The organism is Nocardia sp. NPDC051787 (assembly GCF_040681325.1).
Lineage (GTDB): Bacteria > Actinomycetota > Actinomycetes > Mycobacteriales > Mycobacteriaceae > Nocardia.
The window spans coordinates 211872-269184 of sequence record NZ_JBFAYO010000006.1 but is presented as its reverse complement, the minus strand read 5'-3'; the positions used below and the strand labels follow the sequence as shown (position 1 = coordinate 269184).

General features: G+C 67.5%; 52 protein-coding genes, 2 pseudogenes and 4 CRISPR repeat arrays (1 of these 58 running past the window's edge). Of the genes and pseudogenes, 37 read left to right on the top strand and 17 right to left on the bottom strand.

What is annotated here, in order from left to right:
• The 11 genes in view from AB0M45_RS09270 to AB0M45_RS09220 are tightly spaced (at most 40 nt apart) and all read left to right on the top strand, a layout consistent with a single transcriptional unit that may run on beyond the window.
• A protein-coding gene (locus tag AB0M45_RS09270; RefSeq protein ID WP_364324785.1) for a hypothetical protein crosses the window boundary here: on the top strand, window positions 1-406 show its 3' portion. Its footprint begins 320 nt before the window's first position; the window shows 406 of its 726 coding nt (coding positions 321-726); its start codon lies off the left edge, out of view; it ends in the stop codon at window positions 404-406.
• Entirely contained in the window at window positions 406-816 is a 411-nt protein-coding gene (locus tag AB0M45_RS09265; RefSeq protein ID WP_364324782.1) for a hypothetical protein, read from the top strand. Before AB0M45_RS09270 ends, AB0M45_RS09265 begins: the two co-directional genes overlap by 1 nt.
• 8 nt (window positions 817-824) lie before the next feature.
• A complete protein-coding gene (locus tag AB0M45_RS09260; protein ID WP_364324779.1) occupies window positions 825-1271 on the top strand; it encodes a hypothetical protein in 447 nt (148 codons plus the stop codon).
• A gap of 18 nt (window positions 1272-1289) precedes the next feature.
• The gene (locus AB0M45_RS09255; RefSeq protein ID WP_364324776.1) at window positions 1290-4868 is read left to right on the top strand and encodes a transglycosylase SLT domain-containing protein; all 3579 of its coding nucleotides are present in this window, start codon (window positions 1290-1292) and stop codon (window positions 4866-4868) included.
• A gap of 9 nt (window positions 4869-4877) precedes the next feature.
• Window positions 4878-5795, top strand: coding sequence for a hypothetical protein (locus AB0M45_RS09250; RefSeq protein ID WP_364324773.1), 918 nt, complete (start codon window positions 4878-4880; stop codon window positions 5793-5795).
• A complete protein-coding gene (locus AB0M45_RS09245) occupies window positions 5792-7336 on the top strand; it encodes a hypothetical protein (protein ID WP_364324770.1) in 1545 nt (514 codons plus the stop codon). Before AB0M45_RS09250 ends, AB0M45_RS09245 begins: the two co-directional genes overlap by 4 nt.
• Window positions 7221-7547 carry a hypothetical protein gene (locus AB0M45_RS09240; RefSeq protein ID WP_364324767.1) on the top strand — a complete coding sequence of 109 codons (327 nt, stop codon included), beginning with the start codon at window positions 7221-7223 and terminating at the stop codon, window positions 7545-7547. Before AB0M45_RS09245 ends, AB0M45_RS09240 begins: the two co-directional genes overlap by 116 nt.
• The gene (locus tag AB0M45_RS09235) at window positions 7544-8137 is read left to right on the top strand and encodes a DUF2744 domain-containing protein (RefSeq protein WP_364324764.1); all 594 of its coding nucleotides are present in this window, start codon (window positions 7544-7546) and stop codon (window positions 8135-8137) included. Before AB0M45_RS09240 ends, AB0M45_RS09235 begins: the two co-directional genes overlap by 4 nt.
• Before the next feature lie 40 nt (window positions 8138-8177).
• Window positions 8178-9572 carry a peptidoglycan DD-metalloendopeptidase family protein gene (locus tag AB0M45_RS09230; RefSeq protein WP_364324761.1) on the top strand — a complete coding sequence of 465 codons (1395 nt, stop codon included), beginning with the start codon at window positions 8178-8180 and terminating at the stop codon, window positions 9570-9572.
• A gap of 3 nt (window positions 9573-9575) precedes the next feature.
• Window positions 9576-9866: a hypothetical protein gene (locus AB0M45_RS09225; RefSeq protein ID WP_364324758.1), complete on the top strand. Its 291-nt coding sequence runs from the start codon at window positions 9576-9578 to the stop codon at window positions 9864-9866.
• A 6-nt stretch (window positions 9867-9872) separates the two neighbouring features.
• Window positions 9873-10670: a hypothetical protein gene (locus AB0M45_RS09220; RefSeq protein WP_364324755.1), complete on the top strand. Its 798-nt coding sequence runs from the start codon at window positions 9873-9875 to the stop codon at window positions 10668-10670.
• A 284-nt stretch (window positions 10671-10954) separates the two neighbouring features.
• Here the strand turns inward: AB0M45_RS09220 and AB0M45_RS09215 are convergent, their stop codons facing one another.
• Both AB0M45_RS09215 and AB0M45_RS09210 read right to left on the bottom strand, forming a co-directional pair.
• Window positions 10955-11266, bottom strand: a complete 312-nt coding sequence (locus AB0M45_RS09215) for a hypothetical protein (RefSeq protein WP_364324910.1) — start codon at window positions 11264-11266, stop codon at window positions 10955-10957.
• Window positions 11263-11373: a DUF6374 family protein gene (locus AB0M45_RS09210; protein ID WP_364324907.1), complete on the bottom strand. Its 111-nt coding sequence runs from the start codon at window positions 11371-11373 to the stop codon at window positions 11263-11265. Before AB0M45_RS09210 ends, AB0M45_RS09215 begins: the two co-directional genes overlap by 4 nt.
• A 210-nt stretch (window positions 11374-11583) precedes the next feature.
• Here AB0M45_RS09210 and AB0M45_RS09205 point away from each other — a divergent pair, with 210 nt between their 5' ends.
• The gene (locus AB0M45_RS09205; RefSeq protein ID WP_364324752.1) at window positions 11584-11910 is read left to right on the top strand and encodes a hypothetical protein; all 327 of its coding nucleotides are present in this window, start codon (window positions 11584-11586) and stop codon (window positions 11908-11910) included.
• Between the two features lie 526 nt (window positions 11911-12436).
• Window positions 12437-13318: direct repeats of the CRISPR family, unit length 28 nt; unit sequence GTGCTCCCCGCGCCCGCGGGGATGATCC.
• 94 nt (window positions 13319-13412) lie between these two features.
• Here the strand turns inward: AB0M45_RS09205 and AB0M45_RS09200 are convergent.
• Window positions 13413-15014 carry an ISL3 family transposase gene (locus AB0M45_RS09200; RefSeq protein ID WP_364324749.1) on the bottom strand — a complete coding sequence of 534 codons (1602 nt, stop codon included), beginning with the start codon at window positions 15012-15014 and terminating at the stop codon, window positions 13413-13415.
• A gap of 118 nt (window positions 15015-15132) precedes the next feature.
• Window positions 15133-16075: direct repeats of the CRISPR family, unit length 28 nt; unit sequence GTGCTCCCCGCGCCCGCGGGGATGATCC.
• Window positions 16076-16447: 372 nt separating this feature from the next.
• Here AB0M45_RS09200 and cas3 point away from each other — a divergent pair.
• The 15 genes and pseudogenes from cas3 to AB0M45_RS09125 all read left to right on the top strand — a co-directional run bounded on the left by cas3 (window position 16448) and on the right by AB0M45_RS09125 (window position 38298).
• Window positions 16448-19306 carry a CRISPR-associated helicase Cas3' gene (cas3, locus tag AB0M45_RS09195; protein WP_364324904.1) on the top strand — a complete coding sequence of 953 codons (2859 nt, stop codon included), beginning with the start codon at window positions 16448-16450 and terminating at the stop codon, window positions 19304-19306.
• Window positions 19307-20968, top strand: a complete 1662-nt coding sequence (gene casA, locus AB0M45_RS09190; protein ID WP_364324746.1) for a type I-E CRISPR-associated protein Cse1/CasA — start codon at window positions 19307-19309, stop codon at window positions 20966-20968.
• Window positions 20965-21603, top strand: a complete 639-nt coding sequence (gene casB, locus AB0M45_RS09185; RefSeq protein ID WP_364324743.1) for a type I-E CRISPR-associated protein Cse2/CasB — start codon at window positions 20965-20967, stop codon at window positions 21601-21603. The genes casA and casB overlap by 4 nt, the downstream gene beginning before the upstream one ends.
• A 23-nt stretch (window positions 21604-21626) precedes the next feature.
• Entirely contained in the window at window positions 21627-22748 is a 1122-nt protein-coding gene (gene cas7e / locus AB0M45_RS09180) for a type I-E CRISPR-associated protein Cas7/Cse4/CasC (RefSeq protein WP_364324741.1), read from the top strand.
• Window positions 22745-23470 carry a type I-E CRISPR-associated protein Cas5/CasD gene (gene cas5e, locus AB0M45_RS09175; RefSeq protein ID WP_364324738.1) on the top strand — a complete coding sequence of 242 codons (726 nt, stop codon included), beginning with the start codon at window positions 22745-22747 and terminating at the stop codon, window positions 23468-23470. Before cas7e ends, cas5e begins: the two co-directional genes overlap by 4 nt.
• A gap of 1 nt (window position 23471) precedes the next feature.
• On the top strand, window positions 23472-24152 hold the full coding sequence (gene cas6e / locus AB0M45_RS09170; RefSeq protein ID WP_364324735.1) for a type I-E CRISPR-associated protein Cas6/Cse3/CasE: 681 nt from the start codon (window positions 23472-23474) through the stop codon (window positions 24150-24152).
• Complete coding sequence (gene cas1e, locus AB0M45_RS09165) at window positions 24149-25099, top strand: type I-E CRISPR-associated endonuclease Cas1e (protein ID WP_364324732.1); 951 nt, start codon at window positions 24149-24151, stop codon at window positions 25097-25099. Before cas6e ends, cas1e begins: the two co-directional genes overlap by 4 nt.
• The gene (gene cas2e / locus AB0M45_RS09160; protein WP_364324729.1) at window positions 25096-25494 is read left to right on the top strand and encodes a type I-E CRISPR-associated endoribonuclease Cas2e; all 399 of its coding nucleotides are present in this window, start codon (window positions 25096-25098) and stop codon (window positions 25492-25494) included. The genes cas1e and cas2e overlap by 4 nt, the downstream gene beginning before the upstream one ends.
• A gap of 90 nt (window positions 25495-25584) precedes the next feature.
• Window positions 25585-29090: direct repeats of the CRISPR family, unit length 28 nt; unit sequence GTGCTCCCCGCGCCCGCGGGGATGATCC.
• 282 nt (window positions 29091-29372) lie between these two features.
• Complete coding sequence (locus AB0M45_RS09155) at window positions 29373-30212, top strand: alpha/beta hydrolase (protein WP_364324901.1); 840 nt, start codon at window positions 29373-29375, stop codon at window positions 30210-30212.
• Window positions 30213-30566: 354 nt separating this feature from the next.
• Window positions 30567-31079 (top strand): hypothetical protein, encoded by a 513-nt coding sequence (locus tag AB0M45_RS09150; protein WP_364324726.1) that lies wholly within the window; start codon window positions 30567-30569, stop codon window positions 31077-31079.
• A 35-nt stretch (window positions 31080-31114) separates the two neighbouring features.
• Window positions 31115-32545: direct repeats of the CRISPR family, unit length 28 nt; unit sequence GTGCTCCCCGCGCCCGCGGGGATGATCC.
• Window positions 32546-33279: 734 nt separating this feature from the next.
• A pseudogene (locus AB0M45_RS09145) lies at window positions 33280-34781 on the top strand (MFS transporter).
• Window positions 34778-34990: a copper ion binding protein gene (locus AB0M45_RS09140; RefSeq protein WP_364324723.1), complete on the top strand. Its 213-nt coding sequence runs from the start codon at window positions 34778-34780 to the stop codon at window positions 34988-34990. The pseudogene AB0M45_RS09145 and the gene AB0M45_RS09140 overlap by 4 nt, the downstream one beginning before the upstream one ends.
• Window positions 34991-35266: 276 nt before the next feature.
• On the top strand, window positions 35267-35689 hold the full coding sequence (locus tag AB0M45_RS09135; protein ID WP_364324720.1) for a hypothetical protein: 423 nt from the start codon (window positions 35267-35269) through the stop codon (window positions 35687-35689).
• A gap of 138 nt (window positions 35690-35827) precedes the next feature.
• Window positions 35828-36922, top strand: coding sequence for a PLP-dependent cysteine synthase family protein (locus AB0M45_RS09130; protein ID WP_364324898.1), 1095 nt, complete (start codon window positions 35828-35830; stop codon window positions 36920-36922).
• Window positions 36919-38298 carry an MFS transporter gene (locus tag AB0M45_RS09125; protein WP_364324717.1) on the top strand — a complete coding sequence of 460 codons (1380 nt, stop codon included), beginning with the start codon at window positions 36919-36921 and terminating at the stop codon, window positions 38296-38298. The genes AB0M45_RS09130 and AB0M45_RS09125 overlap by 4 nt, the downstream gene beginning before the upstream one ends.
• 296 nt (window positions 38299-38594) lie before the next feature.
• Here the strand turns inward: AB0M45_RS09125 and AB0M45_RS09120 are convergent, their stop codons facing one another.
• The 8 genes from AB0M45_RS09120 to AB0M45_RS09085 all read right to left on the bottom strand — a co-directional run bounded on the left by AB0M45_RS09120 (window position 38595) and on the right by AB0M45_RS09085 (window position 43661).
• Window positions 38595-39137 carry a YaeQ family protein gene (locus AB0M45_RS09120; protein ID WP_364324714.1) on the bottom strand — a complete coding sequence of 181 codons (543 nt, stop codon included), beginning with the start codon at window positions 39135-39137 and terminating at the stop codon, window positions 38595-38597.
• A 36-nt stretch (window positions 39138-39173) separates the two neighbouring features.
• Entirely contained in the window at window positions 39174-39752 is a 579-nt protein-coding gene (locus AB0M45_RS09115) for a PfkB family carbohydrate kinase (RefSeq protein WP_364324711.1), read from the bottom strand.
• 137 nt (window positions 39753-39889) lie between these two features.
• Window positions 39890-40219: a ScnB gene (locus AB0M45_RS09110; protein ID WP_364324708.1), complete on the bottom strand. Its 330-nt coding sequence runs from the start codon at window positions 40217-40219 to the stop codon at window positions 39890-39892.
• The gene (scnC, locus tag AB0M45_RS09105; protein WP_364324705.1) at window positions 40216-40926 is read right to left on the bottom strand and encodes a thiocyanate hydrolase subunit gamma; all 711 of its coding nucleotides are present in this window, start codon (window positions 40924-40926) and stop codon (window positions 40216-40218) included. The genes AB0M45_RS09110 and scnC overlap by 4 nt, the downstream gene beginning before the upstream one ends.
• The gene (locus AB0M45_RS09100; RefSeq protein ID WP_364324702.1) at window positions 40923-41222 is read right to left on the bottom strand and encodes an SH3-like domain-containing protein; all 300 of its coding nucleotides are present in this window, start codon (window positions 41220-41222) and stop codon (window positions 40923-40925) included. The genes scnC and AB0M45_RS09100 overlap by 4 nt, the downstream gene beginning before the upstream one ends.
• On the bottom strand, window positions 41219-41647 hold the full coding sequence (locus AB0M45_RS09095; RefSeq protein ID WP_364324699.1) for a hypothetical protein: 429 nt from the start codon (window positions 41645-41647) through the stop codon (window positions 41219-41221). The genes AB0M45_RS09100 and AB0M45_RS09095 overlap by 4 nt, the downstream gene beginning before the upstream one ends.
• Window positions 41648-41891: 244 nt before the next feature.
• Entirely contained in the window at window positions 41892-42722 is an 831-nt protein-coding gene (locus AB0M45_RS09090; RefSeq protein ID WP_364324696.1) for an SAM-dependent methyltransferase, read from the bottom strand.
• A 30-nt stretch (window positions 42723-42752) separates the two neighbouring features.
• Window positions 42753-43661: a helix-turn-helix transcriptional regulator gene (locus tag AB0M45_RS09085; RefSeq protein ID WP_364324693.1), complete on the bottom strand. Its 909-nt coding sequence runs from the start codon at window positions 43659-43661 to the stop codon at window positions 42753-42755.
• 647 nt (window positions 43662-44308) lie between these two features.
• Here AB0M45_RS09085 and AB0M45_RS09080 point away from each other — a divergent pair.
• Window positions 44309-45115 (top strand): VOC family protein, encoded by an 807-nt coding sequence (locus AB0M45_RS09080; RefSeq protein WP_364324690.1) that lies wholly within the window; start codon window positions 44309-44311, stop codon window positions 45113-45115.
• Between the two features lie 39 nt (window positions 45116-45154).
• Here the strand turns inward: AB0M45_RS09080 and AB0M45_RS09075 are convergent, their stop codons facing one another.
• Both AB0M45_RS09075 and AB0M45_RS09070 read right to left on the bottom strand, forming a co-directional pair.
• Window positions 45155-45859, bottom strand: coding sequence for a response regulator transcription factor (locus tag AB0M45_RS09075; protein ID WP_364324687.1), 705 nt, complete (start codon window positions 45857-45859; stop codon window positions 45155-45157).
• The gene (locus AB0M45_RS09070) at window positions 45856-47013 is read right to left on the bottom strand and encodes a histidine kinase (protein WP_364324684.1); all 1158 of its coding nucleotides are present in this window, start codon (window positions 47011-47013) and stop codon (window positions 45856-45858) included. Before AB0M45_RS09070 ends, AB0M45_RS09075 begins: the two co-directional genes overlap by 4 nt.
• Before the next feature lie 222 nt (window positions 47014-47235).
• Between AB0M45_RS09070 and AB0M45_RS09065 the strand changes: the two genes are divergently transcribed.
• Window positions 47236-48162, top strand: a complete 927-nt coding sequence (locus AB0M45_RS09065) for a sterol desaturase family protein (protein WP_364324681.1) — start codon at window positions 47236-47238, stop codon at window positions 48160-48162.
• 132 nt (window positions 48163-48294) lie between these two features.
• Here AB0M45_RS09065 and AB0M45_RS09060 read toward each other — a convergent pair whose 3' ends face one another.
• On the bottom strand, window positions 48295-49101 hold the full coding sequence (locus tag AB0M45_RS09060; protein WP_364324678.1) for a nuclear transport factor 2 family protein: 807 nt from the start codon (window positions 49099-49101) through the stop codon (window positions 48295-48297).
• 196 nt (window positions 49102-49297) lie between these two features.
• On the opposite strand from AB0M45_RS09060, the gene AB0M45_RS09055 reads away from it, so the two are divergent.
• From AB0M45_RS09055 to AB0M45_RS09035, 5 genes are all read left to right on the top strand, one after another.
• Window positions 49298-50653, top strand: a complete 1356-nt coding sequence (locus tag AB0M45_RS09055; protein WP_364324676.1) for a TIGR01777 family oxidoreductase — start codon at window positions 49298-49300, stop codon at window positions 50651-50653.
• A gap of 64 nt (window positions 50654-50717) precedes the next feature.
• Complete coding sequence (locus AB0M45_RS09050) at window positions 50718-51272, top strand: lipocalin family protein (RefSeq protein WP_364324895.1); 555 nt, start codon at window positions 50718-50720, stop codon at window positions 51270-51272.
• A 147-nt stretch (window positions 51273-51419) separates the two neighbouring features.
• Window positions 51420-52745 (top strand): deoxyribodipyrimidine photo-lyase, encoded by a 1326-nt coding sequence (locus AB0M45_RS09045; RefSeq protein WP_364324673.1) that lies wholly within the window; start codon window positions 51420-51422, stop codon window positions 52743-52745.
• Window positions 52746-53158: 413 nt separating this feature from the next.
• A complete protein-coding gene (locus AB0M45_RS09040; RefSeq protein WP_364324670.1) occupies window positions 53159-53554 on the top strand; it encodes a hypothetical protein in 396 nt (131 codons plus the stop codon).
• Between the two features lie 21 nt (window positions 53555-53575).
• Entirely contained in the window at window positions 53576-54376 is an 801-nt protein-coding gene (locus AB0M45_RS09035; protein ID WP_364324667.1) for a PIG-L family deacetylase, read from the top strand.
• A 130-nt stretch (window positions 54377-54506) separates the two neighbouring features.
• Here the strand turns inward: AB0M45_RS09035 and AB0M45_RS09030 are convergent, their stop codons facing one another.
• Window positions 54507-55106: a TetR/AcrR family transcriptional regulator gene (locus tag AB0M45_RS09030; protein WP_364324664.1), complete on the bottom strand. Its 600-nt coding sequence runs from the start codon at window positions 55104-55106 to the stop codon at window positions 54507-54509.
• A gap of 69 nt (window positions 55107-55175) precedes the next feature.
• On the opposite strand from AB0M45_RS09030, the gene AB0M45_RS09025 reads away from it, so the two are divergent.
• Window positions 55176-55583, top strand: a complete 408-nt coding sequence (locus tag AB0M45_RS09025) for a DUF6463 family protein (RefSeq protein WP_364324661.1) — start codon at window positions 55176-55178, stop codon at window positions 55581-55583.
• A gap of 4 nt (window positions 55584-55587) precedes the next feature.
• On the opposite strand, the gene AB0M45_RS09020 is transcribed toward AB0M45_RS09025, so the two are convergent.
• Together AB0M45_RS09020 and AB0M45_RS09015 are read right to left on the bottom strand one after the other, a co-directional pair.
• Window positions 55588-55866 carry a hypothetical protein gene (locus AB0M45_RS09020; RefSeq protein WP_364324658.1) on the bottom strand — a complete coding sequence of 93 codons (279 nt, stop codon included), beginning with the start codon at window positions 55864-55866 and terminating at the stop codon, window positions 55588-55590.
• Window positions 55867-55897: 31 nt separating this feature from the next.
• Window positions 55898-56317, bottom strand: coding sequence for a nuclear transport factor 2 family protein (locus AB0M45_RS09015; protein WP_364324655.1), 420 nt, complete (start codon window positions 56315-56317; stop codon window positions 55898-55900).
• A gap of 126 nt (window positions 56318-56443) precedes the next feature.
• On the opposite strand from AB0M45_RS09015, the pseudogene AB0M45_RS09010 reads away from it, so the two are divergent.
• Window positions 56444-56932: pseudogene (locus tag AB0M45_RS09010) on the top strand (SDR family NAD(P)-dependent oxidoreductase); the annotation flags it as partial.
• 94 nt (window positions 56933-57026) lie between these two features.
• Window positions 57027-57176 (top strand): hypothetical protein, encoded by a 150-nt coding sequence (locus tag AB0M45_RS09005; RefSeq protein ID WP_364324652.1) that lies wholly within the window; start codon window positions 57027-57029, stop codon window positions 57174-57176.
• The last annotated feature ends 137 nt before the right edge of the window (window positions 57177-57313 follow it).

The window sequence follows — 57313 nt, the reverse complement described above, 5'->3', positions numbered from 1 at the left end:
GGAGCTGGTTTCGGGCCGCAGCTTGGCGGATGTGAAGGCTGATCCGGTGACCAAGGAGCTGTCGTGGACCGAGCCGATCTCGCCGGACACCATCTACTACCGGGTCATCTTCTTGTTCGTCGACGGCGTCGGTGCGCGGGAGAAGTGGGTGCTGCGGGTGATGCCGCGGGCCAGCGTGACCGAGGTCGGTCAGCAGCAGTGGAACGCCGAGAACGTCGCCTCCTGGCCCATCACCGTCAAGGCCACCGTCGATGACAAGCTTGGCTACTCGCTGCGCAACGTCATCTGCGGACCCGGTATCGCCGACCTGATCGTTCCGATGGGCTTCACTATCGCCACCCCGCCACCGCCGCCCGCTCAGGCCGGTACCGCAGCCGTGCCCGGTGGAGAAGGGAAGGTCGCGTAATGGCTGGATCGTCGCGGCGGCGTAAGCGCCGCAACCCCAGCCAGGCCAAAAGCCAGGGCGCGCCGCAGAAGTCGCAGTGGTTGCAGATGCGGGATGACGCCCGCGCCAACCGCAACCGCAAACGCAAGAAGCCCTACATGTTCGACGGCACCACCCCGCCGACACCGATACACGAGCCCGACACCGTGTGGCAGGTGATCACGTTGGCCGCGCTGCTGGACGGGCAGCAGATGCCGGCCGGGCGGATCCGGGAGCTGTTCGAGGCGTTGTGCGGGGAGGGTTTCCACGCGGTGTGGGCGGTGGTCAAGGATGAACCCGCCGAGGTGCTGTGGCCATTGTTCGATGCGATCAACACCCATTTCAACTCGTTGCCCGACCCGGAGGAGGCCGCCGAGTTGCCGGGGGGTTGATCGGCCTCGTGCGCCTCATCGATGATTTCGGTGAAGAGATCGAGGCCGACCTGTTCGAGCGGGGCTGGGATTTGCTCGACTACTTCCGGGGCGTGCGGCCGTGGCCGCAGCTGGTGCGGTTGCTGCGCCGTTTGCCGATGTGGTCGCACTACCAGTCCGCGTTGTTGATGGACCCCGAGCTCGGCGAGCGCCGCGCCCGCGAGGAACCACCCGAGGACGATGCCGCGCCGCCGCCGCTGGCGCCATTGCACTACGACCTACCCGCGCTGCTGATGCTGCGGCAGATCGACGTCACCAAAGAGCTGATCCGTACCGTGGCCTCGGCATTCAGCACACACGCGGTGCCGCCCCTGCCACCGGAGCCCCGCCCCACCACCGCCGAAGCCCTCGCGCGTGCCCGCGCTGACTTCGACCAGATCCGCGACGTCCTGACCCGTTTGGGGGTTCAGCAGTAGCGAAGGCGGTGAGCCGGTGTGGCGCAGTCCTATTCCGCGGGCTCCTCCCACCTGACCGTCGTCCCGGAACTCGCCCGCGACTTCGTCACCCGGCTGCGCACACAGCTGGCGCGCATCCGCACCACCCACGGCGTGCGGATCCTCCCGAACCTGGCTGATTTCGCCACGCAGCTGCGTACCCGGCTGGCGCGGATGCGCACCCTCACCGTCGGGGTGCGGGTCGTTCCGGATCTGTCCGGTTTCGCGACCCGCATGAATACCGCGCTTGCCCGGTTCCGTAGCCGGGTGATCCGGGTCGGGATCGATATCGACCAGTCTCAGCTGCAACAGCTGACGCACCTGCTGTCGCGCTTGCAGGGCAGTGCCGGTCCAGCGGGGCTGTCGCTGGGGCGGCTGGGATCGGTGATGACGCTGGCTTCGGTCGCGGCCGGAGGGTTGAAAGCCGCGATCCTCGGCCTGGTCCTCGGGTCGCTGTTCCCGCTCATCGCCGTTGCGGCGCAAGCCGCGGGCACCCTCGGGCTGTTGCCCGCGGCTGCCGCGGCCGCCGCCGCAGGGATCGCCACGATCGCGGTCGGCGTCTCCGGGGTGAAAGACGCCTTCGCCGCCGCCCAGCAGATGTCGGAAACGGCCGGGCAGGACGCTCAAGCACGTTCGCGGGCGATCGCGGCGGCACAGCGTGGTGAGCAGCAGGCGACTCGCAGTGTGGAGCAGGCCCGCAAGGACCTCAACCGCGCCTACACCGAAGCATCCAAGCGGATGCGGGATCTCGAGCTTCAGGCCCGCGGAGCGGCGTTGAGCGAAGGCGATGCGCTGTTGTCGATCGCCGAAGCCCGCCGCGATTTGGCGCAGCTGCAATCAACCGACCCCCTCGACTATGCCCGCGCCAACAAGCGCATCGCCGACGCCGAACAACAACTGCTCGAGACGCGCGCGCGGCGCGCCGACATCGACGAGCAACTGGCCGACGCCCAACGCAAAGGACTCGACGACAGCGATGAGGTCGTCGCCGCCCGTGAGCTTCTGGCCGATGCCGAACAGCAGCTGGCCGAGGCCCGCACCGCGGTGACGGACGCGGCCACACAGGTTTCTCCAGCCGCGCAAGCGTTCGAGCGGGCGATGGCCAAGCTGTCCCCGGCCGCGCAAGATTTCGTCACCAAGATCCGTGGTCTGTCGGGCGCGTGGACGAGTTTCCGGATGGCGGTGCAGCAGCCGCTGTTCGACGGCCTGGGTGATTCCGTCGTTGGTCTGGCGGACGCGCAACTCGGGCGGGTGCGCGACGGGTTGGCCGGGATCGCGGGCGCGATCAACGCGGGCCTGCGCCGGGTCCTCGATGACCTGGCCACCCCAGAGACGGGGGACAAGCTCGAGACCATCTTCACCAACGCTCAGGCGGCGGTCGGGCCGCTGATCGACGGGGTCAACGACCTCGTTCAAGGTTTGCTGAGCTTGGCGGGGGTCGGGAGCGAGTTCCTGCCCGAGGCGAGCAACAGTGTCGCCGACACGACCGCCAGCTTCCGGGCGTGGGCCGAAAGCCCCGACGGCCAGTCCCGTTTCCGCGACTTCCTGCGCGAGTCGATCGACGCGCTCGGCCGGGTCTGGGAGCTGGCCAAGTCCATCGGCAAAGCCCTGGGCGGGTTGCTGGATACGGCGGAGCCGTCGGGTGAGTCGATGATCGATTCGCTGGTGGGCAACCTCGACCGGTTCTCGGCCTGGCTGAACTCACCCGAGGGCCGCCAAGCCATGCGCGACTTCTGGGAAGACGTCCGCACCACCGTCACCAACCTCGCCAACCTCGCGGTGTGGATCGGGCGCGCCGCGGAGAAGCTGTATGAGTTCCTCGACCGGATCCGCGACATCGGCGGGATCAACATCTTCCAGGGAGCGCTATTCACCCTGATCGAAAACCTCGGCAAGGTGCCGGAAGCGTTCGCCAGGATCCGCGAATGGCTCGATGACCACCTCCCCAGCTCGCTGACCGGGGCGGTGCTGAATCTGACCGGGTTCGGTGACTCGCTGGATTCGCTGCGCGGCCGGGTCGCGAGCATCGTCTCCGGGATCGGCGACGCCTGGGACGGGCTGCGGGAGAAGACGGCCACGCCAATCAACTGGGTGATCGAGCACGTCGTCAACGGCGGGTTCCGCGGCGCGTGGAACGCGATCCGCACGGTTGTGCCGGTGCTGCCGGAGTGGACCGGGGACGTGCCGCTGATCCAGGTCGCCCAACGCGCCACCGGCGGCCCCGCCGCTGACGGCCACATCACCGGTCCGGGATCTCGGATCTCGGACTCGGTACCGGCGCTGTTGTCGCGTGACGAACATGTCTGGACCGGCGCCGAAGTCGACGCCGTCGGCGGGCACGGCGCGATGCAGCGGCTGCGCCGCGCCGCGCTCGCGGGACAGCTGCCACGCTTCCGGGTCGGCGGCGGGCTATTCGGGTCGGTGACCGATTGGGTAGGCGACCGGCTCGCCTCCGCGACTGCGGGCGTGCGGGGCAGGATCGCCGAGCTGTTCCTGACCCCGGTTCAGGCGCTCGCCGACGCGATCCCCGACCTCGGCGGGGGGATCGGGCAGCTGCCGGGTGCGTTGTTGCGGCAGTTCACCGAGGCCGCGACCCAGGTGATCGTCGGCCGGACCGCGAGTCTGCGGGCCGGAGCGGGCGCCCGCGGCGCGGTGCTGCCGCCGGGGGAGGGTGTGCAGCGGTGGCGGGCGCTGGCGATCGAGGCGCTCAAGCGGGAGGGTTTCGATCCCGGCCAGGTCGACATCATGCTCTCGCAAATCCAATCCGAATCCGGTGGCGACCCGAACATCGCCCAACAGATCGTCGACATCAACGGCACCGGCGAAGCCGCAGGCGTCGGGCTGCTGCAAATCATCCCGGGAACCTTTGCCGCACACCGCGACCCATCCCTGCCGAACGATCGGCGGGATCCGCTCGCGAACATGATCGCGGCCTTGAGGTACTACAAGTCCCGCTACGGCATGGACCTGTCGCAGATGTGGGGCCACGGCCACGGCTACGACACCGGCGGGGTGTGGGAGCCCGGCACGCTGGGCTGGAACACCTCCGGCAAACCCGAAGCCGTCCTCACCAACGACCAGTGGCGCTGGTTCCGCGAGCTCATCGACTCCCTCGCCCAACCCGTACCCGGCCAGCAGAACCCCGGCCTCGACGATCCCGCCCGCAAAGGCGTGGGTCTGGACACGTGGGAGTCGCTGGGGCAGAAGGCCACCGACGTGCTCGCCAGCGCGGGCAAGAGCTTCCTGGAGGGGCAGCTCGATGACGCGCTGTCGGTGATCGGTGCCCCGAATCTACTGAACTCAGACCGGGCACGGGCGCTGGAGGACTACGCCCGCTCCTACGAGATGTTCGAGGCCACCAAGGCCGCACGTGCCGCTGGGGCGGCGGACTACCACCAGCTGATGGAACAAGTTGCACCACTGATGCCGTCGGTCTTCCCGCAGCCGGTGGCGGGGCCGGTGTCCAACATCGACGACTCCATCCACATCACCGTGCAAACCCGCGACGTGGACGAAGGGTACCGGCGCGCGCAGCAGGTCGCGGACCTGCGCGCGCTTCAGCACCTGGCGAGGAGGTGAACAACCTCTGTGCTGCAGCTGGATTCGGTGAAGATCGAGATCTACGGGGTCGACGGCTCGCACTGGATCATCAACGGCCCCGACATCGACCGCGACGTGATCACTCTGGCCACCAGCCCGAAAGGGATCTACGACGCCCCGGTCTCCACCAGCTACAAAGCCTCGGCGTTTCAGCGGGGCGCGACCTATCAGGGCAAGCGCTATCTGAAGCGGGACATCACCTTCGCGGTCAACATTCACGGCGCCGACCCCGAGGAATGGGAGGAACGCGACTCCGCCTGGCGCAACGCCTGGGACTACGAACTCGATGCCTGGGACCCCGACGCCACGCTTACGAAAATGCAGGTCACCACCGACCGCGCCTCCCGCTGGCTGTGGCTGGCGTTGGACCGCAATATCGAGTTCGAGTCCGAACGCGACCCGCGGCTGTTGCGCAAATCCATCGTGCCGATGGCCGTCACCGCCGCACAGCCGATGTGGGAAGAACCCACGAAAGTCACCGCGTGGGAGACCGGCCAAGGCGCAGGGGAGGGCCTGATCGAGGTCTCCAACCCCACCGATCTGGAGATGGCTCAGAAATGGGTGCTCACCCGCGGACGCTGGCGGCTGCCGGATGTGTCCTGGCGCGGCAAGAAATACCGCCGCGCCCCCGGCGGCCCCTACGCCAACCGGACACTGACCATGCCGATGCTCGGTGACGTCGAAGGCGGCGCCCGCATCGACCTCGACCCGATCAAGCTGATGGCACGAGACCTCAACGGCACCAACCTGATCGGCCGCATGGGCGGGTTCCACTTCATGCACCGCATCCCGCCCCGCACCCCACCCACCCTGCTACCGGTCAGCGTCACCGACGCCCCCGTCGGCGGGGCGCGGGTCGAGCTGCACCAGCCCCGGTTGTGGACCCGGGCGTGGGGGCTGCGGTGAGCATCGACCTGAACGCGATGTCGCTGGCCGAGCAGTGCGAGGCCATCTGGGAAGCCACCCTGGCTGCCGAGCGCGCCGATGAGCTGGAACGGCTGGCTCAGCCGTTGGTGCGGCTGTGGGACGGGCACTGGCGGCTCGCGGGCCTGGTGTGCTCGGAGTACCGCGCCGAGTTCACCTGGATCGACAACGACACAGGCACCGCGCTGGTCGAACTGCCCCTGGATGACCCCCTGGCGAAATGGGTGTGGCGCACCCGCGCCCGCGTCGCAGCCGGTGAAGGCCGCAACATCCACATCACCTGCGACAAGCCCCCAGGGTCCCGCTGGTCCGGGCGCTTGCACGATCATTCGATCGAGCGCCGCGAGGACGGCAGCCTCATGCTCCTTCTGCGGTTCGTCCACGACTTCCAGCATCTCAAGCACTACCTGATCTGGTCCAACCCCTTCTTCGATGCATCGGTCCAGATCCCACGCGTGTTCGGGCCCGTGCCTGGTCCGGCGCGGTGGGCGTTGAAGCTGCCGCTGTTTTTGAACATCATGCGGGAGCAGGTGCAGCAGCACGGGTGGCAGCTGCCCGACGACCCGCTCGATCCCGCCTCCTGGCTGGGCGCGGTCGGGCTGGACATGTCGCAATGGTCGGTCGTCGTCGCACCCACCAGCTTCGCCGAAGACCTCGCCGCCGGAACCTTGTGGGCGGTCCCGCATTCGCGGTTCAAGTACTGGTTCGACATGGCCCGCGACATCCTCGAAGACGCCGAACTGTCGGTGCGGTGCCGTCGCTGGCTCGACGGCGACCCACCACCCTGGCCCGGCGCGCCACGGCTGCGGCACGGGGTGCTCGTCATCGACATCATCAACTCCTCCGGCTACTACAGCGACACCTCCAGCGGCGGCAACCCCTTCGATGGGCTGGCACGCACCGTCGCCCGCTTCTCCGAGGACTTCATCGACACGATCGAAGAAGCGATCACCGACCCGGTCACCCCAGCCGACTACCTGATCCCGGGTCGCCGCCGCACGCACGTCACGACACCGTTCGCGGTGTACTTCGACGGCCCCGACACCGGGATCGCAACCTCCAAGTTCACCGAGACCGCCTCCACCGCAGTGCAGGTCGTCACCGGAGGGTCCTCGATGCCTGGGGTTGTGGGTGCCCCACCCCTCGACTGGGGTGGGGCACCCACAACCCGAACCCGCCGACGAAACACTGTCAGCCGGGGTGCAGATGGCCGGCGACCTCCTCGCGGCCGCATTGGTGCTCCCGCCGGTGGGCGGGGCTGCCGACAGTTTGCTCCGCCCCCTGTACCAGGGGACGCTGCTGGCCTGGCACGCGGTCAAATCCGCTGCCCGAGAGAACAACTCGGGATGGTCCCGGTTCTTCGAGTACATGGCCGACTCCCCGGGCCGTGCCTACACGATCGCGGCGATGATGGCCCTCAGGAAGGGCCTCCACGACACCCGATCATGGTTCTCCCACGAGATCACCGTCCGCGACGGCGCACCCTTCGTCATCGGGGAGAACGGGCACTGGTTCCTGAGTGACCGCATCGGCGCCACCGCACCCGGTGACGACACCTACACCATCCGCATCGACCGCGTCCGCGAACTCACCCTCGCGTGGGATCGCGACATCTTCCCAGAATGGCGGCCGGTCATCGGGGAAGCAGGCCGCACCAAAGACCGCGGCCAACGCACCCTCGACCTGGTCGCCGACCTCGTCTCCGGCGTGCACGAACTGGGGGTGCTGGCATGAGCTCGGACGGGCAATTCCCCACCCGCGACAACTGCGACCCCACCGACCCCGAAGAAGCCTTCCTCTGGATGCTCGTCGGACTACCCGGCCTCAAGGGCGCGCCGCTCCTGCTGCCGATCCAACATCTCCGCCAAGTCTCCCGCCGATTGTGGGACTGCGGAGCGCGCCCGGTCGAACAACCAGTGATCAAGTACCGGCCACCTCGCGCCGGGGACCCGCACTGGCTCGTCTCACCCGGCACCTGGGCCGACATCAACGACCCCGACCCCGAAGACGTCTTCGACGTCCGCCAGTTCGTCGCCGCACTGCCGCTGCGGCAACGCCAGCAGCTCGCGGCCGCGCTCGGGCTGACCGGCACCGTCCCCGACGAGCCCCCGGCACCGCTGCTGCCGGTCGAATCACCCGTCACCGGCGAGGTGTCGGCGAGCAACGATCCACCACCGGCGTTCGACCCGACCCGCCGCAGCGTGAAAGCCGTCCTGGCCTACCTGCGCCGCGCCGACCCCGACGAACGCGACCGCGTCCTGGCCATCGAGCAACACTTCGGCAAAGCCCGCCCGGCGATCCTGTCGCGCTACCAGCGCACCTAACCCGGCATCCCGAAACGCCCCCGCGGGAAGGAGGTTTCGTATGCCTGCACGCTTTTGGCCGCTGCCCTGGGGGCATCTCATCACCTCACCATTCGGTCCGCGGGAGGGTGGCTGGCATTTCGGCGTCGACTTCGGCTGGCCCGGCGGCTCCGCTGGACTACCGGTCTACGCCTGCCAAGGCGGCACCGTCGTGCGCGCCGGTCCCGCCCGCGGTTTCGGGCGCTGGGTGGTGATCGACCACCCGGAGGCCGACGGCTCGGGCACCACCGTCTACGGGCACGTACGGCCGGAAGTCCTTATGGGGCAACGGGTCGAGGCCGGACAACAGGTCGCGGTGATCGAGCCCGACCCACGGCTCAACGGCGGTGTGCCGCCGCATCTGCATCTGGAGTGGCACCGCAGCGTGCTCAGCCCACCCGGCCCCGATGTCCTCGATCCCCTGCCGTACCTGCACGGCGCGGCCTATCCGGAAGGAGTTCCGATGACGGTGTTCGGCATCGACGTCAGCAACCACCAGGCCGCGTTCGACTTCGCCCGCGCGGCCGCCGAAGGCATGACCTTCGCTACCCACAAGGTCGCCGAAGGCACCTGGCGAGACCCTATGTGGCCGCGCGCCCGCGAGCAGATGGCCGCCCACTTCGAGTTCTGGGGCGGCTACATCTACTGCCGCCTCAACACCCACCCCGAGGTCGAGGCCGACGCCCTGCTCGCCTACCTCGGCGACACGAACGTGCCGATACAAATCGACTACGAAGACCTCACCGGCAAACCCACCCTGACCGACCTGCTTGCCCGCGCCGAAGCCATCACCGCCCGCCGGCTCACCCTACTGCCGATCTACCTGCCGCGCTGGTACTGGCGCGACCACATGCGCTCACCCGACCTCACCGGCCTGCCGGTCGGCATCTGGAACAGCCACTACGTCACCGGCACCGGCAACCCCCACCAGCTCTACCCCGGAGACACCCATCCCGGGTGGGAGCCGATGGGCGGCAAGCCCGTCGACATCCTCCAGTTCTCCTCCACCGCCCAGGTCGGCGGCCAACTCATCGACGTCAACGCCATCCGCGGCGGCCGAGACCAACTTGCCCGCCTGTTCAGAAGGGAACCCGACATGCAGCTCACCGACATCGTCATCAACAAAGACGGCAACCCCGTCACCGTCGCCGACCTGCTCGCCTCCATCGATATGCACGCCTCCTGGGTCGTCGACCAGCTCGCCGGACCCGACTCCCGCCACCAGCCCGGCCCCGCCCTCGACCCCACCGGCTGGCCCCAGCTCGACGACAAATCCGTCGTCGACTCCGTCGCCGCCGCGCACGACAAGATCGACGCCGTCACGGAGCGGTTGGGGCAGGTACAGGAGAAGATCCAGACCATCCTCGAGCACCTCGTCACCGACCCCTACTCCGGCCGCCACCGCCGCCCGGAGTGACCGATGGTATGGCTCAACGCCGACCTCATCCAAGCCGTCGGGGTGGCGATCGCGACCGTCATCGGCGCGGTCACCGCCCGCCAGGCCAGCGAGGTCCGCAAACTCCGCACCCGCGTCACCGACCTGGAACGCCAAACCGGCACCGACCAGCATCGGTTGCGGGACGCGCTACGGCTGATCCGGTCGCTGATGCGCCACAGTGATGAGGTCACCACCCAGCTACGCCACAACGTGCCCGGCGTCGAACCGCCCGACTTCCCGGCGATACCGGCGTGGCTCGAAGACGAGCTGTAATCGCCGGTGACGACACCGAATAGGCCGACACCGGATGCGTCCTGGGACCTCGGAGCGTTTCGCAGGTTCCAGGACCAATCCCCGGAAGACGCCAAGGCCGCGATTCGCTCCGGGGTCATCGGGGCGTTCACCGGCGCGCAGAACGTCCACCGCCGCGAGGTCCGCCAACCCATCCAGCAGCGTCCCACCTACGACGAGATCCCCACCGATATCCCGCTGTGGGCCAACCTCACCGCAACCGACGACACCACCTTCCCCCTCGCTCTACTAGCCCGCCAACCCGATGGCAACGGCGTGCTCTCCGAGCCGCCGTTCTACCAACCCGCCACCGGGTCAATAGAAATCGGCATGATCCGCGCCACTCGCGACCGCGAATACAAGCAGGTCGGGCTGATCATAGGCCCGGCAGGATGGTCCTACGTCAACAACGCTTACGTCGCCATTTACAGCCTCGACCAATACACCGGCGACCTGACCTTGGTCTGGCACAGCGGCGACATCAGACCCGTCCTCACCGCCGCTTCCACCCAATACCGCTTCGACATCCCCACCCTCCAAGCCCGCCAAGGCGACATCTACGGCGTCGGGTTCCATGCCAACTACATCGGCATCGGATACAAACTCGCCACCGTCGCCCGCTGGGTCATCAACCAACCCGGGGGCACCGAACCCCGCCACCCCTACTACTGGAGCCGCGGCATCGATGGCGGCGGCAACGGCCCCGGCTACCCCGTCCCACCACCCTTTATCAGCGCGGCCCACTGCGGCACCAACTACTGGTGGCCCTGGTTCCTCCTTGGGTGAAGCACCCCGACGCCCAACTGCCCAGCCAAAGTCCGGTCGTACCAGCCGTACGAGTAGGCCGATCCAGGCAGGCCGATCAGGTAATCACCGCGCCATACCGCCACCTGCGCCACCACCATCGGGTGAGGGTTGATGAGCACTGAGGTGTTGGCGGAGGAAACCAGCCCAAATCCGGGCAGACTCCTCTGCGGGAGGGCCGCCATTCAGCGGCGGTTCAGGACTCGGGGCAGGACGCCAGGTGTCATGCACACTCTGACGCCCGCCACCGCATCGGTTCCACCCGATCAGTAGCGCGAATCCGTCTCCGCCGACGGCGAGAAGTCATCCTCACCCCCGGCCGCGGCCTCCATCACGTCCAGCATCCGCGCGAGCACGACGTTCCCTGGTTCGCCGCGCTCGAACGCGACGGCGGGCAGCGCAAGAATCCGCGTCACCGCCGCCACCTCGTCCCGTCCTGGCGCCAGTGCGATTCGCCCGGCTAGATACCCGGCGAGTTCGACAGCCGTGACTTCCCGGGTCGCCGTGTTGATCGCGTCGACCACCGCGCGGACAAATGCCTGTTGATCGGCGGCCATCAGCTCCTCGTCGGCCGTCATTCCTTGCCTTGGGTGGCATCGGTGTAGATGCGCAGCCCCTCGGCGAGCTTGCGCGCCATGATCTCCAGCTGCTCGGCCGTGACGAACTTGCCCGAACGCAGCGGCATCAAGCAGCTGTCGGCGCACGTCCTCCACCTGCATCTTGGCGAAATCGAGTCGACTTAACTCGGGCATAGCCCAACCCTACAGAAAATCGAACATGTGTTCTAGATCGATGCGTGCTTCCGCTGCCCATCCCCCTGGCGTGCGCGATCGGCGGCGGCGATCCGCTGCGGTGCAGTTGTAACGGTATTCCAATCAACCTCTCGAAGGCGTCGATGGCCAACTATCTCGGATTCCGCCCGAACAAGTACACCCTCGTCCTCAGCCGCGCCGCGGCGTTCACCCAGCGTCTCGAAACCACCGATAATCCACTACCGGACGGAACCACATCGTGGATCGACCTCTATGACATCGACGACCAGTTGCTCGCCACCTGGCATGCCACCACGATCACGCCCACCGCCGTCGAATACCTCATCGAACCCCACCACACCGACAGCATCGACACCCGACCCAGCGTCAGCTACAACCTCTACCTCAACTACCCCGGCACACGGCTGCCCTACTGCTGGTTCCGCGGACCAATCATCCGAGAACAGTGACTGGTCGGCGAATCCCAGCAGTCGGGGATCGCGCACCGGCCTGCGCCTCATTACTTCGAGAAGCTGATTGCTAAGGCGGACATCGTGATCCGAACCGTCCGCGCCAGCGCCCCACGACCGCCGCTTTTGCGAACCCCTCCGCCGTCCGTGCCAGTCCAATCGCTCAGCGCGCCCGCAACGTCGACCGTGAGCGTCACCGCCCCGATCGAATCCACACCGGAAGCCACGCAGGACCGGGCAGAGCCGCTCGGGCGGTCACCTACTGAAACAGATTGTTCCTGCTGGACGTTTGACGCAGGTACACGCGAATAGGACGCGGTGATCGCGGATACCGCAAAGGGCGTTTGTGCAGGCAGCGCTATGAAATTGAAAGCGACTGCAGGGGGACGTACAACATCTCTCAGGGCGCCGAGCTATCAGGTTCAGATGCGGACGATGAGTATGGGCATCCGAACTCGGCGCCCGTCAGGCTCACCAACCGAACGGGAATCGGCAACTCTGGCAGAATCACCGCTGGTCAATAAGTGTGCTCCCCGCGCCCGCGGGGATGATCCGGTGTGGGACAACCCGTTCCTTCGATCCCTGAAGTGCTCCCCGCGCCCGCGGGGATGATCCTTCCGGGCCAGAAGGTCAAGACTCCGGGCCGACGTGCTCCCCGCGCCCGCGGGGATGATCCGGTCTATGACCGGCCGTCGGATTTCCCCACCGCGTGCTCCCCGCGCCCGCGGGGATGATCCGGGGCGCACGCTGATCCTGGTCGACCAGTCGCCGTGCTCCCCGCGCCCGCGGGGATGATCCTCCCACGCAGTGTGGGGATGATCTGCAGGGCCGTGCTCCCCGCGCCCGCGGGGATGATCCGCCGCCGAACAGGTGCTCGCCGACCTCGAACCCGTGCTCCCCGCGCCCGCGGGGATGATCCGGGGCACCCGATGCCGGGGGGTCGCGGATGGCTGTGCTCCCCGCGCCCGCGGGGATGATCCGCGGTGAGCGGGTGGCTGATCAAGGCATTCGAGGTGCTCCCCGCGCCCGCGGGGATGATCCGGCATCCTGCAACTGACCGGAGACCTCGGCGGTGTGCTCCCCGCGCCCGCGGGGATGATCCGCAGGGCGATTCGAGTGCGGGGAGGTCTGGCGCGTGCTCCCCGCGCCCGCGGGGATGATCCTTCCGCGCACTCGGCCCGCCGAGGCTGTGACCCGTGCTCCCCGCGCCCGCGGGGATGATCCTCCTCCACTCTATAGACCGAGACCTCACACCTCGTGCTCCCCGCGCCCGCGGGGATGATCCTCCTCGTTCATGAACCACAATGGACAACCAGGGAGTGCTCCCCGCGCCCGCGGGGATGATCCGAACAGGCTGAGAACAATACTGAGCGTGGATTTGTGCTCCCCGCGCCCGCGGGGATGATCCGCCACTGTGGAGCCGAAGCCGGAACATCCCGGTTGTCAACGGAACGCCAATGGTGGATCTGGCACAAATTTGGTGATGTCGGCTGCCGGATTGCTCACTCGCTCAATAGGATCCGCTTGCGAAGCAAGTCGGTCTTCGCCCGGCCGAACATTTGCCGTTTGAGCATTTTGATGCGGTTGACGTGGCCTTCGACCGTCCCGCTGTTCCAGGACATGGTCAGGCCGGCGACGACCGCGTCCTGGTCACGGCGCAGGCCCCGGACGAAGGAGTGCAGCGCCGGTTGGTCGTCGGCGTCGACGGCGGCCATCCACCGTTCGAGATCTCGGCCGCGCCGCTCGCCCATGATCTTGGCGAACGCGCGGACATGCCCGGTCAGCGCGGCCAGTTCCGGGCTCACGGCCAGGATCGATTCGAGGCCGTCCCGGTGCTCGGCAGCGATGGTGTCGGGGTTGGTCATGATCCAGCTGACGACCTTGCGGACCGCCGGTGGTTTGCGTGGCGGGGCCGGGATATGCGCGAGGGCGCGGAAGGGCTGCAGGTAGGTGCGCACCATCTTCTCGCTGCCCTGGTAACCGCGGGACTTGATCTCTTCGAACAGCTGGTTCGCGTTGGTGCAGCCCTCGTTCCACCGCCGATGAAGGTCGGGTTTGTATGCGTCGAGCACGCTGACGCGGTACCCGGTGCGGTTGTTGACCAGCAGCTCATCAGCCGATTCGGCGCGAGCGAAGCGGCGTGCGGTGCCGCGCGCGAGCCCCAGCTGGCGGCTGATCGCACGAATGGTCTCGCCTTGGGCCAGCAGCGCATGGACCTCACTCCAGCGCTTGCGGGTGCGCACCGCGGTGCGATCCTGCCGTTGGTGAGGCGCGACCGGTCCGCGGGGTATTTCGGCGGTGACCTCGGTGAGGGCAGGCCGGTCACGCGGTTCGGGATCGGCGATCGCGGCAGCGAGGCTGGCACGGTGGCGTGCCACGGTGCGTTCAACTGCCTCGCCGAGGTTGCGCCAGATATGCCATCGATCGGCGACCTGCACCGCATCCGGTGCTCCCACCGCAGCACCCTCGGCGTAGGCGCCGGCGCGGTCACGGCAGACGATCTCGACGCCCAGGTGGGCCCGCAGCCAGGCCGCGAGGGTGTCGGCGGTTCGGTCGTCGAGCACCTCGATCGGGCGGCGGGTCTGCATGTCGATCAGGATCGTTCCGTAGTTGTGCCCGCGACGCAGGGCGAAGTCGTCGACACCCAGCACCCGCGGGAGCGAATGCTGGGGATCGGGCAGCGCCCGGATCTGGCGCAGCAACGTCATCCGGCTCACCGTCGCGGCCAACTGCCGGGTCAAACGCGCGCCAGCGCGGCCGCCCAACGCCAACCCGACCGCGCACAACGCCCGTTCCAGGATCAGCGTGCGGCGGGCGTGTCTGGCCGCCAGCTGAGGCACTTGCTCAGCGAAAGTTGTTTTGCCGCAATCGGAGTTATCGCAGAACAACCTGCGGACCTGCAACCTGATCACGACCTCGCGGCCGGTGATCGAGGTGTCGGACAACCGCCGCTGATAACGGCTATGGACCCGGCCCGACAGCGTCCCGCAGCCGGGACACCCGACCGGATCCTCACCGGTAGCGGCATCGATCCGCACCGTTGAACCCGCCGCGCGGATCGTCTCGATCCGCAACCCGTCCAGATGCGGGAACAGGACCCTCATCGGTTCAAGATCAGAACACCCGCGACATCATGAACTATCAACCGCCCCTTCGCATCCCGAACCGGGTCAATCACGAAGTCTGTGCCAGATCCAGTTTTCACGTTCCGCCGACACCGGTGTGCTCCCCGCGCCCGCGGGGATGATCCGGGCCTGCTGCTGATCGGCGCCCCCCACGAGATGTGCTCCCCGCGCCCGCGGGGATGATCCGCAGTGAGCGAGCGTTTCCAGACCCTGACCCTCGTGCTCCCCGCGCCCGCGGGGATGATCCGCCCTTGTCCTGCAACTTCTTCAGCCGGGTCTCGTGCTCCCCGCGCCCGCGGGGATGATCCGGCATCCACCTGCCGCCCCATCAGGATCTTCGTGTGCTCCCCGCGCCCGCGGGGATGATCCGTAACCATCGGCTAGGGAGAGGCGAGTAACGAAGTGCTCCCCGCGCCCGCGGGGATGATCCGGATTGACGTCGAGGTTCGATCGGGTTCTGAGGGTGCTCCCCGTGCCCGCGGGGATGATCCGGAGATATCCAGCACGGTAGCCAATCGGTCGGCGTGCTCCCCGCGCCCGCGGGGATGATCCGCCTTCATCTGGAGTCAACGGACCGGTATTCGAGTGCTCCCCGCGCCCGCGGGGATGATCCGGACACCAGAAGCCCCCACTGGGGCCAGGAAACGTGCTCCCCGCGCCCGCGGGGATGATCCGGCATCCTCGGTCGCGAGATCCCCGACCTCCTCGTGCTCCCCGCGCCCGCGGGGATGATCCTCCGATCAGCCAAGCCCGCACCAACTCACTCAAGTGCTCCCCGCGCCCGCGGGGATGATCCGTCCTCTTGGCGTGCCAGGAACTGGACCAGTTCGTGCTCCCCGCGCCCGCGGGGATGATCCGATCTGGTCGCCGAACTGGAACCCGATGCAATCGTGCTCCCCGCGCCCGCGGGGATGATCCGGCACGCCACCGCTCGGACTCGTCCACGAACAGGTGCTCCCCGCGCCCGCGGGGATGATCCACCGATCGTCGCCGAGCGGCGCAGCAGGTAGTGTGCTCCCCGCGCCCGCGGGGATGGTCCGGTGCCGAGGCCGGGTGCCCAAGCACCTGCTCGAGAGCTTCCCGCACCTGCGGGGAATTTCGTTGCCTCGCCTTCGGCCACCCTAAGTGTGTTCATCGTGAATATTGGGCGGCCAGCCTGTCCGGTCTGTGTCACTGCGCTGTTCGGATCCTGGGTTGCAGGCGTCGGTTGGTGGATTCGAATTGACCAAAGTACCTGTGTGGCACACGGGATGGCGGTAGCGTTGCCGGAAGTTGTTTAAAAATGCGCACTATTGGGTAGGGGGCGCGAACGTGTCGGTGGGGAGTGCGAGAGTGCTTCATGTTTCGCGAGCGGCCGCGGCCACCTGTCAATCTGGGGGTGAACTTTGGAGTTGAGTGAGGCTGCACGTTCGGTGTGGGCGAAGTCGCCTAATGCCGAGGGTGGGTGGCTTCCGTTGTGGCAGCACATGGATGATGCTGCCGATGTTGCTGGTCACCTGTTCGACTCGTGGTTGGCGCCGAGTGTGGTCGATCTACTCGCGCGGGAGTTCGGTGGGGACAGGTCGGCGGCGCGTTGTGCTGTGCGGGTTTTGGCGGGTTTGCACGACGTGGGGAAGGCGACTCCGGCGTTCGCGATCCAGCATGAAGGGCTTGCTCAGCGGATGCGGGAGCAGGGCTTGTACATGCCGACGACGCGGCGTGAGCTGGTTGACCGGCAGGTGGCGCACCATACGGTTGCAGGGCATCATCTGCTGATCCGGTGGCTGGTGAAGCAGGGGTGGTCTCGCCGGTCGGCGGTGCCGTGGGGGGTGGTGCTCGGCGGGCACCACGGGGCGCCTCCGGATGTCGATGATCGGATGTTGCCCGAAAGCTACCCGACGCTGTTCGGGGAAGGCTCTTGGGTGCGGGTGCAGGGAGAACTGTTGCACCGCACAGCCGTACGCACCGGTGCACTGAAGTACCTCGAGCGGTGGCGCGAGCTGAGATTGTCGGTGCAGTTTCAGGTCCTCGTGACCGGGATCGTCATCGTGTCCGACTGGATTGCCAGCAACGAGGATCTTTTGCCGTTTCATGCTGATCTGTTGCCGGAGGCTGTCATACGCCCGGAGCGATCCCGTCGTGCGCTTCGGCAGCTCGCGTTGCCGCGGCCGTGGTCACCGTCGGATGTTCCGGTTGATGTCCACCAGCTGTTCGAGTCGCGGTTTCAGCTGCCGCAGGGGGCGAAGCCCCGGCCGGTCCAGGTTGCTGCGTGCGAGGTGGCGCGGGGGATGGCCGAGCCGGGGTTGTTGATCATCGAGGCGCCGATGGGGGAGGGGAAGACCGAGGCGGCGTTAGCGGCAGCGGAGATCCTGGCGCAGCGTTGGGGGGCAGGTGGATTGATGGTTGCGCTTCCGACGCAGGCGACCAGCGACGCGATGTTTCATCGAGTGGTCGACTGGCTGGACACCCTCGGAGCCGACGGTCACGAGGTCGGTGGTTCGATCACCCTGGGGCACGGCAAGGCGCGCTTCAACCGGGTGTTCCAGGGCCTGGTGCGGGCGGGCCGGGTCCGCGACGCGGAGATCGGCTGTGATGAGCATCCGCAGCGTTCATCCAGCAGCCGCGCATCCGCCGGGCACGCTGTGGTTGCTCATTCGTGGTTGTCGGGCCGGAAGAAGGCTCAGCTTGCGAACTTCTCGGTGGGAACGATTGACCAGTTGCTGTTCGCGGGTTTGAAGTCTCGGCATCTGATGCTGCGGCACCTGGGGCTGGCGGGGAAGGTGGTGGTGCTGGATGAGGTACACGCCTACGACGCCTACATGAACTCCTACCTGATGACGGTGTTGGCCTGGCTGGGCGCGTACCGGATGCCGGTGATCGCGCTGTCGGCGACCTTGCCGGCCGATCGTCGGCGGGCGTTGTTGGAGGCGTATCAGCGCGGCTTCGATCGTCACGGAGTGCGGGAGACGGCTGAGGCGACCGGGTATCCGCTCCTGTCGTGGACTGCCGCGAACGTTGTCGACAGCCGGGTCGTAGAACCGTCGGGTCGGCAAACCCGGGTGCACGTCGATGCCCTCGGCGGGGAGGTAGGCGACGACCGCGACGTTCTGATCGCGTTGCTGCGTGATGCGTTGTCCGATGGTGGGTGTGCGCTGGTTGTGCGGAACACTGTTCGTCGGGTGCTGGCAACGACCGAAGCGCTCGAACGGTGTTTTCCCGGTGAGGTAACCGTGGCGCATTCCCGGTTCATCGCCGCCGACCGCATGCGCAAGGACACCGAGTTGCTCGACCGTTTCGGACCCCAGGACCGCGCGCACTCGAGACCGGAGCGGCATATCGTGGTCGCCTCACAGGTGGTTGAGCAGTCACTGGATGTTGATTTCGATCTCTTGGTAACGGATCTGGCGCCGATCGATCTTGTCCTGCAGCGCATGGGGCGACTGCATCGCCACCAGCGCGGCGAGAACCAGTGCGCCCGCCCACCGAAACTACGTAGGGCACAAGCGTTTATCGCAGCGGTGAAGTTCAGCGCCGGTGTGCCGGAGCTGGAGCCGTCCGCGGCGCGGCACGTGTACGGCGAGTATTCCTTGCTGCGTGCGGCGGCGGTGTTGCTGCCGTATCTGGATTCGCAGATCGTCCTTCCCGAGGACATCGGACCTCTGGTGCAGGACGCATACGGTTCCGAGGAACACGGGCCCGACCAGTGGCGAGAGACGATGCACCAGGCGCGGCAACGCTGGCTGGACAAGACTGCTACACGAAAGGCGAACGCGGAAACGTACCAGATCAAACCGCCATCGCGACCGGGTAACGCCATCGTCGGCTGGGTCTCGGCGAATGTCGGCGAGACCGACGACGAACGACAGGGGCAAGGCCAAGTCCGCGACGGAGCTCCCAGCCTGGAAGTCGTCGTCGTCCAGGAAGCGGCTTCCGGTGAATGGTTCACACCGTCGTGGCTGCCCGACGGTGACGGGAATCTGGCAGTGCCGCGCGACGCCACACCGTCAGACGAGCTGGCCTCGATCATCGCGGCTTGTTCGCTACGTCTGCCACTGGAGTTCAGCACCGAGCAGGCCGAAGCCGAACTGTGGGCCGCGACTCCGGAGGAATGGGAGTTCTCACCACTCATCTACCGGCTCCCAGTCCTGGTCATCGACGACAACGGTGACGGCGAAATTGCCGGTCGAACGGTGCACTACAGCCCGGATTTCGGACTGGCCGTGCCGGGGCGCGCCACGGGCGAATCGCTGCTGGAACCAGATCATCTGCCGATAGAAGTGAGCACTCAGTAAATGAGCACCAACCACGACGACCACGGATTCAATCTGCTCGATGATCCCTGGATTATCGCCCTCGGTATCGACGGTCGCGAACGAGAGTTATCGATCGTCGAAGTGCTGGAGCAGGCAGGCGATCTGGCCACGATTGGTGGAGAGGTGGCTACGCAAGCGTTCGCGATCACAAGGTTGCTGCTGGCGGTTGTGCACCGCGCTGTCGAGGGCCCGACCGATGCGGATGAGTGGGAGCAACTCTGGGCGGCTGGTGAACTGCCGGTGGATCGCCTCCGTGCGTATGTGGAGCCGCTGCGGGATCGATTCGACCTGTTCCATCCCGAGACGCCGTTCTTTCAGGTCGCGGGTTTGCGGACGGCGAAGCAGGAGGTGTCGGGGCTGGAGAAGATCGTCGCCGATGTGCCGAACGGGCAACCGTTGTTCACCACGCGGTCGGCGGCGGATCTTCGTCGTATGGAGGCGTCGGAGGCGGCGCGGTGGCTGGTGCACGCGCACGCGTTCGACCCGTCCGGGATCAAGTCGGGTGCAGTCGGCGACGACACCGTGAAGAACGGCAAGGGATATCCCATCGGCACGGGCTGGTCCGGGCAGATCGGGGGAGTGCTGCCGCAGGGCGCGAACCTGCGGGAGACGCTGCTGCTGAACCTTGTTGCCTACGAGGACAACCCATACGTGCGTATTGGCGGCGAAAACGACCTACCGCCGTGGGAGCGCGACCCTAACTCGGCGCAGTGGAAGGAGCGCCCGCCACAGGGAGCCATCGATCTGTACACGTGGCAGACCCGCCGGATCCGATTGGTCGGCGATCAGAGCGGGGTGACCGGGGTGGTGTTGGCCAATGGGGACAGGATTCAGCCACACAACAGGCACGACATGGATCCGCATACGTGCTGGCGCTATAGCGAGCCGCAGTCGAAGAAGCGCAAGGCTGTGGTCTATATGCCGCTGACGCATGATCCGCAGCGTTCGGTGTGGCGGGGTATCGGTGCGATGCTGCCCGCGATCTCCGGCCGCGGCATCCAGCGTGGCAGTGACCCGCAGCCGCGTCTGGCACCCGGAATTCTGCAGTGGATCAGTGATCTAGGGTCCAAAGACCTGCTCCCGGAACGCTACATGCCCCGGCTCCGGATCCTCGGTGCCGAATATGGCGCGCAGAGCGCGACATTCGCCGAAATCATCGAAGACGTCCTGCCGATGTCGGTGCTCGTGCTGCGTGCGGATCGGCCCGCCGCGGGCCAGACCGCGACGAACGCTGTCGACGACGCCGAGAAGACCGCGTTCACGGTGTGGAATTTCGCCGAGAACATTGCCCAGGCGAGCGGCGCAGAGCCGAAATCGGGCGCCGGGGACCGAGCTCGAGAGCAGCTGTACGCCGCGCTTGATGCACCGTATCGGGAATGGCTGGGTTCACTGGTGCCCGGCAGCGACCTGCAAGAAGCTCGCGGCAGGTGGCAACTCGTCGTCTCGAAAGCGACCTACCCAGTGACCGCAGAGCTGATTGTGGCGGCACCGCCGTCGGCGTGGGTGGGGCGAGAGGTCAGCGGTCAGTTGGTCAACGTGCCGCGCGCGGAGCTATGGCTGAATGCGGCGCTGCGCAAAGCACTGCCGCTCGCATACGTCCGGTCGGGCGACTCGACATCGAAGGAGGAGGTGGTGGTGTGACTACCGTGGCAGAGGAAACGGCATCCACGCCCGTACGGCGTCGGCGGCGTCTAGGCCGTCTGGGCACGGTCGTGGATTGGCGGCTGAAACGATTGCAGGAGGAATACCTGCGAGGCTCGCCGGTGGCACGAGCGGAACTGGCGAAGCTGCGCCGTGGTCTGGGCAAGCCTGCAGGTGCGGTCCCGGAGATCTGGGACCTCACCATCGCCATCGTGCCGGCGTCGCTGCACGCCGGTCAATTCGACGACATCCCAAGCATTGCCGAGCAGGCTGCGCATTCGGTGCTCACGTTGTTCGCCGCACACCAGCAATCGATGCCTGTGGCCGCGCATGTCCCGGACGTGTCGTTCGGTGCAGCGGTAGCGATCCTGGCGCAGCAAGATGGACGCAGCGCTGATGCGGTGGCACGTCGGTTCATGGCAGTAGCCACCGCGCAATCCATCGACGAAGTGCTGGTGCACCTCCGCGGCTTGGTTACCCAGCTGCGGTCGGCGCGAAAAGGCTTCGACTACGCGCGGTTGGCCGATGACATCACCGACCTGCTGACCCCTGGCCGCGCTCAGCGTGTGCGGCTGACGTGGGGACGCGACTTCTACCGCGCCCCCGTCCCCGCAGAACCCGAACCCACCGAATGACCATCGAAAGGCCAGCCACCCCGATGAACCGAACCCTGATCGAGCTTCACATCCTGCAGACCGTGCCGCCGAGCAACCTCAACCGCGACGACACCGGCAGCCCGAAAACTGCGATCTACGGCGGTGTACGCCGGGCACGGGTCTCCAGCCAGGCATGGAAACGCGCCACCCGCGTCGCGTTCGACGACCAGCTGGATCGCTCAGAACTCGGAGTACGCACCCGCCGCGTGGTCGAGCTGCTGGCAGCCGCGATCAGCGAACATTCCAAGGATCTGGAGGATCGCTCGATCGAGCTCGCTTCGGAGGTGATGAAGGCGATCGGCATCGTGGTCAAGCCACCGAAGAAGGACGCCACCGAAGAAGCCGGATACCTGGTCTTCCTCAGCAGACACCAGATCCGCGCGCTCGCCGAAGCCGCCATCGCAGCAGCCGAGACTGAGGATGTGCCGAAAGCGCTGCGTGAGGCCAAAGTGAAGGATCTCGCCGACCGCGAACACTCGGTGGATATCGCGCTGTTCGGACGGATGGTCGCCGATCAAGCGGACATGAACGTCGACGCCGCAGTTCAAGTAGCCCACGCCATCAGCGTCCATCCCGTCGAAACCGAGTTCGACTACTTCACCGCCGTCGACGACCACCTCGGCGACGACGAGACCGGCGCCGGGATGATCGGCACCGTCGAGTTCAACTCCTCCACCCTCTACCGGTACGCCACCCTCGACGTCAACCGGCTCAACGACAACCTCGGCGACCACGACGCCACCCGCCACGCTGTCGAAGCGTTCGTCGCGTCATTCGTGCGCTCGATGCCGACCGGGAAACAGAACACCTTCGCCAACCGGACCCTGCCCGAGGCCGTTGTGGTCCTGGTGCGCGACACCCAGCCGATCAACCTCGTTGGTGCGTTCGAAAGCCCGGTCCGCGAAGCGAACACCGGTGGGCGAGTCAAACGAGCCGCCGACGCCCTGCGCGACGAGGCCCGCGAAGTCGAACGCGCCTACGGCGAAACCCCCATCGCCTCCTGGGTGACCCGGCTCGGCTCCGACACCGCAGCCCTGGACGACCTCGGCTCCAACGTTGCCTTCACCGACATGGTCGCCCAGGTGGGAACGCTCGTCGAGACCCGGCTCGGAGCGCCCGCGTGAGCGTGGTCGCCCTGCGGTTGGCCGGCCCGCTGCAATCGTGGGGATCACGAAGCAGATTCGTCCGGCGCGACACCGAGATCGCCCCCACCAAAAGCGGAGTCCTCGGCCTGGTCGCCGCCGCAAAAGGGTTACGCCGCACCGATCCGCTCGAGGCATTGCTGGGGTTGCGGTTCGGTGTCCGCATCGACCAACCAGGGCAACTCGTACGGGATTTCCAGACCGCGCAACAACCCAAACGCGAACGCGACGGATCTATCGGCTGGACCTCACTGCCATTGTCCTACCGCTACTACATCTCCGACGCGGTCTACCTCGTGGTCCTGGAAGGCGACCACGACCTGGTCGCCGCCATCGACGCCGCTATCCGCAGCCCGCAGTTCCCGCTCTACCTCGGACGCCGTTCCTGCCCACCCGCCGGACCGATCGCGCTAGGGGCGTTCGATGAGGATCTCGAGACCACGCTGGCCACGCGGCCGTGGCTGGCAAACACCCGAATGCAGCGGCGCGCCCGCGACCGCATCGTCCGGTTGGCGACTGTCCGCGACGCCGCCGCCGGTGAAACAGCCACCGAGACAATCCGTGACACACCAGTAAGTTTCGACCCGAACCGGCGGCAGTACGAATGGCGCTCCGTAGTCCGCGGCACCGTCGAAGTCGCCAACCTCCACGGCAGCCAAGAACCTGTGGGTGAGCACGACGCCATGTCGGTGTTGGAGGCATGAGATGTTCCTGACCAGGATGCAGATCAACCCCCGCCGCCGGGGTGCCCGCACACTACTGTCCTCCCCACAAGCCCTGCACGCCGCGGTGTGCAGCGGATTCACCGACGCCACACCCACCAACGAAGGACGCGTTCTGTGGCGGCTGGACACCTACGGACCACACCGCGTGATCCTGTTCATCGCCAGCCCGGACAAGCCCGACCTCACCCACATCGTGGAACAAGCCGGATGGCCCACCACACAAGCGTGGGACACCAAACCGTATGACCGGCTGCTGGAAAGACTTACCCTCGGGCAGCAGTGGCAGTTCCGCCTCACCGCCAACCCCGTGCGTGCGGGCCGACGCGAGGGTTGGTCCGACACCAAACCACTCGGTCATGTCACAGTCCGCCAGCAACAACAGTGGCTCCTGGACCGCGCACCACGGCTGGGGTTCCGCGTCATGCCACGCCAAGCACACAACGCCGACGGGGAGGTGGAACTCGCTGTCATCGACCGCGCGGTGCAGCGATTCACCCGAGGAGACAGCCGTGTCACCATTTCCACCGCCACATTCGCGGGCCTACTAGAGGTAACCGACGTGGCTTCCCTGAAACATGCACTCACCTTCGGTATCGGGCGCGCCAAATCGTATGGGTGCGGGCTGCTCACCCTCGCTTACCCGACCACCGCGCCGACATGAGCACCATCGGGCGCCGCCTGTCGGAATCCAGGGAACTGGTGCGGATATCGGATCGGATTTCGTTCCTGTATCTCGATCGCTGCGTGGTCAACCGGGACAGCAACGCCATCACCGCCACCGACGAACGCGGCACCGTGCACATACCGGCCGCTGCCGTGGGAGTGCTGTTACTCGGCCCGGGAACCACTATCACCCACCAAGCGATTTCGCTGATGTCCGACAGCGGCTCGACAGTCGTGTGGGTGGGGGAACGAGGTGTCCGTTACTACGCGCACGGAGTATCGCTTGCACGGTCCTCGCGGCTCTTGCAGGCGCAGGCAGAGGCGGTGACAAACACCCGCACACGGTTGCAGGTTGCTCGGGCGATGTATGCCATGCGGTTTCCGGGTGAGGATGTCTCCGAACTGCTGATGCAGCAGCTACGAGGCCGCGAGGGCGCCAGAGTCCGCGCCGTCTACCGACAGCACTCCGAGCGTACCGGAGTCGAATGGAAGCGCCGTGAGTACGACATCGAGGACTGGGATTCCGGCGAGCCGGTCAATCAGGCACTGTCCGCAGCGAACTCCGCGTTGTACGGAATCGTGCACTCGGTCGTCGTCGCTCTCGGATGTTCACCTGCCCTCGGGTTCGTACACACAGGCCATCACCGCGCGTTCGTCTACGACATCGCCGACCTGTACAAGGCCGAGTTGACGATCCCGATTGCCTTTGACGTCGCGGCCGAGGAGGTCGACGACATCGGTGCTGTGACCCGACGGCGTGTGCGCGACGCCGTGCACGACGGGAAGCTGCTAGAACGATGCGCACGTGACATCCAGCGACTGCTACGTGGCGATAGCACCACGAGTACAGCAGATTTCGACGAACTGGAATTCGAGGTGATCTCGCTGTGGGATGACCGCGACAACCAGGTGGCAGGTGGCGTCGGATACGGAGACGAGTTTTGACGATCGTCGTTCTCACCGCCGTACCACCCGGCCTGCGTGGACACCTCACGCGGTGGCTGCTCGAAATCAGCCCCGGCGTGTTCGTCGGCCACATCTCACCGCGCGTTCGGGACCTCATGTGGCAGCGCGTCGTGGAGTTCGTTGCCGAAGGGCGGGCAATCATGGTGCATTCAGCACGCAACGAACAACGCCTCGCCTTCCAGGTGCACGGTCACGACTGGACCCCGGTCGACCACGATGGACTCATGCTCATGCGCCGCAAAACCGTCCCGGACTACATTCCGGCGACCCAAGCACCGGCCGTTGCGGGCAGCCGAACAGCGAACAATGCCGAGCACCAGTCCGAAACCGTGTGGCGTCGCCGCGCCGCCCGACGAAAGTTCAAACCGAAGTAGCGGCTATGGTGCTGACACTTGGTCCAGCGCCTCTCAAACAAACCGAATGAGAATCGACGATTCCGCTGAGAAACCGCCAGGTCAACAAGTGTGCTCCCCGCGCCCGCGGGGATGATCCGGATCTGGGTGAGTTGCTCGACGGCGCGATCCGCGTGCTCCCCGCGCCCGCGGGGATGATCCGGCGTGGCGCACAGGCACACGAGAACACTGGGCGTGCTCCCCGCGCCCGCGGGGATGATCCCTCGCGGTTCCGGCAACGGTACGGGCGCATCACGTGCTCCCCGCGCCCGCGGGGATGATCCGTACTTCTTGTGGAACTCCCGCAACCCGAGACCGTGCTCCCCGCGCCCGCGGGGATGATCCTGAGTAGCGCTGGCGGACTTCGCGATTGGGGAGGTGCTCCCCGCGCCCGCGGGGATGATCCGCACGATCGAGCTTGCCGATACCCAGAACTCCTGTGCTCCCCGCGCCCGCGGGGATGATCCGCAGGCTGCCTAGACGCGCACTCATGGGCGGATGTGCTCCCCGCGCCCGCGGGGATGATCCTGGTTTTGCGGGGTTTTCGGGAGAGGTGGCGTTGTGCTCCCCGCGCCCGCGGGGATGATCCGTTCGGCTCGGCCTGCGTGGATGCGGTCGGCCCGTGCTCCCCGCGCCCGCGGGGATGATCCTGGTCGCGCCGCGCTGGCGTCCTCGTGCAGAACGTGCTCCCCGCGCCCGCGGGGATGATCCGCCCGCGCGGCGCCGTGACGTTCGATCGCCGCCGTGCTCCCCGCGCCCGCGGGGATGATCCGCCGACCCCGGCCGAGTCCGGTCAGCCGGTCTAGTGCTCCCCGCGCCCGCGGGGATGATCCGACCTCCACAGCAAGGGGTTGCGTACCGGTTGCGTGCTCCCCGCGCCCGCGGGGATGATCCGGCGAGGCTGGACGAGATCGGCGCCCAGTTGGCGTGCTCCCCGCGCCCGCGGGGATGATCCGTATTCCGAGTACGACGAAGACGGTCGGACGAGGTGCTCCCCGCGCCCGCGGGGATGATCCGTACCGCCGGTTCGTCGGCTTGCCGGTCGCTTTGTGCTCCCCGCGCCCGCGGGGATGATCCTCCTTGTGCCACGGCCCCGGCACCGGATGAATCGTGCTCCCCGCGCCCGCGGGGATGATCCGGTAGTAGACGACGGGATCGGATTGGCTGGTGAGTGCTCCCCGCGCCCGCGGGGATGATCCGGTCCCGCACGGATGTGTCCTGATCATTGCAGAGTGCTCCCCGCGCCCGCGGGGATGATCCTCGGTAGAGCAACTGCAAACCCCGGTCAGCAACGTGCTCCCCGCGCCCGCGGGGATGATCCGGCGCCTGCGGGCCTGGCCATAGTTCGAGTTGTGTGCTCCCCGCGCCCGCGGGGATGATCCGGCTGCCGCGCTGCCGGGCGCACAAACCTATACGTGCTCCCCGCGCCCGCGGGGATGATCCGTCGCCCGACTCGTCAACGCCCTCGACCCCATCGTGCTCCCCGCGCCCGCGGGGATGATCCTCTGTGGATGGCAGAGCCATTGGAGTTGTCTCCGTGCTCCCCGCGCCCGCGGGGATGATCCGCCCGGGAAGGGCGAGCTGAAGGCGGTGACCGATGTGCTCCCCGCGCCCACGGGGATGATCCGTGCCGCAACTGCCACAACGTCTGGGACCAAGAGTGCTCCCCGCGCCCGCGGGGATGATCCGGTCTGGGTGTCGTACCTGACGGGCGGTGCAGGGTGCTCCCCGCGCCCGCGGGGATGATCCTTGAAAAGAGGTATCCCGTGGCCGCTACTTTGCGTGCTCCCCGCGCCCGCGGGGATGATCCGCTCTCGGAGGCACTCGAAGCGATCGAGCGGGCGTGCTCCCCGCGCCCGCGGGGATGATCCTTGCTCCTGCTCGGCGGCGTGCAGCCACATGCGGTGCTCCCCGCGCCCGCGGGGATGATCCGGCCTCGGTGACCAGGTCGTAGAGGACGTACTCGTGCTCCCCGCGCCCGCGGGGATGATCCGGTCCGAGCCCACGGCACCTGTGGTGACAGTGCGTGCTCCCCGCGCCCGCGGGGATGATCCTACGGGCCATCGGCGATCGCCTCTTCGATATGGGTGCTCCCCGCGCCCGCGGGGATGATCCGAACTGTGGGGTGATCTTCGCGGTGCCGGTGTCGTGCTCCCCGCGCCCGCGGGGATGATCCGCATACGTTGTCCGGCACAGCGCTGATGTTGATGTGCTCCCCGCGCCCGCGGGGATGATCCGCCCCCCTACTCCCGATGGAATGGCACGAGTACGTGCTCCCCGCGCCCGCGGGGATGATCCACGACCGGTCTATCGCTGGCATCTCGGTACGCAGTGCTCCCCGCGCCCGCGGGGATGATCCGCGGTCGCGGGAGGGTCGGCGCAGGATGGTGACGTGCTCCCCGCGCCCGCGGGGATGATCCGTTACTCACAGGTAGCGTCGGCATTGTGCTTCTGTGCTCCCCGCGCCCGCGGGGATGATCCGGGCGGCAAACGGGAGAAGCTGACCGACCTCGGGTGCTCCCCGCGCCCGCGGGGATGATCCGACGCTGAAATCGCGCCTGGACTCGGTGAAGTGGTGCTCCCCGCGCCCGCGGGGATGATCCGGTTCCCGTGGGTGTGGTACTTCGAGGGCGAGTGTGCTCCCCGCGCCCGCGGGGATGATCCGGCGGTCTGGGCTCCGGGGCGATCGCTCTGGACGTGCTCCCCGCGCCCGCGGGGATGATCCGGCGTCCTCGGTCGCGAGATCCCCGACTTCCTCGTGCTCCCCGCGCCCGCGGGGATGATCCGCTATCGCCGCGTTCGGCGAATCGCTCCAGCAGGTGCTCCCCGCGCCCGCGGGGATGATCCGCAGTGACGGCGAAACGGGCCCTGGAGCACGTCGTGCTCCCCGCGCCCGCGGGGATGATCCTCCGCCGCCCAGCTCGCTCGACAATCCACGTCAGTGCTCCCCGCGCCCGCGGGGATGATCCCGTGATCTGCAGGTGCTGATTCGGGCTGGTGCCGTGCTCCCCGCGCCCGCGGGGATGATCCGCCAGTTGGTCAGTGTTGGACGCAAATTCGTACGTGCTCCCCGCGCCCGCGGGGCGATCCGGCATCCGGCGGGCCGGCCAGCATGTAGAGATCGTGCTCCCCGCGCCCGCGGGGATGATCCGATCACCGACAGCGATATGCCCAACGCCCGCTTGTGCTCCCCGCGCCCGCGGGGATGATCCGCCGTACGACGAGTACGAGAAGACCGCCCGCAAGTGCTCCCCGCGCCCGCGGGGATGATCCGAACGAGAACGCCATCGGGTTCGCCACGGTGCCGTGCTCCCCGCGCCCGCGGGGATGATCCTTCAAGATCTTCTGTGACCGGATCGGCGCTGGTGTGCTCCCCGCGCCCGCGGGGATGATCCGCACCCCGGCCGGTGACGTCGTCGCGGGCGTCGGTGCTCCCCGCGCCCGCGGGGATGATCCTTTGTGGCTGGGCACCAGCGTGGAGAACGGTGCGTGCTCCCCGCGCCCGCGGGTCTGATCCTCCCAGACCTAAGCCGACGCCCTGGCATCGCGAGTGCTCCCCGCGCCCGCGGGGATGATCCGAAGACCGCCCAGCGCGCCTCGATACGCGAGCGGTGCTCCCTGTCAGCGGCCACCGGGAGTTCCCCAAGTACGGCCAGTTGCGACTCCCCGTGAGCGGCCAGTTGTGGCGACATGGCATACCGCGAGCATTCAGTCGGGACAACCGCTCTTGTCGGGTTCGTGGCGATTGCGGGAGTGGACGCGATCTCGGCTGCACCGATGACTTTGGGGTGAACCTGTCGTCGACACCTCTGGAGATACCGACAGACAGGAGTCCAGGCATGGGACCGTTTCGGTTGGGCATGACGTCGGTGCGGGCGAACGGTGTCGATCTCGGCATCGAGAGCTTCGGCCGCGAGGACGATCCGCTGGTCGTGCTGGTCGGTGGCACAACAATGTTGTCCTGGCCCGACCCGCTGTGCGAGCGGCTCGCCTCGGGCGGGCGGCGCGTGGTCCGCTACGACCTGCGTGACTCCGGCGCGTCGACGACCCTCGACCCGGAGAACCCGGCCTACGACCTGCGGGATCTCGCCGCCGACGCTGTCGCGCTGGTCGAGGTGCTCGGCGCCGGGACCGCCCACCTCGGTGGTGTCGGCGTCGGCGGGATGGTCGCTCAGGTCGCCGCGCTGGACCACCCGGACATGTTCTCCGCACTGACTCTCGTCGGCACCCGGCCGGTGGCGCCGGGCCCGGTCGACGAGGACCTGCCCGACCACGACCGCGCGGTCATGGGCGCGCTGTTCTCCCGCCCGCGGCCGGACTGGACCGACCGAGATGCTGTCGCGGCGTTCGCCGCCGAGGGCGCCGAGCCGATGGGTAACGATCCGCAGCAGGCGCGGGCGACGGCGGTCCGAATCTGGGACCGGACACCGTCGAGCGATCCCGCGGTGCACCAGGCGAACCAGCTCGGGATGGTGTTCTCCCGGATCGACTGCGCCCCGCGCTGGCGGGAGCGGCTCGGTGAGCTCGACGTGCCCACGCTCGTGGTGCACGGTCGCGCCGACCCGTTCTTCCCGGTCGGCAACGGTGAGGTCCTCGCCGCCGAAATCCCTGGGGCGCGACTGCTCGTCCTCGACGACATGGGCACCGCTCTGCGCCACGCCGCGGCCGACCAGATCGCTGCCGCCATGCTCGCCCTGTAAACGGCCCGGCTGGGGAGGCATCCCGCGCCAGCGGAACGCACCGTAATGCCGCTGATCGCGCTGACCGAACCGGCCCGGCGCGGCACCTCGGAAGATCAACGAGCAGTAGTGCGCGTCCGACGCTGACCGATCGCACCATCATGCCGAGTACAGGGCGTCCGCAGGAGCGTGTACACGACCTCGACTGCACCGATGAATTTCAGGTGGCTCCCTCGTCGCAACTTGTGGATAGACCGAAAGACAGGAGTCCAGACATGACCGACCTGCCGACGTGGCGAAAGCGCGTGCGCCGCAGCGGCCATGGCGGGCACCAGGTTCTGAGTCGCTTTCACGCGGAACCGAAGGAGTCCGACCATGGCGGTGATCGAAGACGTCAGCCCACTGGGGGCCGAGTTGGAACGCTCGTACCAGGTCTATGTACATGGCAGGCTGAAGTTCCGCGTCAAGCAAATTGTCTACGTGACGTTCTCACTCGACGAGACCGTGATGGGCTTCGCGTTCCCCAGGCAGGAGCGAGCGGCGCTCGTCGCGAGCGAGCCGCACAAGTTTCAGATGCCATCGGCATCGGACATGCGCTTCAACTGGATCGAGTCCAACCTCGCGGCCCTGGACCCGACCGAGGCCCGTGAACTCGTCGTCGATGCTTGGCGCATGGTCGTCCCCAAGAAACTTTCCCGCGCTTACGATCTCGCTTATCCCCAAGGGCCGGTCCGAGGCTCGGACTACACAAATCCGGTCGTCGACGTCGCCGCACATGAACGTCACGCGGGTGCACCCGAGCGCGCGCTCATGCCGCATTTCGCCCAGCTTCCGCCCCCCGATCGTTTGCTACTTGCTAGCCCAGGCGGCCAGATAGCTCTCCGCTAAGTGGCCGTAAGTGGGGAATTCCAACTGGCCGCTGACAGCTCCCCGCGCCCGCGGGGATGATCCGTAGTCGAAGAGCTGCTCGCGAGCTGTCTCCCGGTGCTCCCCGCGCCCGCGGGGATGATCCGCCCCGCCCCCGGACACGCAACTGCTGCCGACAGTGCTCCCCGCGCCCGCGGGGATGATCCGAGATATCTGACATGACCGCCATGACCGACCTGGTGCTCCCCGCGCCCGCGGGGATGATCCTGCGTGGGCGCAGATGGCCGGTCGGCGCATCCTGTGCTCCCCGCGCCCGCGGGGATGATCCGGAGCAACCATCATGACCAACACCCTTTCCGATGTGCTCCCCGCGCCCGCGGGGATGATCCATCGCCGGCGTTGCCGACCGGGCCCCGGCGTACGTGCTCCCCGCGCCCGCGGGGATGATCCAAGCCTTGCGCGGAGTTGATCGTGCGGGCATAGGTGCTCCCCGCGCCCGCGGGGATGATCCTAAATACCATGACTGGTCGGGTTGCATCCGTGCCGTGCTCCCCGCGCCCGCGGGATGATCCGGCGCCGCCGAGCATCGGTCCCGCGCCGTCGCGGTGCTCCCCGCGCCCGCGGGGATGATCCGTTTGCGAAGCGGTGGAAGCGAGCGGACCGAATGTGCTCCCCGCGCCCGCGGGGATGATCCGCTGCGGGGATGCACCTACCAGTTCCCGCACCGGTGCTCCCCGCGCCCACGGGGATGATCCGGGGCTGGACCCGTATACCCGATGGTTCACCACGTGCTCCCCGCGCCCGCGGGGATGATCCGCAAGGGCTGGCTTCCCAGTGTCCTGTTGTCCAGTGCTCCCCGCGCCCGCGGGGATGATCCGTCGCCAACGTGGCCCCGATTCCCGGATTGCCGGTGCTCCCCGCGCCCGCGGGGATGATCCGGGCTCGGCTGGGCCGCTGGTTACCGCGTTGGCGTGCTCCCCGCGCCCGCGGGGATGATCCAATGAAGCCATATGGGGTCCGCGGGGATCAGTAGTGCTCCCCGCGCCCGCGGGAATGATCTGGAAGTTGCGCGCGGGGATCGGCTCGAGATCGAGTGTTCCCCGCGCCCGCGGGGATGATCCGTTATGAGTTGCACTGCGCAAGTGAGGGCGGCCGTGCTCCCCGCGCCCGCGGGGATGATCCGGTGGCCTTGGGGAAGCAGTACGGCTTGAAGATGTGCTCCCCGCGCCCGCGGGGATGATCCGGTGTCCCCCAACGGGTTCGATTCGGGTCGGGTGTGCTCCCCGTGCCCGCGGGGATGATCCGCCCACGGTGTCCGCCCATCCAGCGAGGAGTACGTGCTCCCTGCGCCCGCGGGGATGGTCCGGACGAGGCCAAACTCGCTCGTATCTCCAGGCCGTGCTCCCCGGCGCCCGCGGGGATGATCCATCGGCCAGGTATTCGGCATTGCGTGAGAAGTCGTGCTCCCGCGCCCGCGGGGATGATCCAGTGCAAGTGCTGGTGCACGAGCACCGACTGGACACCACGAGAACGCCGCCGACATGGTCGAGCATCTGCATCTGCATCGGCGCGGCCACGACCGGCCTGTTCCGTGTCTGGCCGGTGGAGGGAAACAGATTTCCTTGCTAGACCTTTACTGGACCCTTTGGCTCGAATACGACCGAAGACATCGCTATGGAACTGTACGGTCCTGACCGTCATCTGTGCAGGTAGAGCTACGGAACCGAAGCCATCGGAATAGGCATGTATCGCTGTCTGTCATAACCCAGAGGTCGCAGGTTCAAATCCTGTCCCCGCTACAGACGGCCCAGGTCGGAGAGATTGCAAACTCTCCAGCCTGGGCCATTTTTCGGTCTAGTAGACCCTTACCGGACCATTTGGCCCGGGAAAGACCGCATCCTGGATCACGCCGGCCGTCTTCCCGCTGGGTTGGCGTCGGGCAGCGTAGGTGTTCGGGTCGTTGGCCGCGGCCCTCGACGCCCAGTGCTCGCGTGCGCACGGTTCGACGGCGGCCGACCAGCTCCAGGTCACCTGTCAGCTCCCACGCCTGGATCACTGATTTCCTCAGTGATTCGAACATTCGATCCACAGACTGCCGGGCCCACAACCGCGCCCGAGCACTGGTCGGATGCGACCGAGTAACACCTCTTGTCATAGATACCCTACGGGGGTATCGTATCGACTCATTCGAAATTCGCTCGGAAGAACGGAAGTAGTTGTCATGAGTACGCAGACACAACCCGCCACCGCCCGGCGGTGGTGGGCCTTGGCGGTGATCGCCGCCGCTCAGTTCATGGTCATCATGGACACCTCGATCATCGGGATCGCGCTGCCGAAGATGCAGGCCGAACTCGGTTTCTCTCAGGAAAATCTGTCCTGGGTCTTCAACGCCTACGTGATCGCTTTCGGCGGCTTGCTGCTCCTAGGCGGAAGATTGTCGGACCTGCTCGGCGCGCGGCGGGTGTTCGCGGCGGGCTGGGTGGTGCTGCTCGCGGGTTCGGTCATCGCGGGCGCCGCGGGCACTGTGACGATCGAGCTGGCGGGACGGGCGATCCAGGGCGGTGGTGCGGCCCTCATCGCCCCTTCGGCTCTGACCCTGCTGATGATGCTGTTCGGCGCCTCGCCGCAGGAATTGACGAAGGCGCTCGCTGTTTACGGCGCCGCGGCGCCCGCCGGCGGCACCGCGGGGTGTTCCTCGGCGGTGTCATCACCGAATACATCAGCTGGCCTTGGGTTTTCTACATCAATATCCCGATCGCCATCGTGGCGTTGATCGCCGTTCCCGCTTTGATGCCTGCCGCTGCGGCGCGCTCCGGATCGGTGGACCTGCTCGGTTCGGTTACCGTCACCGCGGGGTTGGCCGCCGCCGTCTACGCCATCGTGCAGGCACCGGAGGTCGGCTGGGCTTCAGGGCAGACCTGGGGTGTCCTCGCCGTCGCGGCGGCACTGCTGGCCGGATTCGTGTTCATCCAGTCGCGCCGTACCGAACCGCTGATGCGGCTGGGCATCTTCCGCGCCCTGAACCTGGCCGCCGCCAATATCGCGCAGCTGCTGCTGGGCGCCGCGTGGGTGCCGATGTGGTTCTTCCTGAACCTCTATCTGCAGCAGGTGCTCGGTTACAGCGCCTTTCCCTCGGGTGCGGCGCTGTTGCCGATGACGACCTTGATCATGCTCGGCATGGTGGTGCTGGCTCCGCGGGCGATGCAGCGATTCGGCGCGAAGCCGATGATCGTGACCGGTCTGATCGTGCTCGGACTCGGGTTGGCGATCATGTCGCTGGTGCGTCCGACGGGCAATTTCTGGGTCGATGTCCTGCCCGCCTCGCTCGTGGCGGCCGGCGGTATGTCGCTGGCCTTCATTCCCTCCCTCGGTACCGCGATCTCCGCGGCCTGCCCGGAGGAGGGTGGTCTGGCCTCGGGCATCGTCAACGTCAGCTACCAGGTCGGATCCGCCGTCGGGCTGGCCGCGATGACCGCCGTCGCCGCCGCTTTCGGCGCGGACCAGACCGGTGACCTACCGGAATTGACCAACGGGTTCTCCGCCGCCTTCCTCGGCGCGGCCGTCATCGCCCTGGCGGGCGCGGGCATCACCGCGGTGACCATGCGCGCCACCGCACCGGAACAGATCACCCAACCGCTTGACAAGATACCCCCTAGGGGTACTGTTACGGCCAGCGAGTTCAGCGGCGGAAAGCCGTTATGGCACAAGGAGGCAACACCATGAGCACCACGACCACCACCGTGACGGTCACCGGCATGACCTGCGGTCACTGCGTCTCGTCGGTCCGCGAGGAGGTCGGAAGGATCGACGGCGTCACGTCCGTCGATGTCGACCTCGCCAGTGGACTGGTCACGATCGCCAGTGCGGCGCCCGTCGGGCGCGACGCGATCGCCGCGGCGGTCGATGAGGCCGGTTACCGACTCGCCGACTGATCACCTACCCGCATCATCTGGAACAACGAGCCTCCCGATGAGTGCAACCAGCAAGGTCGCCGACTTCGCCCCCGAAGGCGGCGAGAACCTCACACGGGGCGCCGATCTGCGGGTCGCGGGCAACTACGACGTCCAGCCACTGCCCGAACCGGCGACCACCACCATCCGCGCAGTAGCTCGACCCGGGTGGGGGCGGCATACACGCCGTCCCCACCCAGCCATTGGTGCGCGAATCGTTTACTCATCCGTTGCTACGATTGGTTCACTGTGAGCGTCATGGGTCGATTGCTGCGAGGCAGCCATGTTGCGGCACTGCTGATGGCAATGTTGCTTGTAGCGCCGATGATCGACTGTGCGCTGTTGGGTGACGCTGGACATCTGCATCCGCATTCGACGCCCGCTTCGGCCGCCGGGCATGTCACACATTCTGTGTCGGCGGATCTCGAGCATGGGGTCATCGACCTTTTCGACGATGACTGCGGTCCGCATATCGTCCACTGCATCGTCAAGTCGGTGCTGCCCGGCACCGCGGCCGGCCTGCTGGTGGTGCAGCTGTTGACCTTGATCCTGGCTGCAGTCGTGGTTGTCGCGACCGCTCTGTGGTCCACCGGCGGTGGTATGCGTGGCCCGCCGGTGGCGTGTCTGCCCGTTGTCGATGGCCGCGACATACTCACGCGGTTCTGTATCTCGCGACGCTGATCGGTCAGTGCCGAGCCGACGCCTTGCTGTGTTGTCGGCTGGTGTTCCTGCCCGCTCACGTCTTCGCCGCCTCGTTGCGGCGGTCTCGATACAGGAAGCGACAAGATGAACAAGGTTGTGCTGCACAATCCCAGGCAGATGCCCGCGGCTCTCGGCACCGCGCCGGATGCTGCTCGGCAGCCGCGCGATGTGGTGGGAAATACCCCGGTGCTGTGGGTGGGCGCGCCCTTGGCGCCCGCAGGCCGCGGGTTCTGGGCCAAGCTGGAAGGATTCAATCCCGGCGGTATGAAGGATCGCCCGGCGCTGCACATGGTGCGCCGCGCCGAGGAACGCGGTGACCTGGCGCCGGGGGCGCGGATTATCGAATCCACCAGCGGCACACTTGGTTTGGGTTTGGCACTGGCGGGGATGGCCTATCGGCACCCGGTGACTGTGGTGACCGATACAGGTCTGGAGCCGATCGTCGCGCGGATGCTCGCGGCTTACGGGGCGCGGGTAGATCTGGTGGCGCAGCCGCATCCGACCGGAGGCTGGCAGCAGGCGCGCCGCGACCGGGTGAGCGAACTGCTCGATCGGGAACCCGGTGCGTGGTGCCCGGACCAGTACACCAATCCGGACAACGTCGCCGGTTACGAATCCCTGGCGCTCGAGCTGATCGAACAGCTCGGTGGAGTGGATGTGCTGGTGTGCGCGGTGGGTACCGGTGGGCACTCGGCGGGAGTGGGGCGGGTGCTGCGCCGGTTCAACCCGGACCTCGAGTTGATCGGCGTGGACACGGTGGCCTCGACGATCTTCGGCCAACCGGCGGGTCCCCGCCTGATGCGGGGTCTAGGATCCAGCATCTACCCGGCGAATGTCGACTACGACGCCTTCGACGAGGTGCATTGGGTGGCGCCATCGGAGGCGGTGTGGGCCTGCCGCGCCCTGGCCGCCACGCACCATGCCTCCGGCGGCTGGAGTGTCGGTGCCGTGGCGTTGGTCGCGGGCTGGGCCGCCCGTACCTGCGATGACGACGCTCGGATCGCGGCGGTGTTCCCGGACGGCCCGCACCGCTACTTCGACACCGTCTACAACGACGCCTACTGCCACGAACACGGTCTGCTCGACGCCGACCCGCCGGTGGAACCGGACACCATCGCACATCCGGCCGAGCGGGTGGTCCGTTCCTGGACTCGCTGCACCACAGTCGTCGATCCGCGCCGCTGGGCCACGGGCGGGAAGTCGGCCTCGTGACGGTGTTCCGGAAATTCCGTAGTTTCGACCTCGCCGCCAGGTTGTTGATGGTCAACCAGTTCGGCATCAACCTGGGCTTCTACATGCTGATGCCCTATCTGGCCGGATACCTGGCCGGTCCGCTCGGGTTGGCGGCGTGGGCGGTCGGGCTCGTGCTGGGTGTGCGGAACTTCTCCCAGCAGGGCATGTTCCTCCTCGGCGGCACCCTGGCCGACCGGCTCGGCTACAAGCCGCTGATCGTCGCGGGTTGCCTGCTGCGCACCGGCGGTTTCGCGCTGCTGGTGTTCGCCACCTCGCTGCCGGGATTGCTGATCGCGTCGGCGGCGACGGGTTTCGCGGGAGCGCTGTTCAATCCGGCGGTGCGCGCCTATCTGGCGGCCGATACGGGGGAGCGGCGGGTGGAAGCGTTCGCGGTGTTCAACATCTTCTATCAGGCGGGCATCCTGGCTGGACCGCTGGTAGGCCTGGCACTGATGGCCCTGGATTTCCGGGTGACCGCGGGCGCTGCGGCAGTGGTGTTCGCGGCGCTGACGGTGGCGCAGTTGCTCGCGCTGCCCGCGCGTCGGGCCGAGGTGGCGATCGAGAAGACCCGAGTGCTCGATGATTGGCGCGGGGTAGCCGGTAATCGGCGGTTTGTGTGGTTCGCGGTGGCGATGATCGGCTCGTATGTGCTGTCGTTCCAGGTGTATCTCGCGCTGCCGCTGCAGGCGGAATTCATCGCGGGCGCACGATCGCAGCTGGTGGTGTCGGCGGTGTTCGTGGTGTCGGGAGTGGTGGCTGTGGCCGGACAGTTGCGTATTACCGGATGGTTCGCCGCGAGGTGGGGTACCGGGCGCAGCTTGGTCGTCGGGATGGGCATTCTTGCGGCGTCGTTCCTGCCCTTGATGGTGATCCCGGACTCGCAGCGATTCGGTACCGGTGCTGCGGTCGCGGCGCTGCTGGTGTCGGCTTCGTTGCTGGCCGTGGGCACGGCGGCGGTGTTTCCGTTCGAGATGGATACTGTCGTGTCACTGGCGGGCGGAAAGCTGGTCGCGACCCACTACGGCTTCTACAACACGGTGGTGGGTGTCGGCATCTTGGCGGGCAACCTCGCCACCGGCGCGGTCGTCGGAGCCGCCCGCGACCTCGGCGCGGACTGGGCGGTGTGGCTCGGGCTCAGCCTGATCGGTGTGATCGCGGCCCTCGCACTGCACCGGCTCGACCGGCCCCAACCCCCCTCGCACAGCGCAGTCAGCACCGGTCGGTCCTTGTCCGGGAAGCCCACCGGCCGTCACCGCCCGCTCACCGACAGGGCGAAGCCGGAGCCGGTGCCGACCGGTCGGACGCCGGAGACAGGCCCTCACCACACGCCCGCCAATGCGGCGAACGCGGAGTGAGAGCCCACCGGTGAGTGCACAGGCCTGTAGCCCACCAGGACTGAGCGGCGATAGTACCGCCACGAGCGGCACAGGCCGCGAGCGTGCGGACGGGCGCCCGGTTTGCCCGGGCGCCCGTCTGGTGATCGCGGCTAGTGCTGGTGTGAAAGGCGGATCGGCGCGCTCTCGAAAGGTTCGGGAGTGGTGACCCGGTCGAGCCACAGCGAAAACAGAGGCTGCGCCGCCGAGCCAGATGCCGAGTGCCGAGGGTGAAGGCGGAGATGTTGGCCGGCCGCCCGTGGCTTCGCCGAGCAGGACTATCCGAACCGATGCTCGGCGATCGATGTGCTGAGCGCCGTGCCGTTGAGCTCCAGGTACAGCACGCGCTCCGTTATGGACATGGTGACGCTGTTGCGACGTTCGATCGCGGCGACGGCGGAACCGACGAAGTCGCTGTCGAAGCTGTACAGCGGGATCGCTTCGGCGCGATGGATCCGCTTGCCGTCGAGGTGCGCGAGCACCTTGACGGGGTCGCGATGGGTGTAGATGGCGACCCGCTGCGCCAGCTTGCTGCCTCGGTGCACGCGTTCCGCGTCGGGCGCGCCTACTTCGACCCATGCGGTGAGACGTCCGGTGCGATCGCGCACCAGTACCGCGGGCTCGTCGGTGGACGACACACCGCCGTCGCTGAAGGCGATGCCCTCTTCGTACTCGAGGCAGTAGGCCAGCAGTCGCGTGACCATGAACTCCGCGGTTTCGGACGGATGACGCGCTACCCGCAACGTCAGCTCCTGATAGACGTCACGGTCGACGTCGGCCAGTTGGACGGCGAAGTTGTGCAGAGTCGCGTTGAGGGCCATAGCAGCAGCAGCTTAAGCGACCCTGCGCTCGGGCTGTCACATCGGATATTCCGGGATCCGCGGCGCGACAGGCGCATGGTCCGGGGGGGAAGCGAGTGCGGACGCCGCACCGCTGTTGACGAACTCCGTCGCCGCCGCGACGGCGAGTTGCACCGCCTTCTCCACATCCGCGCCGTCGGCCAGCGCGCCGTCCGCGGCAGCGGCGAATCGGTCGCCAGCGCCGCAGGTATCGGATCGCGGGCTCATGAGCAGTCCGGACGGCGTCGGGATGTGCAGGACATCTCGACGGCCGCGGCAGAACAGCATCGCGCCCTCCGCGCCCAGCGTCACCGCGACCGCCTGCGCGGACCAGCGCTCGGTCAGTGTTCGGGCGGCCCGGCGGGGACCCGGCGTGCCGGAAACGAACCGCTGCGCCTCGTCGCGGTTCGGGGTCGCCAATGTGGCGCCGCGGATCGGCACCGGCCCTCTGGGGTGTGGGTCCCAGACGAGCGGAATCTGTCCCGCCCGTGCCTCGAGCAGCGCCCTGACCTGTGGATGGGCCGCGGCGCCGCGGCCGTAGTCCGCGACGAGTACCGCTCGTGCCGCATCGATCGCCGCATGCACGTCGTCGCTCAACGGGTCCGCGGTGACACCGCCGTCACCGAAGTCGAGCCGGGTGATCGTCGCCAGTCTCCGATGCTTGTTCTCGACGTTCCACCGGCTTTCCGGGCTAAACCAGGCGACAACGCAATGAAGGTCGATGCAGCGGGGATCTACCGCCGGTTGAACCGCTCCCGAACCGTATCCATGCGGGCGCGCAACTCTTCCGGGGTGATCACTCCACGGTCGATCAGGGCGTGGGCCGTGACGACGACCGAGCGGCTCCGGACCGGAAAGCCGTGGTAGATCGTCTCGCCGAGGGCGTCCTCGGCTTGGCGGCGTTCCAGGTTGTCCAGGGCGCCGCGCCAGGACAGGCATTCGCATGTCGCCTGCATGCTCGACTCCCAGGGGTCGGGTCGGCGGTCGAGTTCGGGGAGCGTGGTTTCCCGGCGCGACGCGGGATCCAGGGTGGCCAGGAGAACTTCGTACGGACGGCTTGTCACCGTTGCGCGTCCTTTCGCGTCGCGGCCTCGACTTGGTTCGGTGGTTGCCGCGCGGTCCAATCGACCTGGGGCAGTGCCACGCCGATCATCGTGTCGCGGGTGACGATCGCGGCCAGTTGTTCCTCGGTCCAGCCCTCGGTGCCCTCGGGGCGCATCGGCAGCACCATGAACCGGGATTTCTGGTTCGAGTCGTGTACCCGGATCTCGACGTCGGGCGGGAAGTGCAGGCCGAATTCGGCCAGCACTTCGCGAGGCCGGCGAACCATGCGCCGACGGTAATTGGGAGTGCGATACCAGTCGGGTGACATGCCGAGAACCGGCCGCGGATAGCACGAACACAGTGTGCACACGATGACGTTGTGCACCGCGGGCGTGTTCTCCAGAACGTAGAAGTAGGTGTAGTCGCTGGGCGTTCCGGATCCGGTCGGGTCGCGCCAGTCGATGCCGACCTCCTTGCACGTCTCGGTGCCGTCGGCGAGCAGACGTGCCTTGAACTCGGGATCCATCCACGCCTTCGCGACCAATTTCGATCCACCATGCGGGCCGACCGTCTGGGCCCACTCGGCGAACCGGCGGTGGTCTTCCCGCGAGAAAAGGCCCTTTTCGATGGCGAGTTCACGGATCGCGGTCTCCAGGACTTCGAACTCGCTGATCTCGTCGCTCGTCTGGATCGGCGTATGCGCCTCGTGATCGTGGGTCCGGCTCACCGGGCATCCTCCTCTGCGGGCTCGAGCCAGCGCTCGGAGACCTCTGTCTCCAAGGTGTCGGCGTCGAAGCCGGTGTAGCTGGGCCATAGGTCTTGCTGCCGGAAGCGCACCACGTAGAACGGCTCGACGCGACCGTCCTCGCGTCCCCATGCCTCGTCCTCCGGAATGATCCACTCCGGCCGGTATTCGACGATGACACCGGTGTGCCCGCGGGTGTATGCCTGGGTGCGGGTGTGGAACATCGAGGTAGCGTCCCGGATCCTGACCCGATCGCCGATCCGGTATTTCCGGCTCATCCTCGCGCCTCCAACCGTGCGCGTACTTCGTCCACCTTCGCCGACAGTTCGTCGGGGGTGATCAGTCCCTTCTGAACCAGGGTCTTCGCGGCGACGATCACCCAGCGCGCGTAGTAGGGCAGACCGAAGTACAGCGTGGTGCCGAGGTCGTTCTCGGCTCGGCGGCGCTCCTCGGAGTTCCACACGCCACGCCAGCCGAGGCATTCACACGTGACGTAGGTGTCCATCTCCCAGGGTTCTTCGTCCTTCTCCCGGTATTCGATCGGCACATCCGGTTGTCCGCCGACGTCGTGCAGGACGTGTCGAAGCGCGGCGAACAATTCGTTCGAGATCTCGTACGGCGAGTCCAGTGGCCGCCGGAACACCGGGCGTGCGATATCCGCGACGCGCTGCTGCAATTCGTCGAATCGGTTCGGTCCACCCATGATGTCTCCGTAGTGACGGATTCGATGTTCCTGGCTGCGCGCACCGGAAGTGGCCGACCGCGGGGCCGCTCCCGGCTCGAGCTGTTGGCAAGGCGTCCCTGATCTGGTTGCCCAGGTTACACGCCAAGATCGATTTGCTGAAGGATCGCGGACGCGTTAGCGGTCTTCGTGCCGAAGCCCGTTCAGTCGGGTGAGCTGGTCGAGGCACCAGCAGCTCGAGCTCCGGTATGGCTGGACCGGATTGTCAAGGTTTGTGTCCGATGCCGGCCCAGTACCAGGCGCTGTCGGCGTTGATGACAGGGGTGGGCCGGTCGGTGAGTCCGGGTCGCCAAGTGGCGACGGGGACGAGTCCGGGGTCGACGAGGGTGGTACCGGCGAACAGGGTTGCGGTGTCGGCGTGGCTTCGGGGGTGGAATGCGATTCCGGAGGCTTCCGCGGCGGCGGTGACGGCGGCCATGGCATCGGCGTCGAAGTCGGCGGTGGGGTGGGTGATGACGAGGTGGCTGCCGGAAGGGACGGCGTCGAGGAGCGTGCCGATGATGTTCTGCGGATGGTCGCTGTCGCGGAAGTACATCATGATCGCGACGAGCATGATGGCGACGGGTTCGGTCAGGTCGAGGGTCTCTGCGAGCGCGGGGTGGTCGAGGATGGAGCGGGGATCGTGCACGTCGGCGTGGATGAAGCGGGTGCGGCCCTGTGGCGTGCTGGTCATGAGCGCGCGGGCGTGGGCGAGCACGATCGGGTCCTTGTCGACGTAGACGATGCGCGCGGCGGGGTCGAGGTGCTGGGCGACCTCATGGGTGTTGCCCGCGGTGGGAATGCCGGTGCCGATGTCGAGAAATTGCGTGATCCCGGCCTCGCCGACCAGGTAGCGCACCGCGCGAGTGAGGAACGCCCGGTTGGCCCTGGCCATGGTCTTGATGGTGGGGATGTGTTCGGCGATGGCGTCGCCGAGTGCCCGGTCGGCCGGATAGTTGTCCTTGCCGCCAAGCCAGTAATCGTAGACGCGGGCTTCGTGGGCGATGGTGATGTCGATCTCGGTCGGCGGCTGCGTGCTGATGTAATTGTCGGACATGCGTGGGGGTACTGCCTTTGGCCGTTGCTGTTATGTGGTGGGGAAGTGGGTGGTTCGGAGGGCGTCGATGAGCTCGGTGGTCTGTTCTGGAGGTGTGGCGCACACGCACAGCCGATCCCAGATCGCGTTGTGGTGGTCGAGGTCGCCGCGTTTGTCGAGGAACTGGGTGCCGGTGGCGTGCGGGAGGTGGACGAGGTCGCTGAGCTCGGACGCGGCGAAACGAAGCAGGGTGAACGGGGTTTCGCTGATGGCGGGACCACCGACGTGGTCGGGCAGCACCTGCACGGTGATGTTGGGGCGCGCCGCCAAGTCGGCGAGGTGGTCCAGTTGCGTATCCCATACCTCGTGCCCGCCGATCGGGCGGCGCAATGCCGCCGCCTCGATGACGAACCACACCCTGGGCGGGTCGGAGCGGGTGAGCAGGCGCTGGCGCCGCATCAGCAACTCGACGCGTCGCTGGATGTCGGCTGCTGGTTCGCGATGGGCGATGGCGAAGACCGTGTGTGCGTAGGACGGTGTGCGCACCAGGTCCGGCACCAAACCCGGCGCGTAGCAGCGGATCAAGGTGGCGGCGTCCTCGAGCGCGAGATAGGTGTCCAGCCGTAGCGGCGTCAGATTCGCGTCGGCCTCCCAGCGGCCCACGGCATTGGCTCGCTGCGCCAGTTGCCGGTACTCGGCCCGGGTGCCGGCATCGTGCACGCCGTAGAGGGTCAGCAGGTCATCGATATCCCTCCCGCGGAAGCCCACCCGGCCCGACTCCAGGCGGCTGATCTTGGAGTGTGAGGCTCGTAGTGCTCGCCCCGCGGCTTCGCCGCTGATCCCAGCCGCTTCGCGTAACCGCCGCAATCGCGCCCCGAGTACCCGGCGCAGCAGTGCCGGATCATCCTCCGGATCCTCTCCGGTAGCTGTCATTTCGGCGGCGACCCGGTCCCCGATCACTGCCCCTCCCCTCGGTCGGCATGTGTAGGCGATTGTGCCACAACCCATTACGGTGCTGCCCGCTGGAGCGAACTACGCGTATCGCGCTATTTCGCGCACGGAGTTCCGCGCGGATCGCCGCTCGCGGAGCCGCTGATGTGCCGGCTCAGGACGGCAGACCCGCGGTGGTTGTAGCCGAGGAATTCCTCGCCGGCTGCGGTCATCGATGACCGCGGCCGGCGCATCTCGTGGCCCCGGTGCGAGCTCGGGGAAGCGGGGTCGGATGCGGCCATAATTCGGGCGTACGGACCTATTGACTGGAGGAAAAATCGGGAGAAGAATAAGAAGTTACACCGGAGCACCGGACAGTGTCGCATTGTCGACGGAGACGTCTGTTGGCAATGAAAGATACTGATCCAGGATCCGGCTAGGCCCCCGGCAAGCCAGTCGAGATACCGGAGTTGTCAGCGACGACTGAGACTCATGGTTTCGACGAAGACTACCGGGGACTGTTCTGTTCGGGGGTGTTCACGTGGGGGATCGCGGCTCGGGAATCGAGCCGGAGTGGTCGGCCGATTCGGGCCACCTCGGCGGAGTACCGATGGTTGACTAGCCGTGTGCCGGCTGTCTCGGCCGCACCTCAGCAACCCATGTCAGGAGGCACCGCAATGCCCACTCATGATGGAAGCTGGCCGCAGGGAACGCCGTGCTGGGTCGACTGTCAGGTCGACGACCCCGCCCGCGCCCGCGATTTCTACGGCGAACTCTTCGGCTGGGATGTCCAAGACAGTCCGCCCGAGGCGGGCGGATATCTCATGGCGATGCGCAACGGCCGCGCGGCCGCTGGTATCGGACCCAAGCCGGAGGGCATGCCGATGCCCTCCGTGTGGACCACGTACCTCGCCGCCGACAACGCCGACACCGTCGCCGAAAAGGTCTCCGCGGCGGGCGGTGCGCTGATGATGGCGCCGTTCGACGTGCTCGACGTGGGCAGGATGTTCGTCGCCGCAGATCCCACCGGCGCGGTATTCGGGGTGTGGGAGTCCAAGGCCCACAGCGGCGCGGGCATCTACAACGAGCACGGCGCCTATTGCTGGAACGAGCTGCACACCAGCGACTACAAGAAGGCCCAGGAGTTCTACGCCAACGTCTTCGGCTGGCACTACACCGAGATCGGCGACGGCCAGAACTTCGTCTACTCCACCTTCAGCCGGACCCAGGACGGCGACGCCATCGGCGGGATCAACGACTCGACCAAGATGCCGGGCGACAATCCGTCCTACTGGCTGGCCTGGTTCCAGGTGGACAACGCCGACACCGCGCTGGACAAGGCCCGCGATCTCGGCTCGACGATCTTGTCCGGGCCCGACGACAGCCCCTTCGGCCGCATGGGCATCGTGCAGGGCGCGCAGGGCGAGGTTTTCGGCATCATCGACCCCAGCACCACCGTCGGCGAACCACCCACCGGCGCCTGATGCATGACGGCGGGGTGGTGGCGCCACCCCGCCGTTCGGTTACCCGAGACCGATCCGGCGGGATCGGTCCGCTCGATCCCCGTGCGGCGATCCCAGGGAGACCAGACCGTGCTGGTGGGCGTAGACGACCGCGTGGATGCGATCGCGGACGCCGAGTTTCGCCAGGACGCGCGAGACGTGCGTCTTCACCGTTTCTTCGCCGACACCGAGCACCGCGGCGATCTCGGCGTTGCTGCGCGCGTCGGCGAGCAGCAGCAGCACCTCCAGCTCGCGGGCCGTGAGCTGCTGCACCTCCGGAGGTGTGCGCGGCGGCGCGAGACTGCTCGCGAAGCGGGATACCAGGCGGCGGGTCATCGAGGGGTCGATCAGCGCGTCGCCGCGCGCCGCGATGCGGATCGCGGCGACCAGTTCTTCCGGCGGCAGGCTCTTGAGCAGGAATCCGCTGGCGCCGGCTTGCAACGCGCGATACAGATTGGCGTCGCTGTCGTAGGTGGTGAGTACCAGGACGTGGGTGCCGCCCGCGGCGACGATCGCGGCGGTGGCGGCCAGCCCGTCCAGCTTCGGCATCCGGACGTCGAGGATCGCGACATCCGGGCGCAGGCGGGCGGTCTCGGCGATCGCGGCGCGCCTGTCGCTCACCTCGGCTACGCAGTCCAGATCGTCCTGACTGTCGACGACGGCGCGTAGTCCGGAGCGGAACATGCTGTGGTCGTCGGCGATCAGGACGCGGATGGGCGTGTTCATGCTCCTCCGATCGGCATGGCGACCGTGGTGTGCCAGTGGTCGGCAGCACGGCCGTAGTCCAGTTCGCCGTCGAACAACTCCGCGCGGCGGCGGATGCCGTTGAGACCGCGCGGGACCGAGGTGTCGGCGGCGGCCGGTCCCGGCGGAAGGGGGTTGGTCGCCCGCAGCACCACCCGCTTCGGGAGGTACTCCACCTCCATCCGCGCCCGCGTTCCTTCGCCGTGCCGGAGCGAGTTGGTCAGCATCTCCTGCACGATGCGATACAACGTGAGATTCAGCGACTCGGGTAGGTCGACGGGGGTGCCACGCACGGTCACCTCGACCTCCAGCCCGGCTTCGCGCACGTGCTCGATCAGCCCGTCGATATCCGCGAGTCCCGGCTGGCGCTGCCCCTCGTCCTCGCGTCCGTGCAAGAGATCGAGCTGGCGGCGAAGGTCGGTCATCGCGGCTCTGCTGCTGGACTCCACGGCCGCCAGCGATCGCGCGGCCGCCGGGCTCGCCGCGCCGCCCAGCGCCAGCCGCGCCGCGCCCGCGTGGATGCCGATGGCGCTGACGTGATGGGAGATCACGTCGTGCAGGTCCCGCGCGATCGCGGCCCGCTCCTCTGTCACGGCGCGCTCCAGCGCGGCCCGGTGCTCCTGGTGGCGCAGCCGGGCGCGCTGCTCGAGGTCGGCGATGTAGGCGCCGCGCGCGGCCGTGTAGCGGCCGACGAGCCACGGTACGCATCCGGCGGCCACGGTGGACGCGAGCAGCAGCCGCCAGTCGTGCGCCGCGGCGCTGTCGGTGAGCAGATGGGCCGAGGCGACACCGCCGCACAGCACGAGCATGGTCAGCGCGGACTTCGGACCGCTGAGCCAGGCACCCGCGCGATATCCGGCCACCAGGAATCCCACGTCGGCGAACCGGACCGGGAATCCGTACCGGTACAGCAGCAGTACGGCGAGCAATCGCACCAGCACCTGTGCCACGGCCACCACACCCGCCGTCCGAGGCGGCGCCGCCAAGGCCAGGTCGGCGGCGACGACCACGGCGATGGCGGCGGCTGTCTGCCACGAGGCCACGGCGAACACTCCGGACAGCCCGAGCACCACCGCGTCGATGGCCGCGGCGACTACGGCGACCACCAGCGACTGGCGGGCCAGTGATCTGCTCACATCCAACAGTTCGCCACCGCTTCCGTCTCTGGTCCCGTCGAGTTCGCGGGCGATCCTAGCGAGCGAGCCCGGCAGTTCCGCGTTGCCGAGTGTTCAGGGTGCCCGCGATCCGGGCTGTCCGCGTCCCCCGCGCGGGGGACGCGCAATCCCTCGTCGGCGCGATGTTCGTGCAGGCGGGCGCCCGTAGCGTCGAGACCGACAGCAGACGGTGAAGGAGAACTCATGGGCCGCGTGGAGTTGTTCATCTGGGCCATACCGGCGTTCGCGGTGCTGATGTTCGTGGAGTGGATCGCCTACCGCCGCGACCCCGACCGACCGGACAGCAGCGGCTCCGCCCGCGACACCGCGTCCAACGTGGTGACGTTCACCCTGAGCAGGCTGGCGAAACCGCTGCTACAGCATCTGCTGCCGTTCTCGGCCGTGGTCGCCGCCGCGGCGATCACGCCGCTGCACCTCTCGCCGCGATCATGGTGGGTCTGGGTACTCGGCCTGGTCGTGACGGACTTCTGCTACTACTGGGCGCATCGCGCCGACCATCGGGTCCGCCTGCTGTGGACCGCGCACAGCGTGCATCACTCCAGCGAGTACTTCAATCTCTCCACCGCGATCCGGCTGCCCTGGCTGCATCCGGTGGTCAGCACTGTGCGCGGGGTGGCGTGGGTGCCGGCGGCTCTGCTCGGGTTCCCGGCCTGGATGATCTTCCTATTGCAGAGCATCGGCCTGCTCTACCAGTTCCCGATCCACACACAGCGCATCAAGGCGCTGCCGCGCCCGATCGAGTTCCTGTTCAATACACCGGCACATCACCGCATCCACCACGGCTCGAATCAGCCCTACATCGACAAGAACTACGGCGGTGTCTTCATCATCTGGGACCGCGTGTTCGGCAGCTTCGCCGCCGAATCCGAGCCCATCCGCTACGGCCTCACCAAGAACATCGGCACCGACAATCCGCTGAAAGTCAACTATCACGAGCTCGCCGGACTGGTCCGTGACGTGCGCGGCGCCACTACTTGGCGTGGACGCCTCGGGTACATCTTCGGTCCGCCCGGTTGGACCGAGCACCCGGCTCCGGAGCCCGATCGGGTCCAGGAGCCGATGTCTGATCGAGCCGATAACCGCGCTGGAGCCGCGCAGCTGACCTCGTGATCTCCGCAGCCGGGCTGGGTGCGGCGGTACGTCCGGCTGTCCTCCGCCGGAACACAGGCGCGTGACGTGGCTCCGGCGGCTGCGCTGCGATCGCGCACGGGCTGAGCACGGCGACGTCCTGGACAGCTGAGATCAGACCGTGGCGAGATGGAACCGGATGGTTGCTATGCGATTGCTATTGGTCGCGAACTCCACCACGGCGACCCCGGATGCGTCGCCGAGCCGGACGCTCGCCGTGACCGTGCGGCCTGCCGCGATCACCTTGCTCCAGCGCATATTTCGCGCCCGATTGGTGAACTCTTCCGCCGAGACCGGTGTGCCCACGGGCAACTCGATGTCCGCCTGATTGCCGAGCAGCGCGCGGACCCGGTGCAGGTCGGTACTCGCCACCGCGGCGAAAACTTGTGTCGTGGCATGCTTTCCGCCGCGGCCAACGCCGCCGAGCGCCCGCATGAGCCCGAGCATTCCGCCGAAGCCCTGGTTGGCGATCAACTGTGGACCGAGCTTCAGTGCGGCGGCGATCCCGGGCAATCCGGTGCGCAGCAGCTGCCAGATCATGCCCGCCAGTTCCCAGTGCGCGGCCAAGTGGGCGATCTTCCAGGCGCCATCCCGCTCGACGAGTCGATAGCGCAGGTGCATCGGGACGAAGACGGTGGCGCCGGTCGACATCGTGGTCGCGATGGTCAGGTCGCGCAGCACCGTCGGCGGGTGCGCCAGGTCGCGGTCGACGTGGAAGGCGATGGTGTTCGGCCCGATGAAGGTGTCGTAGAAGCGTTCGATGGCGGCGTGGCCGATATGGGGGCGCGAGCCGACCGGGTCGTTGATCTCGGCGTTCTCGGTGAACAGCTCGACCCAGGCGGACTTGTCGTGCGCGGCGACCGCACGCGGTGATGCCTCGACGGTCGTCAGCAGCGCCGCGACCGAGGGATCCAGCGGCATGGCGGTACCTCCATTAGCGTGGTCCGGGACTCGACCCATGGTAGAACGGGTTCCAATTCGACCACACCGAGCTCGGGGTCGATGCCCCATATCGGGCGAATCGGATATAGACCGTCTATTACGGTTTGGAGAGTTTTCGACACAGCAAACGCTTAGCAAACACTGCGTACGGTTGGTTTCGAACTACAGTCGCGGTATGGGCATCGAGTATGCGAGCGTCATCGATCTCCCTCGGTCCGAGGTGTTCGCCTGGCACGCTCGCCCCGGCGCGCTCACCCGGCTGGCCCCGCCCTGGCAGCCGGTGTCGCCGCGCGCCGAATCCGGTTCGCTGTCCGACGGACAGGCAGTACTCGGCCTGCCCGGTGGATTGCGCTGGGTGGCCCGGCACGACCCTGAGGAATACGACCCTCCGCACCGGTTCGTCGACGCGGTAACGGTCGACGGAATCGGCTCGCTGCCCGCGGGGCTGTTGCCCTGGCGGCACACCCACGATTTCGAGGTGGTCGACGAGCGGCACACCCGCGTGGTGGATCAGGTGGACGCGCCGGTGCCCGCCACGGTGCTGCGCCCCATGTTCGCCTACCGGCACCGTCAGCTCGCCGACGATCTGGCGGCGCATGCGCGGGCGACGCGGGCGGGCTTCGTGTCCAAGACCATCGCGGTGACCGGGTCGTCGGGCCTGGTCGGTTCGGCGCTGACCGCGTTCCTGACCACCGGAGGGCATCGCGTGGTGCGGCTGGTTCGCCACCCGCCGCGCGCTGCCGACGAAAGGCACTGGGACCCGGCCGATCCCGCGCCGGGTCTGCTCGATGGCGTGGACGCGCTGGTGCACCTGGCCGGAGCATCGATCGCGGGGCGGTTCACCGAACGGCACAAGCGTGCCGTCGCGGACAGCCGGATCGGCCCGACTCGCAAACTGGCCGAGGTCGCGGCGCGGGCGGCGGTGCCGGTCTTCGCCAGCGCCTCCGCGATCGGCTACTACGGCTCCGATCGGGGCGACGAGACGCTGAGCGAGCGCGCGTCGCGCGGTGACGGCTTCCTCGCCGACCTGGTCGACAGCTGGGAGGCGGCCTCGGCTCCGGCGGCGGAATCGGGTGTCCGGGTGGTGCGGGTGCGCACCGGGATCGTGCAGTCCCCGCGGGGTGGCACGCTGCGGTTGCTGCGCCCGCTGTTCACGGCCGGGCTGGGCGGACGCATCGGCGACGGCCGGCAGTGGCTCTCGTGGATCGGGATCGACGACCTGATCGACGTGTATTACCGCGCACTATGGGATACCACACTGTCGGGTCCGGTCAATGCCGTTGCGCCGCAACCCGTTCGAAACGCCGAATACACCAAGGTGCTGGCCGCGGTGCTGCATCGTCCCGCGCTGCTCCCGGTACCCCGGCTCGGACCCGCACTGCTGCTCGGCCGCGAGGGCAACCGGGAGCTGGCGTCCGCGAGCCAGCGCGTCGTTCCCACGCGGCTGACCCAGGCTGGTCACCAGTTCCGCGCCCCCACAGTGGAACCGGCGCTGCGTCATCTGCTGGGGAGGTCCACGAGTGACCAGTAATCGGATGCTCGGCTCATGCACTCGCTTGCTCGCGGGAATGGTGTCGGCGCTGGCTGCGGTGGTCATGGCGGCGGGCGAGGTCGCCGCGGCGCCGGTGCCGGTCCCGGTCACCGGACCCGCGCCGGTTCCGCGTCTCGACCTGGAGCGCTACCTGGGTACGTGGCGTCAGCTTGCCGCCATACCGCAGTACTTCAACCTGATCTGTGCGCGCGACACGCAAGCGAACTACTCGCTTGACCCGCAGGGCAATATCGCGGTGCGCAACTCTTGCATCACGTGGGTGAACACAGTCAACGAAATCGAGGGCACGGCAGTGGTCAACGACCGGGAGACCGGGGCCCAGCTGCACGTCAGCTTCCCCGGCGTGCCGACCCAGGACAGTCTGGAAGGCCCGACGAACTACATCGTCACCGCGCTCGGCCCGGATTATTCGTGGGCTCTGGTCACCGATCCGAGCCGTTTATCCGGGTTCGTACTGGCCCGTGCGGCCGCGCTGGACGAGGGAGCCTGGCAGGAGGTGCTCGCGGCGATCACGGCGGCGGGCCAGAATCCGTGCATGTACTTGACCTCCCCGACGACCGGCGGAGAATCGCGCATCGTCCCGTTGTGTGTGCGGTGATCCTCGATGCTCGGCGCTCGCCAGGGCCGCGCCGTCGGCGGTATGGCTGAGCCGCCCGGTGCCGCGTCGGTGCGACCCGCACGGGCGCCGGGCGCGGTCGTTCCGCCACCGGTCACCGTATGAGTGCCGCGGATCAGGATGGGCCCGATGAGCATCACAATCGCGTTGTTCACTCGCGATCTACGGGTCCATGACAATCCGGTCCTGACGGCCGCGCATCGAGAGGGTGTTGCGGTCGTGCCGCTGTTCGTTCTCGACGATGCGATCCTCTCCGGCCGTTTCGCCGCGCCGAACCGGGCCAGGTTCCTGACCGCCGCGCTCGCCGAGTTGGATGCCGAACTTCGGGCCATCGGCGGCAGGCTGGTCTTGCACCGCGGCGACGTGGTCACGGAGGTCGATCGGGTGGTCGCGCAGGTGCACGCGCAGAGCGTGCACATCGCCGCGGATGTCAGCGGTTACAGCCGGTGGAGGGAACACGCGCTGCGCGAGCGTCTTTCGCAACGGAACTGTCTGCTGCGCACCCACACCGCGAGCATCACCAGCACCGATCCGGAAGCGCTCACGCCCGCCACCGGTCGAGACCATTTCGCCGTCTTCACTCCGTACTTCCGGCGCTGGTGCGTAGCGCACCGGCGGAAGCCGCTCGCCAAGCCACGTGAGCTCAGGCTCCCGCAGGTGGAAACCATGCCGCTGCCGGACGCGGGTGAGCTGTGCGCGGGCCCTGCCTCGCCACGGCTGACGGTCGGCGGCGAAACCACGGGACGAAAGATGATGCGCGACTGGTTGGCCGGGCCGATCGAGGACTACGCGCGCCTGAGCGACGACCTCGGCGCCGACGCCACCTCGCGGCTGTCGCCGTATCTGCACTTCGGTTGCGTGTCCCCGGTGGAGCTCCTGCACCGGGTGAACATGTCCACCGAGGGTGGGCTCGCCTTCGCCCGGCAGCTGGCCTGGCGCGACTTCCACCACCAGTTGCTGGCTGCCCGCCCGGCCGCGGCTTGGTCGGACTACCGCGACCGCTCGATCCGCTGGCGCGACGACCCCCAGGCCGTGGACGCCTGGCGGGACGGGCGCACCGGGTACCCGATCGTGGACGCGGGGATGCGTCAGCTGCGTGCGGAGGGTTGGCTGCCCGGCCGGGCCCGGCTGATCGCCGCGAGCTTCCTGACCAAGTCGCTGCGCGTGGACTGGCGCGTCGGCGCGCAGCACTTCCTGCGCTGGCTTGTCGATGCCGACCTGGCCAACAACCAGCTCAACTGGCAGTGGGTCGCGGGCACCGGAACCGATACCAGGCCGAACCGGGTGCTCAACCCGCTGCGCCAGGCCGAGCGCTACGACCCGGACGGCGCGTACGCGCGGCGCTGGATTCCTGAGCTGGCTCACCTGCCCGGCGCACGCGTGCACCGGCCGTGGCGCGAAGCGGTCGATCCGGCGGACTATCCGGCGCCGATCCTCGATGTCGTCGGAATGTGATGTCGCCGAACTGGATTCACCGGAGGGGGTCGACGCGCAAGGCGTCGACGGCAGCCGCCGTCCGCACCACACAGGGTGCCCCGCGTCGAATTACGTTTCGAATCCGGACACGGCGTGTGCTTCCGAATCCTGTTCGGCCGAGCTTGAATTGATGTGTCGAGGATTTTGCCATCCCGAGGAAAGGGGCTCGTCATGGGCACCGTCGAAATCGCGATCACTATCGGACGCATTCTGGACACCCTGCAGAAAGCGCTGATTCTGCTGATTTGGTGATCGCACCACGGCGCTCGGGCGAACGGACGAGGGGCGCCCGAGCGTCACGTTGTGTCCCCTGGCCTGATTCGGTCAGTGCCGTCGGGTCGATTACCTCGCGGGTAATCGACCCGATCGGCGTTTTCGGCCAGGCTCTGGTTATGGCGACGAACAGCATGCGGCAGTCCCGCTCCCCACTGGCCGGTGCGCTGCGCGGCCTCGCGTTCGGCCGTGTCGCACTCGGCGCGGCCGCCCTCGCGGCGCCGCGGATGCTGACCAGGGCGCTGGGTGTGCGTCCAACGCCCGAACTCGATTACATGACACGAATATTCGGCGCCAGGGCGGTCGCGCTCGGGCTCGGCTATCTGACCGCGCCGCGGGAGGAATTGCCGCGCTGGCAGCGCCTCGCTCTGATGGTGGACATCCTCGACACCACCCATGGAGGCGTGCGTGTGGCCCGCGGTGACGTCCCACGCCCGGCCGCGATCGCCATGGTCGCGTTGACCGGCGGTTACATGCTCGTCGGCGCCACCAGGTTGGCCAGAGACCTGTGGTGACGCCCCTGGCACACTGGGGCGATGGCGACCGTTGTGGCATTCCACGCGCATCCGGACGACGAGACGCTGCTGACCGGAGGGACGCTGGCCAAGCTGGCCGCCGCCGGGCACCGGACGGTGATCGTGGTCGCCACCGACGGCCACATGGCCGATCTGGATGGCCGGAAAGCCGTGCGGCTCGGCGAGTTGGATGCCAGTGCCGCCGCACTCGGCGTGGCCAGGGTGGCGCACCTCGGGTATGCCGACAGCGGCCACGGCGCGGTGCTGTACGCGGACCCGCCGGATCGGATGCGGTTCGTGCGCGCCGATCCCGAGGAGGCGGCCGAGCGGTTGGCGGCGATTCTGCGCGAGGAGAATCCCGACGTCCTGCTCAGCTATGACCGCAACGGCGGCTACGGCCACCGCGACCATGTCCGCGTGCACGAGGTCGGCAAGCGCGCGGCCGAACTGGCTGGGGTGTCGCGCGTCCTGGACGCCACGATGCCACGCGAAAACTACACGCGCATCCTGCGTGTACTCGAGCGATTGCGGATTCCGCTGCGCTACGACCCGGCCACTCTCGCCACCTTGTACAGCCCACGCTCGGAAATCACCCACCGCATCGACGTCAGTCCTTTTGCCGCGCAACGCAAAACCGCGCTGTCCGTCCACCGCTCGATCATCGAGAGCTCCAGCCGCTTCGCCACCATCGCAAACGCGCTACTGCACCTCCCCACCCCGATCCTCGCTCGCGTCATCCACTGGGAATGGTTCGCCGAGGAAGGCGCCGCCCCAACTCCCGGCACCCCACTGGACGACATCCTCCAACCCGCACATCGCTGAACTGGGCCGCTGCCGAGAGGGCGCGCCCGGGTGGCTCACCTTTCTCGCGATAGGACGGAATGGTTTCGTCACCGACTCAACTGCGGCCGATGGGCCGGCGAAATACTCTGCGCGCTTCGGCGGCGTTGAGCTAGCCGGAGTTCTCGGACAGCAGGACGCCGGCTGTTGCTTCGGCGACCGTGTGGGTGAGGGCGGGTAGTTTGTCGCGGTTGCCGTCGAGGATCAGTAGCCAGGCGAAGATCGGGCCGAGGAGCAGTGCCTGCACGGTGGCCGGGTCGGGGAGGGTGGTCAGTTCGCCGCGGCTGACCGCGCGGTGGAGCACCTCGGTCAGTACGAGTCGCTCGCGTTCGAGGAAGGTCTCGGCGAAGCGGGTTGCCAGCGCGTCGTCGGCGTAGATGTCGGCTAGGAGACCGGCGAGGACGTCGGTGGGGGCGCGGCCGAGTTGTGCGGCGATGGTGCGTGTGACGGCGGCCAGGTCGGCGCGCAGGGAGCCCGCGTCGGGCGGCGGTTGCTCCCGCATGTCGTGCACCACGACGGAGAAGATCATCTCTTGCTTGGTCGCGTACCGGCGGTAGATCGCGGCCTTGCCGATACCGGCTCGCGCCGCCACCGCGTCGACGGTGAGTCCGGCGTAGCCGCGCTCGGCCAGCAGCTCTCGCGTGGCATCGACGATCGCGAGATCAACCTCACTGTTGCGAGGACGGCCCACGCCTTGTTTCGGTTTCGGCACGCTCCTACTATACGGAACTATCAGTATCGGAACTCTCGGTTCCGTAATAGATGGATGGGTGGACTTCACATGATCAAGTGGGCAGGTGGCCTTCTCGTTTTGCTCGGATTCGGGCACACGCTGGGTAGTTACGTATTGACCGCTGCGGACCATGGGGACTCGTGGTTCAGCGCGGAGCTGTGGCAACCGGACGAGGGAATCACCGAGATGAGTTCGGCGATGGGTTCGTTCTGGCTGACCACCGGTAGCTTCGGCGTGCCGCTGATGGTCCTCGGCATGGTCGTGCTGTGGCTGGATCGCCGGGGCATCGTGCCGCCGTCGTTCATCGCCTGGACGCTGGGCATCTGGTCGGTGCTCGCTGCCGTGATCCTGGAGCCCGCCCCCTGGGTGCTTGCCTGGATCGCGGTCGGGCTGCTGGCGGTCGCCGCCCGGCGAGCGCGCTTCGTCGAATCCACGCCCCAGCTCAGTGGCGTGTGAGCGGTCATCGATGGTCTGCGCCGGGTAGTGCGGGGACGGCGATGCCCGTGAATTGTTCTCGCGGGCATCGACGACTCGGACCGGGCGCGCTGTCCTCCCGACCGGCTCGAATCGTGCTGACCACCTCGTCGTAGTCCAATCGTGGCGAGCGCGGGAACCAGGCGTTCGTGTCCGGCTTGCCGACCGGCCCGTCGGTGCAGGTATTCGCCGTGCGGGCCTCCCGGAAGAGCAGATCCTGCGCCTCTGCGGCGAGCGTGAGCAAGGCTGGCTGAACGGAGTTCACATATTTCTCCTCGAAAAGTGTCCGGGGACGATCAGTCGTGGGCGACGCGCCGCGATCGGGTCAGCAGCGCTCCGTCGACGCGGACGAGCACGTCGTGCACGACGCAGCTCGGCGCGATCTCGGGCTTGCTGTTCGGGCGGATCTTCACCACCAGGCAGTAGGCGGTGGACACGATGGTCCCGTCGTCCTGGGGTTGCAGGTTGATCATGTTGAACCAGTGCCTGCGCTGCATCGGGTCGGTCTCGAAGCGCTTGTGGAACTCGACCAGGTCCGCGATGATGCCCGCTCTGGTCCGGGCGGGTGGAATGCCCGGCGAGTGCTCGAATTCCGCGTCCTCGGTGAAGGTCTCGGCGTAGCCGGGGATGTCGCGGTTGTCCAGTCGCTGCATCTGCTCGGCGTAGAACTGCTGGACCTCGGCGTACAACTCGGTGCGGCTTGCGACGGTGGTCATGGTTGCTCCCTAAGGTTGCGGCGGGGCGCGGCTGCACGCCACGGTGGCCGACGCCGCTAGAGCTTCGGTCGAGCCGCCGCGTGTGACCGTCGATTGACCGGATCTATAGGACGCGCGACGACGCTGATGGTCGAAAAGCCCGGCGAGTTCGGAAGATCGACCGATGGAGGAGTCATGGCGGAAAATCGGCGCGTCGCGCTGGTCACCGGAGCGACCAGCGGAATGGGTCTCGAGATCACCAAAAGCATGGTGGCCCAGGGCATTGCGGTGTTCCTCTGCGCTCGCGACCAGCAGCGGGTGACCGACACGGTGAAGAGCCTGCAGGACGAGGGCTACGAGGTGGACGGCACCGTCTGCGACGTGGCCGACGCCGCGCAGGTCCGCGAGTACGTCGACGCGGGCGTGCGGCGCTACGGCTCGATCGACATCCTGATCAACAACGCCGGCCGCAGCGGCGGCGGCGTCACCGCGCAGGTGACCGACGAACTGTGGTTCGACGTGATAAACACCAATCTCAACAGCGTGTTCCTGATGACGAAGGCGGTGCTGAACGCGGGCGGCATGCTGGAGCGCGGCAGCGGCCGCATCATCAATATCGCCTCCACCGGCGGCAAGCAGGGTGTGGTGCACGGCGCCCCGTACTCCGCGTCCAAGCACGGCGTGGTCGGTTTCACTGTATTCCGACCTGTGGGGTGTCGACACCGACGAGGTGCACGCCAGGGTCAGCGTGCGGGTGCCCATCGGTCGTTACGTGCAGCCGTTCGAGGTGGCGGCGATGGTCGACTACCTGATCGGCCCGGGGGCAGGTGCGGTGACCGCTCAGGCGCTGAATGTCTGTGGCGGACTGGGCAATTACTGAGCGCAAGGAGTCACGGCAATGACCACAGTCGACGAGAACGCCGCGGACGCCCGTGTCACCGGGCACGACGATTATTTCCGTTGCCGCGCCCGAGAGTCCGGCGATCGGTGCGGTGGTGCGCGCACCTAGTGTGGGCG

What these genes read in the sequence shown, in the direction of transcription:
- AB0M45_RS09265 (WP_364324782.1), top strand. Translation starts at nt 406, where the DNA reads ATGGCTGGATCGTCGCGGCGGCGTAAGCGCCGCAACCCCAGCCAGGCC.
- AB0M45_RS09240 (WP_364324767.1), top strand. Translation starts at nt 7,221, where the DNA reads ATGATGGCCCTCAGGAAGGGCCTCCACGACACCCGATCATGGTTCTCC.
- AB0M45_RS09235 (WP_364324764.1), top strand. Translation starts at nt 7,544, where the DNA reads ATGAGCTCGGACGGGCAATTCCCCACCCGCGACAACTGCGACCCCACC.
- AB0M45_RS09230 (WP_364324761.1), top strand. Translation starts at nt 8,178, where the DNA reads ATGCCTGCACGCTTTTGGCCGCTGCCCTGGGGGCATCTCATCACCTCA.
- AB0M45_RS09225 (WP_364324758.1), top strand. Translation starts at nt 9,576, where the DNA reads ATGGTATGGCTCAACGCCGACCTCATCCAAGCCGTCGGGGTGGCGATC.
- AB0M45_RS09215 (WP_364324910.1), bottom strand. Translation starts at nt 11,266, where the DNA reads ATGACGGCCGACGAGGAGCTGATGGCCGCCGATCAACAGGCATTTGTC.
- AB0M45_RS09210 (WP_364324907.1), bottom strand. Translation starts at nt 11,373, where the DNA reads ATGCCGCTGCGTTCGGGCAAGTTCGTCACGGCCGAGCAGCTGGAGATC.
- AB0M45_RS09205 (WP_364324752.1), top strand. Translation starts at nt 11,584, where the DNA reads ATGGCCAACTATCTCGGATTCCGCCCGAACAAGTACACCCTCGTCCTC.
- AB0M45_RS09200 (WP_364324749.1), bottom strand. Translation starts at nt 15,014, where the DNA reads ATGAGGGTCCTGTTCCCGCATCTGGACGGGTTGCGGATCGAGACGATC.
- casA (WP_364324746.1), top strand. Translation starts at nt 19,307, where the DNA reads ATGAGCACCAACCACGACGACCACGGATTCAATCTGCTCGATGATCCC.
- cas7e (WP_364324741.1), top strand. Translation starts at nt 21,627, where the DNA reads ATGAACCGAACCCTGATCGAGCTTCACATCCTGCAGACCGTGCCGCCG.
- cas6e (WP_364324735.1), top strand. Translation starts at nt 23,472, where the DNA reads ATGTTCCTGACCAGGATGCAGATCAACCCCCGCCGCCGGGGTGCCCGC.
- cas1e (WP_364324732.1), top strand. Translation starts at nt 24,149, where the DNA reads ATGAGCACCATCGGGCGCCGCCTGTCGGAATCCAGGGAACTGGTGCGG.
- AB0M45_RS09155 (WP_364324901.1), top strand. Translation starts at nt 29,373, where the DNA reads ATGACGTCGGTGCGGGCGAACGGTGTCGATCTCGGCATCGAGAGCTTC.
- AB0M45_RS09150 (WP_364324726.1), top strand. Translation starts at nt 30,567, where the DNA reads ATGGCGGTGATCGAAGACGTCAGCCCACTGGGGGCCGAGTTGGAACGC.
- AB0M45_RS09140 (WP_364324723.1), top strand. Translation starts at nt 34,778, where the DNA reads ATGAGCACCACGACCACCACCGTGACGGTCACCGGCATGACCTGCGGT.
- AB0M45_RS09135 (WP_364324720.1), top strand. Translation starts at nt 35,267, where the DNA reads ATGGGTCGATTGCTGCGAGGCAGCCATGTTGCGGCACTGCTGATGGCA.
- AB0M45_RS09130 (WP_364324898.1), top strand. Translation starts at nt 35,828, where the DNA reads ATGCCCGCGGCTCTCGGCACCGCGCCGGATGCTGCTCGGCAGCCGCGC.
- AB0M45_RS09120 (WP_364324714.1), bottom strand. Translation starts at nt 39,137, where the DNA reads ATGGCCCTCAACGCGACTCTGCACAACTTCGCCGTCCAACTGGCCGAC.
- AB0M45_RS09100 (WP_364324702.1), bottom strand. Translation starts at nt 41,222, where the DNA reads ATGAGCCGGAAATACCGGATCGGCGATCGGGTCAGGATCCGGGACGCT.
- AB0M45_RS09095 (WP_364324699.1), bottom strand. Translation starts at nt 41,647, where the DNA reads ATGGGTGGACCGAACCGATTCGACGAATTGCAGCAGCGCGTCGCGGAT.
- AB0M45_RS09090 (WP_364324696.1), bottom strand. Translation starts at nt 42,722, where the DNA reads ATGTCCGACAATTACATCAGCACGCAGCCGCCGACCGAGATCGACATC.
- AB0M45_RS09080 (WP_364324690.1), top strand. Translation starts at nt 44,309, where the DNA reads ATGCCCACTCATGATGGAAGCTGGCCGCAGGGAACGCCGTGCTGGGTC.
- AB0M45_RS09075 (WP_364324687.1), bottom strand. Translation starts at nt 45,859, where the DNA reads ATGAACACGCCCATCCGCGTCCTGATCGCCGACGACCACAGCATGTTC.
- AB0M45_RS09065 (WP_364324681.1), top strand. Translation starts at nt 47,236, where the DNA reads ATGGGCCGCGTGGAGTTGTTCATCTGGGCCATACCGGCGTTCGCGGTG.
- AB0M45_RS09060 (WP_364324678.1), bottom strand. Translation starts at nt 49,101, where the DNA reads ATGCCGCTGGATCCCTCGGTCGCGGCGCTGCTGACGACCGTCGAGGCA.
- AB0M45_RS09055 (WP_364324676.1), top strand. Translation starts at nt 49,298, where the DNA reads ATGGGCATCGAGTATGCGAGCGTCATCGATCTCCCTCGGTCCGAGGTG.
- AB0M45_RS09050 (WP_364324895.1), top strand. Translation starts at nt 50,718, where the DNA reads ATGGCGGCGGGCGAGGTCGCCGCGGCGCCGGTGCCGGTCCCGGTCACC.
- AB0M45_RS09045 (WP_364324673.1), top strand. Translation starts at nt 51,420, where the DNA reads ATGAGCATCACAATCGCGTTGTTCACTCGCGATCTACGGGTCCATGAC.
- AB0M45_RS09040 (WP_364324670.1), top strand. Translation starts at nt 53,159, where the DNA reads ATGGCGACGAACAGCATGCGGCAGTCCCGCTCCCCACTGGCCGGTGCG.
- AB0M45_RS09035 (WP_364324667.1), top strand. Translation starts at nt 53,576, where the DNA reads ATGGCGACCGTTGTGGCATTCCACGCGCATCCGGACGACGAGACGCTG.
- AB0M45_RS09025 (WP_364324661.1), top strand. Translation starts at nt 55,176, where the DNA reads ATGATCAAGTGGGCAGGTGGCCTTCTCGTTTTGCTCGGATTCGGGCAC.
- AB0M45_RS09015 (WP_364324655.1), bottom strand. Translation starts at nt 56,317, where the DNA reads ATGACCACCGTCGCAAGCCGCACCGAGTTGTACGCCGAGGTCCAGCAG.